The organism is Plantactinospora veratri, assembly GCF_036421995.1.
Classification (GTDB): domain Bacteria; phylum Actinomycetota; class Actinomycetes; order Mycobacteriales; family Micromonosporaceae; genus Plantactinospora; species Plantactinospora veratri.
On the sequence record NZ_JAZGQL010000001.1, the window covers coordinates 57,672 to 114,241 of the forward strand.

Annotated in this window: 52 protein-coding genes and 1 riboswitch (2 of these 53 cut by a window edge); of the genes, 25 read left to right on the forward strand and 27 right to left on the reverse strand. The window is 72.5% G+C overall.

What is annotated here, in order from left to right:
• Positions 1 to 275, forward strand: partial view of a c-type cytochrome biogenesis protein CcsB gene (gene ccsB, locus V1634_RS00245; protein ID WP_331205679.1) — the 3' end only. It extends 742 nt beyond the left edge of the window; only the last 275 of its 1,017 coding nucleotides appear in the window; its start codon lies off the left edge, out of view; its stop codon occupies positions 273 to 275.
• A gap of 133 nt (positions 276 to 408) precedes the next feature.
• On the forward strand, positions 409 to 837 hold the full coding sequence (locus V1634_RS00250; RefSeq protein ID WP_331205680.1) for a VOC family protein: 429 nt from the start codon (positions 409 to 411) through the stop codon (positions 835 to 837).
• Positions 838 to 915: 78 nt separating this feature from the next.
• On the opposite strand, the gene V1634_RS00255 is transcribed toward V1634_RS00250, so the two are convergent.
• From V1634_RS00255 to V1634_RS00270, 4 genes are all read right to left on the reverse strand, one after another.
• A complete protein-coding gene (locus tag V1634_RS00255) occupies positions 916 to 2,274 on the reverse strand; it encodes an MFS transporter (protein ID WP_331205681.1) in 1,359 nt (452 codons plus the stop codon).
• Complete coding sequence (locus tag V1634_RS00260) at positions 2,267 to 3,616, reverse strand: RNA polymerase sigma factor (RefSeq protein ID WP_331205682.1); 1,350 nt, start codon at positions 3,614 to 3,616, stop codon at positions 2,267 to 2,269. The genes V1634_RS00255 and V1634_RS00260 overlap by 8 nt, the downstream gene beginning before the upstream one ends.
• A gap of 128 nt (positions 3,617 to 3,744) precedes the next feature.
• Positions 3,745 to 4,119 (reverse strand): YciI family protein, encoded by a 375-nt coding sequence (locus tag V1634_RS00265; protein ID WP_331205683.1) that lies wholly within the window; start codon positions 4,117 to 4,119, stop codon positions 3,745 to 3,747.
• Positions 4,120 to 4,179: 60 nt separating this feature from the next.
• Positions 4,180 to 4,920 carry a DUF998 domain-containing protein gene (locus V1634_RS00270; protein WP_331205684.1) on the reverse strand — a complete coding sequence of 247 codons (741 nt, stop codon included), beginning with the start codon at positions 4,918 to 4,920 and terminating at the stop codon, positions 4,180 to 4,182.
• 203 nt (positions 4,921 to 5,123) lie between these two features.
• On the opposite strand from V1634_RS00270, the gene V1634_RS00275 reads away from it, so the two are divergent.
• The 5 genes from V1634_RS00275 to V1634_RS00295 all read left to right on the forward strand — a co-directional run bounded on the left by V1634_RS00275 (position 5,124) and on the right by V1634_RS00295 (position 11,931).
• Complete coding sequence (locus V1634_RS00275; RefSeq protein WP_331205685.1) at positions 5,124 to 5,753, forward strand: LysE family translocator; 630 nt, start codon at positions 5,124 to 5,126, stop codon at positions 5,751 to 5,753.
• Positions 5,754 to 5,906: 153 nt separating this feature from the next.
• A complete protein-coding gene (locus tag V1634_RS00280) occupies positions 5,907 to 6,311 on the forward strand; it encodes a hypothetical protein (protein WP_331205686.1) in 405 nt (134 codons plus the stop codon).
• A gap of 129 nt (positions 6,312 to 6,440) precedes the next feature.
• Positions 6,441 to 7,904 (forward strand): menaquinone biosynthesis decarboxylase, encoded by a 1,464-nt coding sequence (locus V1634_RS00285; RefSeq protein ID WP_331205687.1) that lies wholly within the window; start codon positions 6,441 to 6,443, stop codon positions 7,902 to 7,904.
• Complete coding sequence (gene mqnP, locus V1634_RS00290) at positions 7,901 to 8,803, forward strand: menaquinone biosynthesis prenyltransferase MqnP (RefSeq protein WP_331205688.1); 903 nt, start codon at positions 7,901 to 7,903, stop codon at positions 8,801 to 8,803. Before V1634_RS00285 ends, mqnP begins: the two co-directional genes overlap by 4 nt.
• Positions 8,804 to 8,976: 173 nt before the next feature.
• The gene (locus V1634_RS00295; RefSeq protein WP_331205689.1) at positions 8,977 to 11,931 is read left to right on the forward strand and encodes an ATP-binding protein; all 2,955 of its coding nucleotides are present in this window, start codon (positions 8,977 to 8,979) and stop codon (positions 11,929 to 11,931) included.
• Between the two features lie 80 nt (positions 11,932 to 12,011).
• On the opposite strand, the gene V1634_RS00300 is transcribed toward V1634_RS00295, so the two are convergent.
• Both V1634_RS00300 and V1634_RS00305 read right to left on the reverse strand, forming a co-directional pair.
• On the reverse strand, positions 12,012 to 12,749 hold the full coding sequence (locus V1634_RS00300) for a GNAT family N-acetyltransferase (RefSeq protein WP_331205690.1): 738 nt from the start codon (positions 12,747 to 12,749) through the stop codon (positions 12,012 to 12,014).
• A gap of 62 nt (positions 12,750 to 12,811) precedes the next feature.
• Positions 12,812 to 14,089: a terpene synthase family protein gene (locus tag V1634_RS00305; RefSeq protein WP_331205691.1), complete on the reverse strand. Its 1,278-nt coding sequence runs from the start codon at positions 14,087 to 14,089 to the stop codon at positions 12,812 to 12,814.
• Between the two features lie 193 nt (positions 14,090 to 14,282).
• Between V1634_RS00305 and V1634_RS00310 the strand changes: the two genes are divergently transcribed.
• Positions 14,283 to 14,912 carry a UbiX family flavin prenyltransferase gene (locus V1634_RS00310; RefSeq protein ID WP_331205692.1) on the forward strand — a complete coding sequence of 210 codons (630 nt, stop codon included), beginning with the start codon at positions 14,283 to 14,285 and terminating at the stop codon, positions 14,910 to 14,912.
• A gap of 74 nt (positions 14,913 to 14,986) precedes the next feature.
• Here V1634_RS00310 and V1634_RS00315 read toward each other — a convergent pair whose 3' ends face one another.
• On the reverse strand, positions 14,987 to 15,268 hold the full coding sequence (locus V1634_RS00315) for a BldC family transcriptional regulator (protein WP_331205693.1): 282 nt from the start codon (positions 15,266 to 15,268) through the stop codon (positions 14,987 to 14,989).
• A 246-nt stretch (positions 15,269 to 15,514) separates the two neighbouring features.
• On the opposite strand from V1634_RS00315, the gene V1634_RS00320 reads away from it, so the two are divergent.
• Complete coding sequence (locus V1634_RS00320) at positions 15,515 to 15,967, forward strand: Lrp/AsnC family transcriptional regulator (protein WP_331205694.1); 453 nt, start codon at positions 15,515 to 15,517, stop codon at positions 15,965 to 15,967.
• Between the two features lie 39 nt (positions 15,968 to 16,006).
• The gene (gene cds1, locus V1634_RS00325; protein ID WP_331205695.1) at positions 16,007 to 17,098 is read left to right on the forward strand and encodes an L-cysteine desulfhydrase Cds1; all 1,092 of its coding nucleotides are present in this window, start codon (positions 16,007 to 16,009) and stop codon (positions 17,096 to 17,098) included.
• A gap of 21 nt (positions 17,099 to 17,119) precedes the next feature.
• Here cds1 and V1634_RS00330 read toward each other — a convergent pair whose 3' ends face one another.
• From V1634_RS00330 to V1634_RS00345, 4 genes are all read right to left on the reverse strand, one after another.
• Positions 17,120 to 17,740, reverse strand: a complete 621-nt coding sequence (locus tag V1634_RS00330; RefSeq protein WP_331205696.1) for a putative glycolipid-binding domain-containing protein — start codon at positions 17,738 to 17,740, stop codon at positions 17,120 to 17,122.
• Positions 17,741 to 17,876: 136 nt separating this feature from the next.
• The gene (locus V1634_RS00335) at positions 17,877 to 19,796 is read right to left on the reverse strand and encodes a DEAD/DEAH box helicase (protein ID WP_331205697.1); all 1,920 of its coding nucleotides are present in this window, start codon (positions 19,794 to 19,796) and stop codon (positions 17,877 to 17,879) included.
• A 364-nt stretch (positions 19,797 to 20,160) separates the two neighbouring features.
• The gene (locus V1634_RS00340; RefSeq protein WP_331205698.1) at positions 20,161 to 21,936 is read right to left on the reverse strand and encodes a hypothetical protein; all 1,776 of its coding nucleotides are present in this window, start codon (positions 21,934 to 21,936) and stop codon (positions 20,161 to 20,163) included.
• Between the two features lie 751 nt (positions 21,937 to 22,687).
• Positions 22,688 to 24,205: a C40 family peptidase gene (locus tag V1634_RS00345; protein WP_331205699.1), complete on the reverse strand. Its 1,518-nt coding sequence runs from the start codon at positions 24,203 to 24,205 to the stop codon at positions 22,688 to 22,690.
• A gap of 253 nt (positions 24,206 to 24,458) precedes the next feature.
• On the opposite strand from V1634_RS00345, the gene V1634_RS00350 reads away from it, so the two are divergent.
• Entirely contained in the window at positions 24,459 to 25,646 is a 1,188-nt protein-coding gene (locus V1634_RS00350) for a radical SAM protein (RefSeq protein ID WP_331205700.1), read from the forward strand.
• An 18-nt stretch (positions 25,647 to 25,664) separates the two neighbouring features.
• On the opposite strand, the gene V1634_RS00355 is transcribed toward V1634_RS00350, so the two are convergent.
• A complete protein-coding gene (locus V1634_RS00355) occupies positions 25,665 to 26,852 on the reverse strand; it encodes a sensor histidine kinase (RefSeq protein ID WP_331205701.1) in 1,188 nt (395 codons plus the stop codon).
• Complete coding sequence (locus V1634_RS00360; RefSeq protein WP_331205702.1) at positions 26,852 to 27,511, reverse strand: response regulator transcription factor; 660 nt, start codon at positions 27,509 to 27,511, stop codon at positions 26,852 to 26,854. The genes V1634_RS00355 and V1634_RS00360 overlap by 1 nt, the downstream gene beginning before the upstream one ends.
• Positions 27,512 to 27,625: 114 nt before the next feature.
• Between V1634_RS00360 and V1634_RS00365 the strand changes: the two genes are divergently transcribed.
• The 6 genes from V1634_RS00365 (at position 27,626) to V1634_RS00390 (ending at position 32,222) form a co-directional block, all read left to right on the forward strand.
• A complete protein-coding gene (locus tag V1634_RS00365) occupies positions 27,626 to 28,198 on the forward strand; it encodes a hypothetical protein (protein WP_331205703.1) in 573 nt (190 codons plus the stop codon).
• The gene (locus tag V1634_RS00370) at positions 28,195 to 29,403 is read left to right on the forward strand and encodes an efflux RND transporter periplasmic adaptor subunit (RefSeq protein ID WP_331205704.1); all 1,209 of its coding nucleotides are present in this window, start codon (positions 28,195 to 28,197) and stop codon (positions 29,401 to 29,403) included. Before V1634_RS00365 ends, V1634_RS00370 begins: the two co-directional genes overlap by 4 nt.
• Positions 29,400 to 30,122 (forward strand): ABC transporter ATP-binding protein, encoded by a 723-nt coding sequence (locus V1634_RS00375; RefSeq protein WP_331205705.1) that lies wholly within the window; start codon positions 29,400 to 29,402, stop codon positions 30,120 to 30,122. The genes V1634_RS00370 and V1634_RS00375 overlap by 4 nt, the downstream gene beginning before the upstream one ends.
• Complete coding sequence (locus V1634_RS00380) at positions 30,119 to 31,333, forward strand: ABC transporter permease (protein WP_331205706.1); 1,215 nt, start codon at positions 30,119 to 30,121, stop codon at positions 31,331 to 31,333. The genes V1634_RS00375 and V1634_RS00380 overlap by 4 nt, the downstream gene beginning before the upstream one ends.
• Before the next feature lie 164 nt (positions 31,334 to 31,497).
• Complete coding sequence (locus V1634_RS00385) at positions 31,498 to 31,926, forward strand: hypothetical protein (protein WP_331205707.1); 429 nt, start codon at positions 31,498 to 31,500, stop codon at positions 31,924 to 31,926.
• 14 nt (positions 31,927 to 31,940) lie between these two features.
• Positions 31,941 to 32,222: a DUF4229 domain-containing protein gene (locus tag V1634_RS00390; protein WP_331205708.1), complete on the forward strand. Its 282-nt coding sequence runs from the start codon at positions 31,941 to 31,943 to the stop codon at positions 32,220 to 32,222.
• A gap of 121 nt (positions 32,223 to 32,343) precedes the next feature.
• Here V1634_RS00390 and V1634_RS00395 read toward each other — a convergent pair whose 3' ends face one another.
• Positions 32,344 to 33,702, reverse strand: a complete 1,359-nt coding sequence (locus V1634_RS00395) for a C39 family peptidase (RefSeq protein WP_331205709.1) — start codon at positions 33,700 to 33,702, stop codon at positions 32,344 to 32,346.
• 211 nt (positions 33,703 to 33,913) lie between these two features.
• On the opposite strand from V1634_RS00395, the gene V1634_RS00400 reads away from it, so the two are divergent.
• Complete coding sequence (locus V1634_RS00400; protein WP_331205710.1) at positions 33,914 to 35,830, forward strand: M14 family zinc carboxypeptidase; 1,917 nt, start codon at positions 33,914 to 33,916, stop codon at positions 35,828 to 35,830.
• A gap of 43 nt (positions 35,831 to 35,873) precedes the next feature.
• Here the strand turns inward: V1634_RS00400 and recQ are convergent, their stop codons facing one another.
• Positions 35,874 to 37,784 carry a DNA helicase RecQ gene (gene recQ, locus V1634_RS00405; RefSeq protein ID WP_331205711.1) on the reverse strand — a complete coding sequence of 637 codons (1,911 nt, stop codon included), beginning with the start codon at positions 37,782 to 37,784 and terminating at the stop codon, positions 35,874 to 35,876.
• Positions 37,785 to 37,948: 164 nt separating this feature from the next.
• Positions 37,949 to 38,045: riboswitch (cobalamin riboswitch) on the forward strand.
• A gap of 106 nt (positions 38,046 to 38,151) precedes the next feature.
• On the opposite strand from recQ, the gene V1634_RS00410 reads away from it, so the two are divergent.
• The 3 genes from V1634_RS00410 (at position 38,152) to V1634_RS00420 (ending at position 41,014) form a co-directional block, all read left to right on the forward strand.
• Positions 38,152 to 39,084 carry an ABC transporter substrate-binding protein gene (locus tag V1634_RS00410; RefSeq protein ID WP_331205712.1) on the forward strand — a complete coding sequence of 311 codons (933 nt, stop codon included), beginning with the start codon at positions 38,152 to 38,154 and terminating at the stop codon, positions 39,082 to 39,084.
• A gap of 86 nt (positions 39,085 to 39,170) precedes the next feature.
• A complete protein-coding gene (locus V1634_RS00415; RefSeq protein WP_331206082.1) occupies positions 39,171 to 40,205 on the forward strand; it encodes a FecCD family ABC transporter permease in 1,035 nt (344 codons plus the stop codon).
• The gene (locus tag V1634_RS00420) at positions 40,202 to 41,014 is read left to right on the forward strand and encodes an ABC transporter ATP-binding protein (protein ID WP_331205713.1); all 813 of its coding nucleotides are present in this window, start codon (positions 40,202 to 40,204) and stop codon (positions 41,012 to 41,014) included. Before V1634_RS00415 ends, V1634_RS00420 begins: the two co-directional genes overlap by 4 nt.
• 352 nt (positions 41,015 to 41,366) lie before the next feature.
• Here the strand turns inward: V1634_RS00420 and V1634_RS00425 are convergent, their stop codons facing one another.
• The 10 genes from V1634_RS00425 to V1634_RS00470 form a co-directional block, all read right to left on the reverse strand.
• Entirely contained in the window at positions 41,367 to 42,104 is a 738-nt protein-coding gene (locus V1634_RS00425) for a WXG100 family type VII secretion target (RefSeq protein WP_331205714.1), read from the reverse strand.
• Between the two features lie 122 nt (positions 42,105 to 42,226).
• Positions 42,227 to 42,442, reverse strand: a complete 216-nt coding sequence (locus V1634_RS00430; protein WP_331205715.1) for a hypothetical protein — start codon at positions 42,440 to 42,442, stop codon at positions 42,227 to 42,229.
• 35 nt (positions 42,443 to 42,477) lie between these two features.
• Positions 42,478 to 42,771 (reverse strand): hypothetical protein, encoded by a 294-nt coding sequence (locus V1634_RS00435; RefSeq protein ID WP_331205716.1) that lies wholly within the window; start codon positions 42,769 to 42,771, stop codon positions 42,478 to 42,480.
• A 287-nt stretch (positions 42,772 to 43,058) separates the two neighbouring features.
• Positions 43,059 to 43,796 (reverse strand): ABC transporter permease, encoded by a 738-nt coding sequence (locus V1634_RS00440; protein WP_331205717.1) that lies wholly within the window; start codon positions 43,794 to 43,796, stop codon positions 43,059 to 43,061.
• Positions 43,797 to 43,811: 15 nt separating this feature from the next.
• On the reverse strand, positions 43,812 to 44,735 hold the full coding sequence (locus V1634_RS00445) for an ABC transporter ATP-binding protein (protein ID WP_331205718.1): 924 nt from the start codon (positions 44,733 to 44,735) through the stop codon (positions 43,812 to 43,814).
• Complete coding sequence (locus V1634_RS00450) at positions 44,732 to 45,052, reverse strand: winged helix-turn-helix domain-containing protein (RefSeq protein ID WP_107262115.1); 321 nt, start codon at positions 45,050 to 45,052, stop codon at positions 44,732 to 44,734. Before V1634_RS00450 ends, V1634_RS00445 begins: the two co-directional genes overlap by 4 nt.
• The gene (locus tag V1634_RS00455; protein WP_331205719.1) at positions 45,049 to 45,792 is read right to left on the reverse strand and encodes a transporter; all 744 of its coding nucleotides are present in this window, start codon (positions 45,790 to 45,792) and stop codon (positions 45,049 to 45,051) included. The genes V1634_RS00450 and V1634_RS00455 overlap by 4 nt, the downstream gene beginning before the upstream one ends.
• Before the next feature lie 169 nt (positions 45,793 to 45,961).
• Positions 45,962 to 47,110, reverse strand: coding sequence for a serine hydrolase domain-containing protein (locus tag V1634_RS00460; protein ID WP_407951698.1), 1,149 nt, complete (start codon positions 47,108 to 47,110; stop codon positions 45,962 to 45,964).
• Between the two features lie 347 nt (positions 47,111 to 47,457).
• Entirely contained in the window at positions 47,458 to 49,455 is a 1,998-nt protein-coding gene (locus tag V1634_RS00465; RefSeq protein WP_331205721.1) for a HelD family protein, read from the reverse strand.
• A 162-nt stretch (positions 49,456 to 49,617) separates the two neighbouring features.
• Positions 49,618 to 51,033, reverse strand: a complete 1,416-nt coding sequence (locus V1634_RS00470) for an ATP-binding protein (protein ID WP_331205722.1) — start codon at positions 51,031 to 51,033, stop codon at positions 49,618 to 49,620.
• A 128-nt stretch (positions 51,034 to 51,161) separates the two neighbouring features.
• Here V1634_RS00470 and V1634_RS00475 point away from each other — a divergent pair, with 128 nt between their 5' ends.
• The 3 genes from V1634_RS00475 to V1634_RS00485 are packed head-to-tail and all read left to right on the forward strand — an operon-like array spanning position 51,162 to position 53,957.
• A complete protein-coding gene (locus tag V1634_RS00475; RefSeq protein WP_331205723.1) occupies positions 51,162 to 51,743 on the forward strand; it encodes an ArsR/SmtB family transcription factor in 582 nt (193 codons plus the stop codon).
• A 46-nt stretch (positions 51,744 to 51,789) separates the two neighbouring features.
• Complete coding sequence (locus V1634_RS00480) at positions 51,790 to 53,112, forward strand: MFS transporter (protein WP_331205724.1); 1,323 nt, start codon at positions 51,790 to 51,792, stop codon at positions 53,110 to 53,112.
• Entirely contained in the window at positions 53,109 to 53,957 is an 849-nt protein-coding gene (locus V1634_RS00485) for a menaquinone biosynthetic enzyme MqnA/MqnD family protein (protein ID WP_407951684.1), read from the forward strand. Before V1634_RS00480 ends, V1634_RS00485 begins: the two co-directional genes overlap by 4 nt.
• A gap of 31 nt (positions 53,958 to 53,988) precedes the next feature.
• On the opposite strand, the gene V1634_RS00490 is transcribed toward V1634_RS00485, so the two are convergent.
• Complete coding sequence (locus tag V1634_RS00490; protein ID WP_331205725.1) at positions 53,989 to 54,945, reverse strand: serine hydrolase; 957 nt, start codon at positions 54,943 to 54,945, stop codon at positions 53,989 to 53,991.
• Entirely contained in the window at positions 54,945 to 55,904 is a 960-nt protein-coding gene (locus V1634_RS00495; protein ID WP_331205726.1) for a hypothetical protein, read from the reverse strand. Before V1634_RS00495 ends, V1634_RS00490 begins: the two co-directional genes overlap by 1 nt.
• A 393-nt stretch (positions 55,905 to 56,297) precedes the next feature.
• Between V1634_RS00495 and paaA the strand changes: the two genes are divergently transcribed.
• On the forward strand, positions 56,298 to 56,570 hold the 5' portion of the coding sequence (gene paaA, locus V1634_RS00500; protein ID WP_331205727.1) for a 1,2-phenylacetyl-CoA epoxidase subunit PaaA. 798 nt of this gene lie beyond the right edge of the window; only the first 273 of its 1,071 coding nucleotides appear in the window; the start codon lies at positions 56,298 to 56,300; the stop codon falls past the right edge of the window.

Consider the following 56,570-nt stretch of genomic DNA (forward strand, 5'->3'; position numbering starts at 1 on the left):
CGTTCGCCTTCCCGATCTTCACCTTCGCGGTGATGGCGGGTGCGGTCTGGGCCGAGGCGGCCTGGGGCCGGTACTGGGGCTGGGACCCGAAGGAGATCTGGGCCTTCATCTCCTGGGTGGTCTACGCCGGTTACCTGCACGCCAGGGCGACGCCGAGCGTGAAGCGCCCGGTGGCGACCTGGATCGCCGTGCTCGGCTTCCTGACCATGCAGATGAACCTGTACGGCGTGAACATCTTCTTCGAGGGCCTGCACTCGTACGGCGGTCTCGACTGATCCCTCCGACTCCTCCGCGGGGCGACTATCTTCAGCCTTGACTTATATAAGCGAGGCGTGAAAGATCGGGATGTACGCGCGACCGACCGCGCGTGCCACCCTGCCACCCCGTACCGGGAAGGAGCTCCGCGAAGTGTCTGCGATCGCGCCCCAGAAGGTCACCACGTTCCTGATGTTCCAGGATGGCAACGCCGAGGAGGCGATGACCTTCTACACGTCGCTCTTCGACGGCGGCGAGGTGCTCGCCGTCGACCGGTACGGCCCCGGCCAGGACGGTCCCGAGGGTTCCGTCCGGCACGCGACGTTCGCCCTGGCCGGTCAGCAGTTCATGTGCATCGACAGCAGCGTCCGGCACGAGTTCGGCTTCACCCCGGCGGTCTCGCTCTACGTGACCTGCGGGTCGGAGAAGGAGATCGACCACCTCTACGGCGCGCTCGTCGAGGGCGGTCAGGAGCTGATGCCGCTCGGCTCGTACGGCTTCAGCGCCAAGTTCGGCTGGGTCAACGACCGCTTCGGCGTCTCCTGGCAGCTCACCCTGCCCACCGACGCCGCCCCGGCCTAGGACGCCGCCCGGTGGCGGAAGTCCCGACCATGATTCTCGGCGAGTTGCGGTTACCGACGCGCCGCAACTCGCCAGGAATCATCGCGTCACCCGGTCCACCGGGTCGGGGTCGGGGTCAGGGCTGAGGGAGGTGGCCGGGTCGGGCCAGCGGCGGCCGTTCTGCCAGTACGCGTGGATCTCCGCCAGGCTGCGGTCCTTGGTCTCCGGCGCGCGCAGGTAGAGGAAGACCCAGGTCAGCAGCGTGATCCCGAGCAGTGCCCCGAAGGTGGCCACCCCGCCGAGCCCGACCAGCGCGCCGAGGAAGAACTGTGCCAGTAGGAAGTTCGCGGTGAGGTTGGGCAGCAGCAGGGCGGTGGCGCCGGCCCCGCGCAGGTGGTCGCTGTAGCCCTCCGAGGCGTACACCCAGACCAGTGAGCCGAGCCCGGCGTTGAAGCCGACCGCGAAGAGCAGCAGCCCGCCGAAGCCGAGCCTGGTACTCCAGCCGTCGACCGACTCCAGGGCGAACGCGGCGACCAGCAAGCCGTGCCCGAGCGCCATCACCGCCGTACCGGTCAACAGGGTGGCCCGGCGGCCGAGCCGGTCGACCGCGACGGCGGAGCAGAGCGACGCGACCAGGCCGGCGAGTTGGACGACGGCGGGCAGCACGAGCAGCGCGAACGGGCCACGGAAGCCCATCCCCTCGAAGATGCGCGGACTGAAGTTGCTGACCGCGCTGATCCCGGTGAGCTGGACCAGTGTGCCGAGCACGATCACGAACAGCGTCACCGGGCGGTAGGCCGGGCCGAAGAGTTCGCGCAGCGCGTTGGTCCGGTCGCCGGTCGGGCCGGGTGCCCGGGTCGCGCGGTCGCCGCGCAGGGCCAGCCCGTGCGGCGTCTCCGGCGCCGGGACCAGCAGCACCACCACGAGTACCCCGAACACCGCCGAGAGTCCGAGCATGATCCGCCACTGTCCGGTGTCGGCCAGCAGGTATACCACCAGGAACGCCCCGACGATGCCGCCGATGGTGGACACCTGGTGCAGTACGGCGATCCGGCCCCGGCGGGCGGTCGGGGCGGACTCGGCCACGAAGATCGGTACCACCACGCTGGTCACTCCCAGCACCAGCCCGAGCAGGAACCGGGTGACGTTCAGCCAGAGCAGTTCCGCGACCAGCGGCGAGGCGGCGGAGAAGACCGCCGCCCCGACCGCCATCCAGAGCAGGGTGTACTTGCGGCCGAGTGCCGCCACCAGTCGACCGGCGAGCACGGTGCCGAGGATCATGCCGACGATCGGTACCGCGAAGAGGCTGCCCTGCGCGGTGGTGTCCAGTCCGAGCCGTGGGGTGAGGAAGAGCTGCGCGCCGGCCATCGCCGCCCCGAAGTAGCCATAGTTCAATCCGGTGGCGACGGCTACCGCCGTGGTCCGGCCGACGGTCGCGGCGGGGCGCGCTTCAGACATGCGAATGATCATCAGGCAGGAGTGGCCGGCCGGCCACTCCGTAACCACCGGACCGGCCCGCCGCCTCGGCGGCACGGTCGAGGAAGAGCGTCCGTTCCCGGGCGTTGCGGGTCAGCTCGGCGGCCCGGCTGAACTCGCGCCGGGCCTCGTCGTGCCGTCCCAGCCGGGCCAGCAGGTCGCCCCGGACGGCGGGTAGCTGCGGATAACCCGCCAGGACGGGTTCGTCGACCAGCGTCTCGACGATGGCCAGGCCGTCGGCCGGGCCGGTGGCGTTGGCGAGCGCGACCGCCCGGTTCAGCTCGACGATCGGCGACGGCGACACGTGCACCAGCACCCGGTAGAGCGCGGCGACGCGTACCCAGTCGGTGTCGGCGGCGGTCCGGGCCCGCGCGTGGCAGGCCGCGATCGCCGCCTGGAGGGTGTACGGGCCGATGCCCAGCGACTCGGCCCGGTCCAGGGCGGCGAGGCCGCGCCGGACCAGCAGCCGGTCCCAGCGCCGACGGTCCTGGTCGGGCAGCAGGATCGGCTCGCCGTCCGGCCCGGTCCGGGCCGGGATCCGGGACGCCTGCAACTCCAGCAGCGCCACCAGGCCGTGCACCTCGGCCTGTTCCGGCATCAGCCCGGCCAGGATCCGGCCGAGCCGCAGCGCCTCGGCGCAGAGCGCCGGCCGGGTCCAGTCGGCACCGGCGGTCGCCGAGTAGCCCTCGTTGAAGACGAGGTAGACCACCTCCAGCACCGAGCCGAGCCGGTCGGCCAGCTCGGCCCGGGGCGGCAGCTCGAACGGTACGCGCTTCGCGGCGAGGGTACGTTTCGCCCGGGTGATCCGCTGCCCGACCGTCGGCTCCGGCACCAGGAACGCCCGGGCGATCTCGTCGGTACGCAGCCCGCCGAGCAGCCGCAGCGTCAACGCCACCCGTCCCTCGGTGGGCAGCACCGGGTGGCAGGCGATGAAGATCAACCGAAGCAGGTCGTCGTCGATCCGATCGGGGTCCAGCGCGGCGGCCAGTTCCGCCTCGGTCGGGTCCGGCCGGCTGCTCACCTCCCGCCCCAGCTCCTGAAGCTTCCGCTGGTACGTCGTACGCCGCCGGAGCAGGTCGACCGCCCGGTGCTTGGCGGTCGACATCAGCCAGCCGCCAGGGTTCGCCGGTATCCCCTCCCGGGGCCACTGCTCCAACGCGAGGACCAGCGCGTCCTGGGCGAGTTCCTCGGCGAGCCCGACGTCCTGGACCAGCCGGGCGACCCCGGCGACGATCCGGGCGGACTCGATCCGCCAGACCGCCTCGACGGCCTGCCGGCCGGCCTCCCGACGTCCCGCCACCGCCACGACCACCGATCCAATCACGCCGCCGCCGTCCAGGGCGTAGACCTTGACGACCCGTTGCCGTTCCGACGACGACAGGTCAGCAAGGTCCGCCTGAAATCCACTCCCGGTGGAGGGGCGGGCCGGTGGGGTGCAGGCCGCTGGGGAGGTCAGGCCGGTGGGGGTGCGAAGTCCTCCGGCCCGAAGACCCGGAGTACCTCACCCTCGCCCTCCCAGCCCGGCCACATGTCGCGGTGCAGTTGCAGGAACCGGGAGACCCATTCGACAGCCTCCTCCTTGGCACGCACCTCGTACAGCGCGTAGCTGATCGTCTCCTTCGCCTCGGTGAACGGCCCGTCGGTCACGCTGAGCCTGCCGGTGGCGACCTGTAGTCGGGACCCCTCCGCACTCGGGGCCAGTCCGCCCTGGTCGAGCAGGGCACCGGCGGCGGTCGCCTCCTCGCCGAGCTGCATGATCGCCTCCATCAGCCCGGGCGGCGGCGGGGCCGTGGTCCGAGTGGCCCGCAACAGTGCCAGATAACGCATCTCGTTCTCCTTCGGTCGGTTGGGGATTCGCGGTCGGGGCGTACCGGGGTGCCGCTCGGCTCAGGCGGCCGGGGCAGGGGTGGCCCGACGGTAGAGGTGGGCCGCCAGGGCCGAGACCCAGACCCAGGCCAGCACGATCGCTCCGGTGAAGGCGAGGTTGGACCAGACGGCTCCGCCGCCGGCCGCCATCGCCAGGAAGCCGGCGAGGAACAGCACACCGGTCGACCGGGAGAAGGCCGCCCAGCCTCGCCGCCCCTCGGCCGAGAACCGCCGGCCGACGACCAGGCAGGCCGCGACCAGGCAGCCGAAGCCGATGCCACCGGCCAGGAAGTGCAGCGTGCCGTGCCACGTTACCGCCGTACCCGTCTCCGGGGTGCCGATCGGGAAGCCCAGCGCCGGGTCCGCCCGGAACGCCCCGGCCGCGACGAGGCTGATCCCGTACGCCCCGATCAGCCGGGGTGCCCAGCCCGCCCCGGTGCCCGGGGTGAGGCTGCGGCGCAGTCCGAGCGCGAGTGCGCAGGTCATCAACCCGGTCACGACCAGGTTGCCGATCTGGATCCAGCCGAGCGCGCCGTTGGCCAGCAGGCTCCAGGCGTGCCGGGTCAGGTCGAATCCGTCCCGGGTGAGTGCCTGGGCCAGCGACACCAGGACGTAGCCCGGCCCGGCGAGTACGCCGTACGCCAACAGCGTCCTCGTGACGCTGCTCGCCGGGTCGCACGGCTGGCCGGCCGCCCCGGGACCGGTGCTGTGCCGCTGTGCTGTCGTGCTGTGCCGCTTCGCCGTCGTGCTGGGCCGGTTCATCGTCGTCCTCCTCGGGTTCCGCCGGTCCGGGGTTCGGCACCCGGACCGGTCGCTATCCCTGCCTCGAACGGGCGACGGCGGATCCGACAGGTCGGCCCGATTCTCTTCGAGGAAATTTTCCGGTACCCGGCTGGCGCGGCGCTGAGCTGGGCAGATCCGCCGGTCGCGTGCCGTACCCGGGGTGCGGTCGTAGGCTCGGAATCATGTCCTGGACGACCTATGGCAGCTTCCTGGTCTTCGCGGTGGTGCTGATCGTGGTGCCCGGCCCGGACTTCGCGGTCGTCACCCGGAACACCCTCGCCGCTGGTCGCGGGCGGGGCTGGTGGAGCGCGGTCGGCGTCGCCTGCTCCAACGCCGTACAGGGCAGTGCGGCCGCGGCCGGCCTGGGGGCGGTGATCGTACGGTCCCAGCCGCTCTTCCAGACGATCAAGTGGGTCGGAGTCGGCTACCTCGCCTTCCTCGGCCTCCAGGCGCTCCGCTCGGCCTGGCTCGGCCGGTACGCCCCGATCGGCGGGGACCAGACCGATCCGCCGGGAGAGGCGCTCGCCGGCTGGCGACAGGGGTTCCTGTCCAACATCACCAACCCCAAGGTGCTGGCCTTCTATCTCGCGGTACTTCCGCAGTTCGTCGGGCATCGCGCCCCGTTGGCCGTACTGCTGCTGTTCGCGCTGAGTCACGCGGTGCTCTCGCTGCTCTATCTGCTGACCCTGGTCGGGCTGCTGCACCGGGCCCGCCGGGTGCTGTCCCGGCGCCGGGTACGGCGGGCGATGGACGCCGGAACCGGTGTCGCGATGCTCGGCTTCAGCGTCCGGCTCGCCACCGAGCGGGCCTGACGCGCCACCGAGCGGGCCTGACCGGCTGACCACGCCCGGCCGCCTTTGGGACGAACGTCGCGAAAAGGAGTCTTGCTGTTGACAAGATGCCCATCGCCAGGGCATCTTGACGATGCCAAGTTACGCTTCCTGCTACCGCCCGGGAGACCCGTGATGTCGTCCGCCACCCAGACCACCGCCGCCATCCTGCTGATCACCGTCTCGACCATCGCGTTCGGCGGGTTGTCCCTGCTCATGCAGCTTGTCCGGCGGATACCCGGCTATCTGGACAACCCCGTCCGGCGGGCGCTCTGGACCGCCGGACACGCCCACGCGGGGGTCCTCGTGCTCTTCGCGCTCGTCGCGCTCCTCTATCTGGACCGGGCCGACTACGGCGAGGGGATGCGGACGCTGATCCGGGTCCTGCTGGTCGCCGCGCCGATCCTGATGCCGATCGGCTTCTTCCTCTCCGTCGTACGCCCCTCGGACACCCGGCCCAACAAGCTGATCTGGCTGGTGGGAGTCGGTGGGGCGAGCCTGACGGTCGGCACCCTGCTGCTCGGCGTCGGCCTGCTCTGACTGTGCGGCCCCGGGGCCGGGCCGAAGGGCGGCTCCGGGGCGCGCCGACGGGACCCGGCGACGGGAGCCCGGTCACGGCGGGGGACCCGGCCGTGTCACCCCGGCCGGCGGTGCGACAGACTAGCGAGCATGGCGGCTCGTGGCTTCCCGTACACCGATCTCCGGGAGTTCCTCACCGCGCTGGAGAGCGCCGGCGAGTTGCGCCGGGTCCCGGTGCCGGTCGACCCGACGCTGGAGATCAGCGAGGTGGTCACCCGTACCGTCCGGGCGAACGGACCGGCCCTGCTCTTCGAGCGCCCCACCCGGGGCGAGATGCCGGTCGCGATCAACCTGTTCGGCACCGAGCGGCGGATGGCGATGGCGCTCGGCGTCGACCGGCTGGACGAGATCGGCGAGCGGATCGGCGCGCTGGTCAAGCCGGAACTGCCGGTCGGCTGGTCCGGCATCCGCGAGGGGCTGGGCAAGGTGATGCAGCTCAAGTCCGTACCGCCGAAGAAGGTCAAGACCGCCCCCTGCCAACAGGTGGTCTACCGGGGCGCCGATGTCGACCTGAACCGGTTGCCCGGCCTCCAGGTCTGGCCCGGTGACGGCGGGATCTTCCACAACTACGGGCTGACCCACACCAAGCACCCCGAGACCGGCAAGCGGAACCTCGGGCTCTACCGGTTGCAGCAGCACTCGCACAACACCCTCGGCATGCACTGGCAGATCCACAAGGACTCCACCGCACACCACGCCGTCGCCGAGCGTCTCGGCCAGCGGCTGCCGGTGGCGATCGCCATCGGCTGCGACCCGGTGGTCAGCTACGCCGCCTCGGCCCCGCTCCCCGGGGACATCGACGAATACCTCTTCGCCGGCTTCCTGCGCGGCGAGCGGGTCGAGATGGTCGACTGCCTGACCGTGCCGCTCCAGGTGCCGGCGCACGCCCAGATCGTGCTGGAGGGCTACATCGAACCCGGCGAACGGCTGCCGGAGGGACCGTTCGGCGACCACACCGGCTTCTACACCCCGGTCGAGCCCTTCCCGGTGCTGCACGTCGAGGCGATGACCACCCAGCGGGAACCGGTCTACCACTCGATCATCACCTCCAAGCCGCCGCAGGAGGACCACGGGCTCGGCAAGGCCACCGAGCGGATCTTCCAACCGCTGCTCAAGCTGCTGATCCCGGACATCGTCGACTACGACCTGCCGGCCGCCGGGGTCTTCCACAACTGCGCGATCATCTCGATCCGGAAGCGCTATCCGAAGCACGCCCAGAAGGTGATGAACGCGATCTGGGGCGCCCACCTGATGTCGCTGACCAAGCTGATCGTGATCGTGGACGAGGACTGCGACGTGCACGACTACGCCGAGGTGGCCTGGCGGGCCTTCGGCAACGTCGACTACGCCCGGGACCTGCTGCTCACCGAGGGGCCGGTGGACCACCTCGACCACTCGTCGTACCAACAGTTCTGGGGCGGCAAGGCCGGGGTGGACGCCACCCGCAAGCTGCCGACCGAGGGCTACACCCGGGACTGGCCCGAGGAGATGACCATGTCGCCGGAGATCCGGTCCCTGGTGGACAAGCGCTGGAAGGAGTACGGGATCTCATGACGGCGGTGGCGGAGTCGCCGGGACGGGTCAAGTCCTTCCTCCGGCTGGTGGCGATCGAGCACTCGGTCTTCGCGCTGCCGTTCGCCTACCTCTCCGCGCTGACCGCGATGCAGCGGCACGGCGGGCAGGTGCGCTGGCTCGACCTGCTGCTGATCACCATCGCCATGGTCGGGGCGCGGACCTTCGCCATGGCGGCGAACCGGATCATCGACCGGCGGATCGACGCGCGCAATCCGCGTACCGCCGGGCGGGAGTTGGTGACCGGGGCGGTGAGCGTCCGGACGGCCTGGACCGGCGCCGTCGTCGCACTGGCGGTCTTCCTCGGTGCCGCCGCCGCGCTCAACCCGCTCTGCCTGGCCCTCGCCCCGCTCGCCGCGATCCCGCTGGTGGTCTACCCGTACGGCAAGCGGTTCACCGACTGGCCGCACGCGATCCTGGCCCTGGCCCAGGCGGTCGGCCCGGTCGGCGCCTGGCTCGCGGTGACCGGCACCTTCGACGGCTCCGGCCCGGCCTGGCTGCTCGGCGCGGCGGTCGGACTCTGGATCGGCGGCTTCGACCTGATCTACGCCTGCCAGGACATCGACGTCGACCGCCGGATCGGGGTGCGCAGCGTCCCCGCCCGCTACGGCCTCCGGTTCGCTCTGCACGCGTCGACCGTGGCCCACGTCGTGACGTTCGGCCTCTTCTTCTGGTACGGCGAACTGGTCGGACTCGGCTGGCTCTGGTGGGTCGGGCTGGCGCTGACCGCGCTCGCCTTCGGCTATCAGCACGTGGTGGTGAGCCCGACCGACCTGTCCCGGGTCAACCGGGCCTTCTTCACCGCCAACGGCTTCGTCGGGATCGCCCTGTTCGTCTTCGCCCTGCTCGACCTGGTGGTCCGGCTCCACCTCGCCGGCTAGGCGGCGGGTCCGGAGCGGCTCGTGGTGCGCCCGGTACCTACCTCCGGTCGACCCACCACATCGGACCGGAGCAGTCGCGGGCACGATGGTAGGTGTCCGGCGGCGTATCGGACGGCGGCAACTACTCGCTAGGACTATCGACACTCCTCCCTGTACGCATCAATATTGACGCGGTGACGAGGAGTGAGCGTAAGAGCTGGGTCGTCGGCGGATTCGTCGTGGCGGCGATACTGGTAGCGACCGCCGTCGTCTGGTGGTTGCGCGGCCGTGAGGTGGCCAGCGTGGTCGTCGGGGTCGGCAGCCTCCTCGCGGCGATCGTCGGTCTCGTCCCGCTGCTGGCCGGACGATCCGCGCCTGCGGCGGGTGCCGCGCCGGATTCCGTCACCGTGATCCGGGCGGGCCTGCTCGGCCGGGTACGGCGGGTGCTGGTCCGCGCCGCCAGCGGCAGCCGGAACGAGATCTCGGCCCGAGCCGGCGGGATCGTCGAGGACGCCGGGGTCGAGAACCAGTCGCCACCGCCCCGGCAGGCCGGGCCGACCGGGCAGCTTCCGCCGGCTCCGCCGGGACCGGCTGCGCCGGTCGGTGCCCCGGCGCCTGCCCGGCCAGGTGCCGGCGGCACCTCGTCGGGCGTGCGGCTGAAGGCCCGGGTGGTCGACGGAATGGTGAGCCGCGACGCCCAGCTCGACCGGATCACCCAGAAAATCCACAATGGCGAGACCGGGATCTTTGCGGTACTCGGCGGGCACGGCATGGGCAAGTCGGCGTTCCTGCGGCAACTGCACGACCGGCTGGCTCGGGACGCGCCGGACGTCCTGCGGGTGCCTACGGAGGGGGCGATGCTCGTCGACAGGTACGGCCTCTCCGAATCGCTCAGTGGCCAGTACGGCGACGACCTCACCCCGACCGCGGCCGGCCTGCTGCTGGAGCGGTCGTCGAACCTCCTCGGCAACCTGTCCGAGGTCCGGCCGCCCGGATCGGACGGGGAGGACCACCAGTTCGATGGGTTCGTCCAGGCCATCGGCACGGCGAAGACGGCCGGCGAGGCTCTGGTACGGGTCACCAACGAAGTTTCCGCGTCCACCCTCGGACGGACGGACACCCGGATCGACATCACTGTCACGGAAACGGCGGCCGCCGTCGTGGACCGGGCCCGGAGGGCGCAGTGGCTGATCGACGAGGCGTTCATCGCGGACTGGCAGGCCTGGCTGAACGGCCGACGCGCCGTGGTGGTCCTGGACGGGTTCGAGACGCTCATCGACGACGCGGTGGGGCAGTGGCTGGTCGGGCTCGCCTGGCGGCTGCCGAACACCCTCGTCGTCGTGCCGCTCATTCCCCGCGACTACGCCGAGCATGTCCGGAGCCTGGTGGACCCGAACCGCTCGGAGGAACTGCCGCTGCTCTCCACCGGCGAGGTGGGGGAATACCTGCGGCACCACCTGGGCGGCGGAGCGACCACGGAGCTGGCCGAGGCGGTGCACGACTTCACCGGCGGCCATCCGTCCGCCGTCGGGCTGGTCCACCGGCTCATCCAGGAGCGTGGGGAGGAGGCCCGGCAACCCGATCAACTGCGTGCGGTACTGGCGCGCCTCTCCGCCGACGGGGAGCTGAACGTCGCCCGTCTGGTCGAGGCGATCCTCGGCCGTCGGCGGCGGGCACTGCTGCGGGCGGTCGAGGTGGCCGCGCTGCTGAACTCCTTCGACCCCCCACTGCTGCAACGAGTCCTGGAGACCGACGCGGATCTTGACGAGGGGCCGGCCGGGGCGGAGCGGGCGGCACTCGACGCGAGCAGCGTCATCGCGGAGTTCCAGCGGCTCGGCCTCCTCGACCGGGCCTCCGACGGGACACGGTTCCGGGTGCACGAGTTCATCCGTCCGGCCCTCGCCGCGCGGATGGCCCGGCTCTATCCGCAGCGGTGGAGGCCGATCCACCGGGCCGCCGCAGCCCACTACTTCGAGCTGATCACCGAGTTCGAGGACAAGACCGACAAGGCGTACGGCTCCTGGTACAAGTACGAGGACCCGGTCTGGCAGGCGTACGAGACCGAGTGGCTCTACCACTGCGCCCAACTCCCGGACGAGCGCTACCTGACCCGTACCCGGTTCGTGCTCATCTTCATGGAGGCCTTCTGGTGGTGGGGTCTCTACGTCGACTTCCCGTTCTGCCACCACCTGCTGGAGAGCTGGGAGTCGGCGGCCCAGGACGACGACGACCGGAAGCTGCTGCGTCAACTGCACCGGTTCCACCTCAACTACCTGCCCGGCCCCGCCAAGCCAGCCGGTGCACACTGGACCGAGGTGCGGCGGGCGCTGCGGGCGGTCCGCGAGGTCTGCGGGCTGCGCGGCGGCTGGCGGGACCCGCGGTTGCCGGCCGACATCCAGGAGAGCCGCTTCCGCACCTCGCTCTACCTGCGACTCTTCGACGCCCACGCGCTCTGGTACGACGACCGACCGGATCAGGCCGCCGAGGAGTACCGCAAGCTCGAACCGGATTTCCTGGAGCTGGGCGACGACGTGATGACCGCCTGGTTCTACTACGAGTGGGGCGACATCGGGCTTTCCGCCGATGATCCGGCAGCGGCGGCGACCCGGGTCGGTCAGGCGCTGCGGCTGGCCCGGGAGATGGCCGACGGGCCGGAGGGCGAGGTCGACTCGGAGCTGCTGGCGAACCTGCACCGCTGCCTCGGCGACCTCTGCTGGCCGGGTGATCCGGTCACCGCCGCCACCGAGTACGGGCTCGCGGTCCGGCACGCCTTCCTGTTCCAGCGCACCGACAACGCCCTCGACCACAGTGTCAACGCGCCCGACGAGTACACCCAGCGCTTCTACCAGGAGATCTCGGACCGGGCGACCGGCCGGGCCCGCGAGTCGGCGGACCGGACCGATCGGGAGGAGATCATTGCCGCGCTGGTCGCGCCGACCGGAGGCGCGGCCCCGGGCGACATCCGGTCAACGGTGCTGACCGGACTCTTCCCCCGCAACGCACTCGACACGGAGCTGCATCTGCGGGAGTCGGAGTTCGCCGAGTACTGGGGCGATGTGGTGGAGCGGTGGGACCTCGACATCCCCGCCGAGCTGGAGCTGGCGATCGCTCTGGCCGACCGGATTCACGCCCAGCGGTCGCCCGGATAGCGGAGTCGTCGACCGGATAGCGCGGCGGTCGCCGGTCGAGGGGCCGGCGGCCGGCGTACCCGGATGTCCCGTCGCGGCAGCTAGCCGTCGACCCGCAGCGGCGGCACCTCGGCGTACTGCTCGGGGGCCAGCAGGACCAGCGGGTCGGGCTCGCCGTCCAGCCGGGCCAGCAGTCCCGCGTACGCCATGTCCTCGGACTCGTCGACCGCCTCCGAATCCGTGTAGTACTCGGTGACGAAGTCGCGCACGGTCTGCCGGGGGAGTGTCTCGGCTCCGGTGGCGGCGAGCAGCAGCATCCCGCCCACCCGTTCGGCGCCCGGCCGGACCCGGGGCTGCACGAACGGGCTCGGCACCAGCCGGAAACCGGCCCGGCCGTAGAACCGGAGCCGCTTGACCGGGTCGCCGTGCGGCCCCGCCGAGTGGAAACGGGGGTCCTCGACCTCGGCGACCGCGACGACCGCGTCGGCCCGCTCCCGCCAGGTCGGCAGCACACGCAGCAGGGTCGAGCCGATCCCGCCGCCGCGCTGGCCCGGGCGGACCGCGAGGTAGCTCAGCAGCAGCACCCGGGAGTCGGCGAAACAGTCGGCGATCATCACGCCGACCGGTACGCCGTCGGTGAGGGCGACCGCGGCGAACGTCGAGGGGTCGCCGGAGGCCATCCGGCCGCCGAGGCTCTCCGCCGTCTCCAGCTCGTCGGCGGGGAAGTTCGGTTCGAGAACCTCCTCGTACGCCCGCCGGAACAGGTCGGGATCGTAGTCCGCCACGAGGTCGTGGACCTGGACGTGGTCACCGGGGGAGCCGACTGCCGGGGCGCTCACCCGGCCATCCTCCAAGCCGGCTCCGGCGACCCGCAAGCCCCCGAACGGTCCGACAGTCGGGGCTAGGAGCGGTAGCGGCCGCTCTCCAGCGACCAGTCCATGGTGCCGCGCACCGAGTTGGCCAGCCCGTCCAGATACTGCCGCAGCGGCCCGTCCAGCGCCGGGCCGAACGACGGTACGGCGTCGCGCAGCTCGACGAAGCGCCGCATGCTCTGCCGCCACCGCCGGACGACCGCCTCGATCGCCGCCTCGACCGGAATCCCCTCCTCCCGGGCCACCGCCAGCACCAGGTTGTGCCCGCCGGAGGTGGCCGCGTCCCGCTCCAGCGACAGCAGGTCGTTGAACCAGGAGAGCAGGTCGTTGGCGGTGTCGGCGACGGCGCGTACCGCCGGGTGGTGGTAGACGGCGTCCGGCACCCGTTGCCCGGTCGCGAACTCGATCAGGGCGTACGAGACGTACGCGGCGGAGGTCGCCCGGCGCAGCGGCACGTACTCGGCGACGCTGGGCAGCCGCCCGTTCGCCTTGTTGGTCGCCTCGATTACCACGCCGTCCAGGTGGTGCGCCACCGCGTCGACGAAACGGTCCCGCCAGGCCGCCGGCATCCGGTGGCTCGGGACCTGCCAGGCGTCGGTCAGCATCCGCCGGAGCGGTCCGTCGAACGCCTCCGACCGGGGTGCCGCCCGGTTCGCCGCCCGGCTCTGCGCCGGGGCCGTCAGCCGGGTCGCCGGCTGGTTGGCGGCCCGGGAACCCGCCGTCGGGGCGGCTGGCTGCTGCCCCGTGCGCGGCTGCGGAGAGGATGTCGGCTGCTGCCGGGCCTGCCGGGGTTGCCCCGGACCGGCGGCCTGCTGCGGTGCCGGGCGGGGCTGCGGGACGCCCGGGTGCCCCGCCCGGCCCGGCCTGGCCACCCATTCGACCGCCGGGTTCCCGGGGCCGGCGGTGGTCGGCACCGGCCGCCCGGTGCCGACCGGTGGTCCCGGCTGTGCCTGCCGGGCTGGCGGTGCCGGTGCGGCCCGGAGCAGCCGCAGTACCCCGTCGCAGAGCGCGGCCACCTCGGCCGGCCGGGGGCGCCGGGTGGCGTCGCAGGCGTCGTCGAGCAGGAAGAACCAGGTGAAGAGTGCGGCGATGACCCGCAGGTCGGCCTCGCTCGCGCCCGGGTAGAGCCGGCCGGCGTACCGGGCGACTCGGCCGCGGGCCAACCGGTCCCGGCCGGCCGCGTCGAGCGGGCCGATGATCCGGTCGGCCCAGTCGACCAGCCACTCCTGCACCGCGTCGGCGTGTGGGCAGAGGCGCGCCGGTATCGGACACCTCAGCTCGGCCGCCCACGAGCTGATCCCGTACATGCCCGGCCCCTTTCGTCCCGCATCGCTCGGGCACAACGTGAGCAGCATGGCAGTTTCGGGCCTGTCTGTGATCGCCGTCGGGTACGTCCTATTTCGCAATGGGTGATGATCCGGTCGCGCAGCCGGACCCTCCGGCAGGTCACGGCCGGGGGCGGTCGGTGCCGCCTCGGGAGCTTGCGGCAGGCTGGTGGGCATGAGAAGGCCGTGGGTGGTCGGCGTCTCCGGAGCGTCGGGTACGCCATATCCGGCCGCCGTGCTCGGCGGGCTCTTCGACGCGGGTGAGCCGGTGGACCTGGTCGTCTCCCGGGCGGCCCGGTTGACGATCCTGGACGAGACCGGCCGTCCCTTCCGGGACGCGCACTGGAAGGACGACCTCGCCGCCTGGCTCGGGCGGGACCTGGCCGGCGCCGACGTGGCGTACTGGCCGGCCGGGGATCTCGCGGCCGGGCCGAGCAGCGGGTCGTACCCGACCCGGGGCATGGTGGTGGTGCCGGCGAGTACGGCGGCGTGCGCCGGGATCGCGATCGGCCTCTCCAAGGACCTGCTGCAACGGGCCGCCGAGGTGAACCTCAAGGAGCACCGGCCGGTGGTGGTGGTGCCCCGGGAGACCCCGGTCACCCGGAGCCACCTGGAGCACCTGATCACCCTGCACGATGCCGGTGCGGTGGTCCTGCCGGCGAGCCCCGGCTTCTACGGTGCCGGGGCCGCCGCCTCCGCTCGGCAGCTCGTCGACTTCGTGGCCGGAAAGGTGCTCGACGCGCTCGGCGTGCCGCACTCCCTGTTCCGGCGCTGGTCCGGCGAGCTGGGGGCCGATCGGGACTGAACCCCTCCGGGCCGGTCCGCACCCACGGGAACCGGCGCGGGTGTCGCGCCGGGTCCGTGCGGATCAGTGCCCGGTCAGTGCAGGCCGACGTTCCCGGCGCCGGTCGGGCCAGGGCCACCCGGGGTGGCCGGTCCGGCGTTGCGGGGCCGGTTCGCGATGCCCTCGTCCACCTCGTCGAGCATGCCCTCACCCTCGAGCAGCGCGCGTACCTCCGACTCGCGGAAGCGGCGATGTCCGCCCGGTGTTCGGATGCTGCCGATACGCCCGGCCGCGGCCCAGCGTGTGACGGTCTTCGGATCGACGCGGAAGAGCGCTGCCACCTCGCCCGGTGTCAGCAGACGATCTCCAGTGTCCACAGCCCCCTCCTCGCGTCTACGAAGCCCCCGGACTGGTAGGACCGCCCCCAGAACACATGCTTGCCAGAGCCTTCGTTTAAGGGACGTACGGCAATTACAACACCGCCGGAGTGTCGTGTCCGGCAAACGCGAAAACGTACTGTGTGTGAGGTTAGGCCGGACGATTTACGGCATTTAACCGCTATGTCAGCAACAATGCTGCCCACCCCGGGAGCCCCGTTCCCACCCGGACTAGGGTCTCAGATCGTGGACGCGATCGACCTGAGCCTCGTCGAGCTGCTGCGCGGCAATGCCCGCCTTTCCTACGCCGAACTGGCCCGGCAGGTCGGCCTCTCCGCACCGGCCGTGCACGAGCGGGTGGGCAAGCTGGAGGCGGGCGGAGTCATCCGCGGCTACCGGGCGGACGTCGAGCCGGAGGCGATCGGGCTCGGCGTCACCGCGCTGATCGGCATCGTGCAGGACTCCGGCGGCGACACCGACGACGTACTCGAGGCGATCCGGGGCATGCCGGAAATCGAATCCTGTTACTTCATGGCCGGAGTGGAATCGTTCCTGCTCAAGGCGCGAGTTGGCACAATTGCCGAGTTGGAACAGCTCATCCTGCGGTTGAACCGGACAGCCGGAGTCGCCTCGACCCGGACAGCGGTCGCACTCTCGACGAAATGGGAGAACCGTCCCCAGCCACTGTCCCCGTCCTGACCCGGCCGCCCACGAGGACGACTTGCTACGTTCCTGCTCATGGAACAGCTCGACCGGTGCGACGACGCCGAACGCGCCTGGGTCACCGAGGCGATCGCGGCGGTGGAGGCGGACGCGAACCGATCCGCCGACACCCACCTGCTCTGCTTCCCGCTGCCCCGCGACTGGGGGATCGACCTCTATCTCAAGGACGAGTCGGTGCACCCGACCGGGTCACTGAAGCACCGGCTGGCCCGGTCGCTCTTCCTCTACGGACTCTGCAACGGCTGGATCGGGCCGCGCACCACCATTGTGGAGGCGTCGTCGGGCTCGACCGCCGTCTCCGAGGCGTACTTCGCCCGCATGCTGGGGGTGCAGTTCATCGCCGTGATGCCGGCCAGCACCTCAGCCGAGAAGATCGCGCTGATCGAGTTCCAGGGCGGCAAGTGCCACCTGGTGGACGATCCGGCCGCCGTCGTGGTCGAGGCCCGCTGGCTCGCCGAGGACCTGGGCGGGCACTTCATGGACCAGTTCACGTACGCCGAACGCGCCACCGACTGGCGGGGCAACAACAACATCGCCGAGTCGATCTACGCGCAGCTCGCCCTGGAACGGCACCCCGTTCCGGACTGGATCGTGGTCGGCGCCGGCACCGGCGGCACCAGCGCGACGATCGGACGCTACCTGCGCTACCGGCGGCTGCCGAGCCGGCTCTGCGTGGTCGACCCGGAGAACTCCGCCTTCTATCCCGCGTGGACCTCGGCCGACTGGTCCGTCACCACCGGCGCCGGATCCCGGATCGAGGGGATCGGCCGGCAACGGGTGGAGGCGTCCTTCCAGCCGAGCGTCGTCGACCGGATGGTGCGGGTACCGGACGCGGCCTCGCTGGCCGCCATGCGCGTCGCGTCGGCGGTGCTCGGCCGCCGGGTCGGCGGGTCGACCGGCACCAACCTGTGGGGCGCGTTCGGCCTGATCGCCCAGATGCGGGCCGCCGGCCGGACCGGATCGGTGGTGACGCTGCTCTGTGACGGCGGCGAGCGCTACACCGACACGTACTACTCCGACGAGTGGGTGGCCGGCCGCGGGCTCGACCTGGCGCCGTACCGGTCCACAGTCGAACGCTTCCTGGTGACCGGCGAGTGGTCCGGATGACGGCCGTACGGCGGGCACGGGTCAGTGCCGGTGTGCCAGCCCGGGATAGTGCAGCACGTAGCCGTCGGCGTCGAGGGCCAGGTCGGCGGTGAAGCTTCCGCTGCTGAACCGGACGTTGCCGCCCTCCAGCACCGTGTAGGTCTGCTCGGCCGGCACCACCTGGAGGCTGGGCACCAGCACCCAGACCACGACGATCCGGTGCGAGCTGCCCGGCGTGGCGTCGCGCAGCCCGAGGCGGCGTACCGGAAGGGTGTTGAACAGCGGTGAGGCGCTCAGGTCGACGTCGACCGCGTCGGCGAGCCGCTCCGGCTCCTCGGTGCCGGGCAGCCCGGCGGCCGGCTGGCCGGCGGCGGCCAGCGCGGCGTCGAGGTCGCCCTGCTCGGCGGTGGTCGCCCGCCAGCGGCCGGCGGCCCGCTCCAACCGCACCGTACGCAGCCAACCGGCGCCCTCGCAGCTCACCTCCAACCCCTCCGCCGCCCAGCGTTCGTCGGTGCGGAGCTGGTAGCGGCAGGTGAAGGGGATCGGGTCGACGGCGAGCGCGGTGCCCCGGGCGGTCAGCCCACGGCCGTCGGCGGCGAGCGCGTGATCCGCACCGGGAACATCCGTGCGGCTCCAGAACAACGACTTCGGCATGGTCGACATGCCCATGGACGTTACCGCCGCACGCCGACCAGCAGGCCCGACCGCGCGAATCGATCCTCGGCCGGCCCGAGGCCGGCAGCCCGACCAGGTCCGCACCGTGCTACGGCGTCGGACCTGGCCAGGAGCCTGGCAGCGGTCAGCGGGCCGGGGTCGGACGCCGGCCGTCGAATCGGCGGCCCCGCCGGTCGTCGAGGCGGTCCCCGGCGGGCCGGTCGTCGCGCGGACGCTCGTCCCGGGACCGGTCCCAGGCCGGCCGGTCGGTGTGCGGCCGGTCGGTGTGCGGCCGGTCGGTGTGCGGCCGGTCGGTGTGCGGCCGGCCATCGTGCCGGAACCCGCCCTGCCGGCCACCGGAGCGCCACTCGCCACCCCGATCCGCACGACCGCCCTGCGGCGCAGCGCCGCCGTCACCGAACCGACGGTCGCCGTAACGGCGCTCGCCCTGTGGCCGGTCGCCGTAACGGCGCTCTCCTTGCGGCCGGTCGCCGTAGCGGCGTTCACCCTGCGGACCGTCGCCGTGCCGGCGCTCGTCCCGTGGCCGGTCGCCGTAGCGGCGGTCGGTCCGGGGACGATCGCCGTACCGGCGGTCCGGGCGGGCACCCGCCGCGCGGCGCCCTGCCGGAGGCTCGTCGACCACCGGTACGCCACTCGGCTCCCGGGCACCCGTCACCTCGGCCAGCGCGGCGTCGCCGGAGCGTACCCGGGTCTGCTCCGGCTCGACACCGGCCTTCTGCAACATCGCCAGGGTGGAGCGGCGCTGCTTCGGCAGTACCAGCGTGGCGACCGCGCCGGACTCACCGGCCCGAGCCGTACGCCCGGCCCGGTGCAGGTAGTCCTTCGGGTCCTTCGGCGGGTCCACGTGCACCACCAGCGAGACGCCGTCGACGTGGATGCCCCGGGCCGCCACGTCGGTGGCGACCAGCACGTTCGTCCGGCCCTCCTTGAACTCGGCGAGCGTGCGGGTGCGTACCCGCTGGGTCTTGCCGCCGTGCAGCGCACCCGCCCGTACGCCGACCGCCGCGAGCTGCTCGACCAGCCGGTCGACGCCCATCTGGGTCCGGGCGAACATCATGGTGCGACCCTGCCGGGCCGCGATCGAGGCCGCCACCGCGAACTTGTCGTGCGGCGGAATCAGCAGCATGTGGTGGTCCATTGTCGACACGGCGGCGGTCGGCGGTGCCGTCGAATGGGTGACCGGATCGGTCATGAACCGCTTGACGAGCGCGTCGACGTCGTTGTCCAGAGTGGCGGAGAAGAGCAGCCGCTGCGCGTTCCCGGGCGTCTTGGCGAGCAGTTCGGTGACGTCGGGCAGGAAACCCATGTCGGCCATCTGGTCGGCCTCGTCCAGCACGGTCACCTCGATGTCGTCGAGGCGGCATACCCCTCGATCGATCAGGTCGGCCAGCCGGCCCGGGGTGGCCACCACGATCTCCACGCCACGGCGCAGCGAGTCGATCTGACGGTCGTACGGCACACCGCCGACGGCCGTCTTGAGGAACACCCCGAGCGCCCGTCCGAGCGGCATGAGGGCGTCGTTGACCTGCATCGCGAGTTCCCGGGTCGGCACCAGGATCAGTGCCCTCGGGTGGTGTGCCCGGGCGCGCGGGCCGGCCGCCATCCGGGCCAGCAGCGGCAGCCCGAACGCCAGCGTCTTGCCGGAACCGGTCTGGCCACGGCCGAGTACGTCCCGGCCGGCGAGCGCGTCCGGCACGGTGGCCCGCTGGATCTCGAACGGGGTGTCGATGCCCTCCCGGCTCAGCGCCCGGACGAGCTGCCGGGGCAGCCCGAGCGCGGCGAAGTCCACCGGCTCCGAGACGACGGCCTCGGGCTCGACGGCCTCGCGCTCTACCGTCTCCGGCTCGGCGGCCTCACGCTCTACCGTCTCCGGCTCGGTGGCCTCACGCTCTACCGTCTCCGGCTCGGTGGCCTCGGACTCGGTGGCCTGGGGCTCGGTGGCCTGGGCGGGATCCGAATCGATCCGCTCGGAAATGGTGTCGTCCGGTGCGGCGACCACGTCCGGGGAGGCTGCGGCGAGCGCGCCGGAATCGTCGGCGGTCATCGTGTCGGCGCAATCGCCGAGTGCACCGGCAACAGCCGGCACGGTCAGAACTTCTTGCTCATCAGACGCGGCGGTCCCGGTGGAAAGGGAACCGGATTGCGCGTCGAACACGGACGGAAACATGCTGGGATCAGCAAAGGTCGTCAAGGATACCTCTCAAGCGGGGCGCATCTTCGCGATGGCCCGCCGCGACAGAGGTCGCCGCCGATTTGCCCGCAAGATCGCCCGGAGGCGCGTGGCACGCGCCAGGTCAACAATCCATCCGAGTGTACGGGGACCAGCCGCAACCGCCACCTCGCCGCGCACGCCAGTGGGCAGGCTCACCACCCGCGAGCGCCGGCCCGGCACCCGCCGGACGCTGGCGTCAACTGCTCAGCAGACCGTCGAAGAGGCTGCTGAAGGCGTCCCCGACCAGGAGCACCACCAGCAGTCCGACCGCCACCAGGATGCCGAGCCCGATCAGCAGCACCAGTACCACCCTGGTGGTGTTCGTCTTCTGCGCCGGGGTGTCCGTCCAGCCCTGGGCCAGGATGTGGCCGGTCAGCGAACCCGAGTTCTCGACCTGGTTGGTGGGCATCGAGACGGTGACGTGCCCCTCCGGGCCGCCGTACACGGTGCCCTCCGCCCGCTGGTCCCGCGCCCAGTCCCGATAGCCCGGCGAGTGCGGCGTCGGCCCCGACGGGAGCGGCGAGGCCGGGCCGGCACCCGGCGGGCGGCCAACCGTCGGTGGCCGGCCGACCGGTTCGGCGGCGACGGCGGGGCCCGGGTCGGCGGTCGGCAGTGAGTAGCCCGGCGCAGCACCGCTTACCGAGTTCGCCGAGGACATCGGGTTGGTCGGTGGCGGCCAGCTCGGCAGGGCGGGCGCGGGGACCACCAGCGGGGCCGGCGGCGAGGGCTCCGCCGGCCGGCCGCCCGGACCACCGGAGACCGGCATCGCCGGGTACCCCACCGAGGCTGCCGCCGACGTCGGCGGGTACGGCAGCGGACCCGGGGGCACCGGTCCGGGGTTCGGCGCGGGGCCCGGCGGCATCGGCGGGTACGGCGCGGGGCCCGGCGGCATCGGCGGGTACGGGCTCGGGCCCGGCGGTACCGGGTTCGGGAGGGGCGGTGCCGGAGCGGGCCGGGGCGGTGTCGGCGGGTACGGCGACGGGGCCGGCTCGGGCTCCGGGCTGGGCGCCGGGGGTGCCGGTGCGGGAAACGGGGTGGGCGCCGGATCCGGATCCGACGGTTCGGGTGCCGGTGGCGTCGGCGGGTGTGCCGGTTCGGGTGGTCCGGACGGCTCCGCGGGACGGGACGGCGACGGCGGGCTGGTTGGATCCGGTTCGGTACTCCGGTAGACCTTCGCCACCCCCGGCACCGCGGCCACGGCTGCGGCCTCGTTCGGCAGCACCGGAGACAGTCCCGGTACCGAGGCACTGGCCCGGGTGGTGCCGGCCCGGCCCCGGCTGGCGCTGCGCTGCGGCGGCACCGTGTACGACGGGGTGCCGCCAGCGGGTGCCCCGACGTCCCGGGAGGACTGGCCGGGGGTGGCCGGCGGTGTCGACAGGCCGACAGCCGGCGGGGCGGTGAAGTGCACCGCTCCGGGGCGCTCCCGGGGTTGGCTCGCCGGCTCGACCGGGGCGGAGCCGGACATGCCGGTGGCGGCCGGCGAGACGGAGGCAGACCCGACGGGTGGGACGGATGCCGAACCGACCGGCGACACCGCGGCCGGCCCGCTCGACGGGGTCGACGGGCTCGGCGGGGTCGACACGTCCTTGACGGCATTGGCGAACGCCGACCACGGGGAGTCGACCGCCGGAGTCTGCGGACGTCGCCGCTGCAACGGTGGGACCGGCGTTCCCGGGGGCACCGGGGTCGGCGTCGGCGTCGATGCCCGAGCATCTGCGGCCGGTGCGGAGGCGGGGGTCGCGGACGCGGATGCCGGGGTGGCGGTCGCCGGGGTGGCGGGGCTGTCGAGTTCACCGGCCCGGTAGGTGCGGCTGCCCGAGGAGGCGGCGGGCATCGAGGCGATCTCCGCCGCGGTGGGGGTCGTGACCGCGGTACTCACGGCCCGACCGCGTACCGGCTCGGCCGTGCCGCTCTCCCCGGCCGGCTCCGGTACGGCGACCGGCTCCGACGCGTCCACCTCGGCGATCTCCACGCCGCCGTCGTCGCCGGGCGCGGGACTGTCCGGCGACTCAGCGGCGCCTGCCGGCTCAGAGGTGGCTGTGGACCCAGGGCTGACTGGCGACTCAGGGTTGTCCGGGGGCTCGGCACTGGGCGGCGACGTCGGTCCGGCTTCCGCCTCCGGTCCGGCTTGCGCCTCCGGTCCGGCTTGCGCCTCCGGTCCGGCCTCGGGCAGATCTACGTCCCGGTCCCCTCCGGCGCTCGCCTCCGGGGCCGCGTCGGAAGCCTCCACCTCTGGAGCGTCCGAGTCCGAGTGAGAGATGTCCGGGGCGTCCGAGTCCGCGCCGGAGGCGTCCGGGACCGGGCGGGACACATCCGGGACCGAGGGCGAATCGGCGGAACCCGGCGGCTCGGCTGCGGGCGGGTCTGCCGGCGAATCCTGCGGCGGGTCCGCCCAGAGTGCTCCGGCGGTGGGCGGTGGAGGCGGCTGGTAGGGCTCGGAAAGCTCCTCCTCAGCCGGCGGTTCCGGCAACGCGGTACCGACCGGCGGTGGCGGCGGCAGCGGGGAGAGTCCGCTCTCGTCCACGCCCTCCGCTCCGGACCCGGTGGCCGCGGTCCGACCGTCCGAGTCCGGGCGCGCCTCCCCGGTAGCCGGTCTGACCTGCGATTCGTCCATTGTTGCCTCCCGCGCCCACACCCGGGCCGGTAGGCCGGGTCGGAAGTACGTCAACCCTCACCGTGCCATATCTCAGCACGGGCGCACAGCCGGCCGGCTACCGGCACACTCAGTCGCTGTCGGGGCTACCGTCCGCAGCCGGAGCCGACCCGCTGGCACTCGGGGTACCGTCGCTCGGCTCGGCTGCCGAGCTGGTGACCGGCGGCGTCGGCGGCCGGGTGCTCGTCGGCGGGTTCGGAGGTGCCGGCGTCACCGGCGGCGTCACCGGCGGCGTCGCCGGAGGCGTGGTCGGCGCACTGGTGGGCGGAGTGGCCGGCGGCGTCGTCGGCGCTGTGGTCGGCGGCGTCGTCGGCTGGGTGGTCGGGGGTGGCGTGGTCGGCGGCGGCGTGGTGGGCGGTGGGGTGGTCGGCGGTGGGGTGGTCGCGTTCGGCGCCGGCACCGCCGGGAAGATCCGGGTCGCGGCGTAGAACCGCGACCACCAGACGGTCGAGACCTTGACCACGTCGCCGGTGGTCGGCGCGTGCACCATCTTGCCGCCGCCGATGTACATGCCGACGTGGTGGATGCTGGTCCAGCTACTGCCGGAGGCGAAGAAGACCAGGTCGCCGGGGAGCAGGGCCTCCCGGGCCACGCTCTGGTTGCGGGTGCCGTTGTACTGGTCGCGGGAGACCCGGGGGATCCGCTTGCCCACCGAGAGATAGGAGGCGAGCATCAGGCCGGAGCAGTCGAACCGGTCCGGACCCTCGGCGCCCCACAGGTAGGGGTCGCCCCGCTGGGCGAGCGCGTAACGCATCGCGGCTCGCGCCTTGGGGTGCGCCATCATCCCGGCGACGCTGTCGCTGCCGATCGTCGCGCCGATGCGCTGCTCGGCGGCCTCCCGGGCCCGCTCGATCGCCTTGAGCTGGTCCGCGTTGTCCCGCTTGAGTTTCACCAGGGCGGCGGAGCGTTCCTTGTACCGCTTGTCCGCTGTGTTGAAGGCGGTGACCTTCTGCTGGTACGTGCCGGACGCTGCCTGGTAGGCCGCCTCCGCCTGCCGCTCGGCCTGCTGTGCCCGGGCCACCTCACCGGCGGCCAGTTCGGTGTCGCCGGAACGTTGCTCACCGCGCTGGATCCGGCCGAGCAGGTCCAGCCCGTGCAGATCGGAGCCGAAGGCACCCGGCGGCAGCCCGGCGGCGTCCTTGAGCGCACCCGCCGCCGCGTTGTCGGCCGCCGTACGGGCGTTGGCCAGCTCCAGCCGGGCCTTCTGCCGCGCCCCGTCGGCGGTGGTCATCTCGGTGGTGGCCGTGTCCCGCTCCTGCCGCAGTTGCAGCAGTTGGTCGCCGAGTTGGGCGACCTCGACCTCCAGCGCCATGATCTGGCTCGCCAGCGGGCCGTTCACGCTCGGCGGCAGCGGATAGGACGGCGTCGTCGGCACCCCGGTGCCGGTGGGCACGTTGGGCGCCCCGACCGGCTGCGGGCGTACCCCGGCGTCCGGGACCGTGCTCGGCAGCGGCGGGTCGGCGTAGACCGGGGTCGCCATCGCGCCGGCCACGATCGCGCCGACCAGGGCCGACCAGACCAGCGGGCGTAACACCGGCGAAACCGCGTGGACTGCCCGGTCCGGTCGTCCGCGCCTGCTGCTGGCCATGCCGCTCCCGTCCCGTGCACAGCAGCGCGCCCGGCGCGGCTGTGGTATCGCCATACGTGGTGTGTCGCGTCCCACTTTGTCTTACCTCAATGTGCGGAGGATGTCGATCCGACGGCGGGTAACGAGACGCTGAGAAGCTGGTTAAGGGTACCTGGATCGGTGAACTACGTCGCTGCCGCCGACCGCCTCGGCCGGTGGCCCCGGCACTCCACGTAGGCTCGTGCGGGGATCGTGCCTGGAGGGACGTGCTGCGATGGACGCCGGACACAAGCGTGAGCTGGAAGAGAAGGTCTACGCGGGAGTTCGGCTCGACCGCGCCGACGGTGCGGCGCTGTACGCCAGCGACGACCTGGTCTGGCTCGGTCGGCTGGCGCACCACCGGCGTACCGGGGCGGACGGCGACGACCGGGTGCTGTTCGTCGTCAACCGGCAACTGCGGCTGACCGGCTTCTGCGCGGTCGGCTGCGCGTACTGCGCATTCGGCTCCGGGCGGGCGGAAGAGGGTGCCGCCCCGATGCCGGTCGACGAGGCCGTACGGCACGCCACCGAGCTGGCCGCCGACGGGCTCACCCAACTCGATCTCGTCAACCCGCTGCATCCGGCGCTGCCGTGGCGGCACTACCCGGAGCTGCTGCGCGCGCTGACGGCGGCGCTGCCGGACGTCCGGCTCACCGGGTTCGCGGCGACCGAGCTGCACTGGCTGGAGAAGTCCACCGGCCGGCCCGCCGACGAGATCCTCGACGAACTCGTCGCCGCCGGCCTGGCGTCGCTGAGCGGCGGCGGAGCCGAGATCTTCGACCCGGAGGTACGGCGGAGGCTCGGCCTCGACGACTGTTCCTGGGAGGACTGGTCCCGGATCCACCGGCTCGCCCACGCCAAGGGGCTCGGCACCCCGGCGACGATGCGGTTCGGTCACGTCGAGGAACCCCGGCACCGGGTCGACCACGTGCTGCGGTTGCGTGAGCTACAGGACGAGACGGGCGGCTTCACCAGCTTCCTGCCGCTGCGCTACGAGCACGACCTCGCGGTCGCGGCCGGCGACGGCGGGCGCGGGTCGCGGCAACCGACCGAGACCCGGCAACCGACCGAGACGGCGTCGCCGGCCGAGTCGCTGAAGACCTTCGCGGTCTCCCGGCTGCTCCTCGACAACGTGCCGCACCTGGGATGCTGCTGGGCCACCCAGGGGCGGTCGGTGGCGCAGCTCGCGCTGAACTTCGGCGTGGACGACCTGGCCGCCGCGGCGGTCGGAGACCGGACCGGCCACGGCACCGACCGGGCCGGTACGCCCGCAGTGCTGTCCCGGGAGGAGCTGCTCCAGCTCGTCTGGGACGCCGACTTCCGCCCGGTCGAACGGGACAGCCGGTACGCGGTGCTGCGCGAGTACGACGCCCCGCCGAGCCTGGCCGAACGTCGGGCCGAGCCGCAGCAGGTCTGGGCCTGATCCGGGTCGGCGACCGGTTCAGCCGAGGGTCAGTTCGGCCCGTACGCCGCCGCCGGGGCGGGGCGTCAGGGTGAACGCGCCGCCGTGCGCCCGGGTCACCGCGTCCACTATGGCCAGTCCGAGGCCGGCGCCACCGCTGCCGTACACCCGGTCCTGCCGGCCCCGCCGGAACGGCTCGACCAGCTCACGCAGCCGCTCGGCGTCGACCTGTTCACCGGTGTTCTCGACCACGATCGTCGGCCCGTCGGTGCGGATCCAGACCGTACCCCCGGGGTGGTTGTGCCGGACCGCGTTGCGGACCAGGTTGTCGACGAGCAGCTCCAACAGGGTCGGGTCGGCCTGGACGCTGCTCGGGGAGAGTTCGGCCCGTACCCCGACCGACCGCTCCGCCAGCTCGGCCGCGCGCCGGTCGAGCGCCTCCCGGGCCAGCCGGTCCAGCCGGACCGGGCAGAGCGTGCCGGTGCCGTGCTCGCTGCGGGCCAGCGCGAGCAGCCCGGTGACGATCCGGTCCTGCCGGTCCAGCACCGTGCTCAGCTGACCGGCCAACGCCGCCAGGTCCGGGCTGGCGCCCGGTGTCGCGGCGGCGACCTCGACCAGGGTGCGTGAGGTGGTCATCGGGGCGCGCAGCTCGTGCGAGGCGTTCGCGGCGAACCGGCGCTGCGCCTCGAACGCCGTCTCCAGGCGGTCCAGCATGCCGTTGAAGGTCTCGGCGAGTTCCCGCAGCTCGTCGTCTGGGCCGGAGACCGGGATCCGCTGGTCGAGATTGCGTTGGGAGAGCCGGCGGGCCGCACCGGAAACCAGGTGTACGGGCCGGAGCACCCGACCGGCCATCAGCCAGCCGAGCCCGGCGGAGGCGAGCGTCATCACCCCGATGGTGAGCGCCGAGTTGCGGACCAGCCGCTCCCGCAGCTCCCGGCGGGCCGCCTCCTTGGCCTGGAGCAGCCCGTCCGACCGGTCCAGCTCGGCAATCGTCGCGGTGAGCTTCGCCGGTGGCGGCGTCACGGTCTTCCGCAGCTCCACGGCTTTCGACGGGGGTTGACTCTGCGACGACGGGGCGAAGGTGAGGGTGATGATCAGCGTGGCGACCGCCGCACCGGAGAGCGCGAAGAGGGTGGCGTAGAGCAGCGTGAGCCGGGTCCGCACGGTGAGCCGGGGCCGCCAACGCCGGCCGGGTGCCCTGCCCCCGGGCATGGTCGGGCCGGCCATCACGGGATCCGGTAGCCGGCGCCGACCACGGTGTCGATCACCCCGGGCTGGCCCAGCTTCTTGCGCAGCGTGCCGACAGTGGTCCGCATGGTGTTGGTGAACGGGTCCGCGTTCTCGTCCCAGGCCCGCTCCAGCAGCTCCTCGGCGCTGACCACCGCCCCCTCGGCGGAGAGCAGGACGTGGAGCACCGCGAACTCCTTCGGGGCCAGCCGGACGTAACGGGAGTCCCGGGTCACCACCCGCTGCGCGGGGTCGAGCCGGATACCGGCCCGCTCGATCACCGGCGGTCGGGCCGGTGCGACCCGGCGGAGCAACGCGTGCACCCGGGCGACCAGCTCGGCGAAGGCGAACGGCTTCGGCAGGTAGTCGTCGGCGCCGAGGTTCAGCCCCTCGACCCGGTCGCGCAGCGCCGACGCGGCGGTGAGCATCAGGATCCGGGCGTGCTGCCCGCCGTCCTGCACCAGCCGCCGGCACACCTCGTCGCCGAGCACCTCGGGCAGGTCCCGGTCCAGGACCACCACGTCGTACCGGGTACTGCCGGTCCGTTCCAGCGCCTGCGCCCCGTCCAGGGCCACGTCGACACTCATCGCGTGCTGTCGCAATCCCCGGGCGATCGCGTCGGCCAGCATCTCGTCGTCCTCGGCAACCAGAACCCGCATGCCACGAGTAAACGCCGTCCGGGTTAAAGACGACCTCAAGAATTTCGCGCATTCTCTGTTCACGCCCTACTCCCGATGCTGGTCCGGCACATCTCGAACGGGAGGAACCAGCGGATGCGGACCAGAATCGGCGGCGTACCGGTCGCCGCGCTCTCCCTGCTGATCGGGCTGGCACTGGCCGGCTGCGGCGGTGACGGCACCGACCCGGGCGCCGGTACGCCCACCTCGGCGGCGTCCGGCGGGGCCGACCCGGCCGGCGAGCTGCGGGCCGCCGGGCTGCACTTCAGTTCCTGCATGCGCGAGCGCGGCTACGACGTACCCGATCCGGTCTTCGACGAACGCGGTTTTCCGGGCTTCGCGGAGCCGGAGCTGCGCGGCGACCCGCGCTACGAGGCGGACCGCGCCGAGTGCCGGGTGGCGCTGGACGCGGCGGCGGTGGCGGCCGGCGCACCGACCAGGGACGAGCTGGCCGAGCAGCTGCTCGCGTTCGCCCGGTGCATGCGGGAGCGGGGCGTCGAGATGCCCGACCCGCCGGCCGGCGGCGGACTCCGGCTGGACGGCGAACTGCTCTCCGCCCCGAACTGGCGGCCGGCCGCGCAGGCCTGCCGGGAACACCTGCCGGCCAAGTACGCCGACCTGGTCGACGGGCTGCCGCCCGGACCGAAGTCGACCGGGCGGACCAAGTGAGCGCACCCGCACAGGCCGATCCGGACCGGTTCGTGGCCGGGCCACCCGCCGGGCCGGGTCCGGCGCCGGCTCCCGGGTGGCGCTGGCCGCGCCGGCTGGCCGGCGTCGCCGTTCTGCTGGTGCTGGTCGTCGCCGGGCTGGCCGTGCACCGGTACGTCGACCGCCAGCCCGCCGAACCCGGCCCGGTCGCGGCGACCCTGCCGACCCGGCCGGTGACCCGCTCCGACCTGGTCTCCTCGGTGCAGGCGACCGGCCGGCTCGGCTTCGCCGGCGCGTACCAGCTCGTCGGGCAGGCGGCCGGAACGGTGACCTGGGTGCCCCGGCCCGGCGACGTGGTCGAGCGCGGGGAGCGGATCCTCGGCGTCGACCTGCGCCCGATCCCGCTGCTCTACGGCGCGCTGCCGCTCCACCGTCCGCTCGCCCCGGGCAGCAGCGGCGCCGACGTGCGGCAACTGGAGCGGAACCTGGTCGAACTCGGGCACGCCGAGCCGGCCCGGTTGACCGTCGACGACTCCTTCACCGGGGCGACCGCCCGGGCGGTCCGACGCTGGCAGCGCGACCTGGGCGTGGACGAGACCGGCCGGGTGGCCCCGGGCGACGTACTGGTGGCACCCGGCGCGGTCCGGGTCGGTGCGGTGCAGCCGCTGATCGGCCAGCGGATCCAGCCGGGTGCTGCGGTGATGGCAGGGACCGGCACCGGGCACAGTGTCCAGCTCGACCTGCGGCTGTCGTACCGGGCGCTGGTCCGGGTCGGTCAGGCGGTCCGGATCCAACTGCCGACCGGCCGTACCGTCGACGGCACGGTGGCGACGCTGGGCAGCACCGTGCAGGCCCCGTCCAGCCAGGGCCAGCCCGGCGGTACGGCGGCACAGGCCGGTGGGCAGCCGACCGGTTGCCAGGGCAACTCCTGCCCGCAGACGGTGCCGGTCGAGGTGCGGATCAGCGGCCCGGAGAGCCGGCTCGGCGGGGTCTTCGAGGGGGCGGTCACCGTCACCTTCCCGGCCGAGACCCGGCGGGGCGTGCTCAGCGTGCCGGTGGAGGCACTGACGGTCGGCCCCGACGGGGCGTACGCGGTGGTCGTGGTGGGCCCGGAGGGCGGCCGGCGGAGCGTACCGGTGCGTACCGGGATGTTCACCTCCGGCCGGGTCGAGGTCTCCGGGGCGGGACTCGCCGAGGGCGATCAGGTGGAGGTGCCGACGCTGTGAGCGGATCGAACGGTGAACCCGTACTCGAACTGTGCGCCGTCTCCCGGCGGTACGGCGACCTGCCGGTGCTGCGCGACGTCGACCTGCGGGTCGACCGGGGTGAACTGCTGGCCGTGGTCGGACCGTCCGGCTCGGGCAAGACCACGCTGCTCCAACTGATGGGCACCCTGGACCGGCCCAGCGAAGGCAGCGTGCGGGTCGACGGTCGGGACACCGGCCGGATGCGGGACGCGGAGCTGGCCGCGCTGCGGGCGTACCGGATCGGTTTCGTCTTCCAGCAGTTCTTCCTGACCCCGACCCTCTCGGCCGTCGACAACGTCGCCACCGGTCTGCTCTACACCGGCCTGCCGGCGGCCCGGCGCAGGGAGCGGGCGGTGGCGGCACTGCACCGGGTCGGGTTGGCGCACCGGCTCCGGCACCGGCCGGGGCAGCTCTCCGGCGGCGAGTGCCAGCGGGTGGCGATCGCCCGCGCGGTCGTCGGCGGGCCGGCCGTGGTACTCGCCGACGAGCCGACCGGCAACCTCGACTCGCGCTCCGGCTCGGCCGTGCTGGAGCTGCTGCGCGAGCTTAACGACGACGGCACCACCGTCGTGGTGGTCACCCACGACACGGCGCTGGCGGCCGTGCTGCCCCGCCGGATCCGCCTGCGGGACGGCCGGATCGTGGCCGACGAGCCGGCGCCACCGCGCCGGGTCGAATCGGCGGCGGTGGCCGGATGACCGGCCCGGGGTCTCCGGCCCGGCTGCCCCGGTCCCGGCTGCGGGCGGCCGACGTGCTGCCGCTCGGCCTGCTCGGCATCCGGGGTCGGCCGGCCCGGGCGGCGCTCTCCGGCCTCGGCATCGCCATCGGCATCGCCTGTGTCGTCGCCGTGCTCGGGATCTCCGCGTCCAGCCAGGCCGGGCTGCTGGCCCAGATCGACGCGCTCGGCACCGACCTGCTCACCGTGCAGCCCGGCAAGTCGCTCACCGGCGAGGAGGCGCGGCTGCCGGCCGAGGCGCCGGCCATGATCGCCCGGCTGCCGGGGGTCCGGGCCACCGCGCACGTCGGCCGGGTCGACGGTGGCGTGTACCGGCACGACCGGATGCCGGCCGGCAACAGCGGCGGGATCTCGATCCTGGCGGCCAGCCCCGGCCTGCCGGCGACCCTGGGGGTGCCGGTGGTCTCCGGAAGCTGGCTCAACCCCGCCACCGAGCGCTATCCGGCGGCGGTGCTCGGCTCGGCCGCCGCGCGCCGGCTCGGCGTCACCGAGGTACGCGGCAGCCCGCAGCTCTTCCTCGCCGGCCAGTGGTTCACCGTGGTCGGGGTACTCGGGCCGGCGGTCCTCGACCCGGCCGTCGACTCGGCGGTGCTGGTCGGGGTACCGGTGGCGGTGCAGCGGCTCGGCTTCGACGGGCTGCCGACCAGGATCTACCAGCGGTCCGCCGAGGAGGCGGTGCCCAGGATCCGGGACCAGTTGCCGATGGTGGCGAACCCGGCCAGCCCGAGCGAGGTCGAGGTGAGCCGCCCGTCGGACGCGCTGGTCGCCCGGGCGGCGGCCGAGGCGGCGTACACCGGGCTGTTCCTGGGGCTCGGCGCGGTGGCGCTGCTGGTCGGCTGCGTCGGGATCGCCAACGTGATGGTGATCGGGGTGCTGGAGCGGCGGGGCGAGATCGGGTTGCGCCGGGCGCTGGGCGCGACCCGGGCACACGTACGCCGGCAGTTCCTGACCGAGTCGGTCCTGCTCTCCGTTTCCGGCGGTGCGGCCGGCGCCGTGCTCGGGGCGGGAATCACGATCGGCTACGCCGCCGCCCGGGACTGGGCGGTGGTGGTACCGGTCGACGCGGTCGCCGGAGGGCTGTTCGGCAGCCTGCTGGCCGGTGCGCTCGCCGGGCTCTACCCGGCGGCCCGGGCCGCCCGGATGCCGCCGACCGGGGCGCTCCGGGCGGGATAGCCGCCGACCGTCGATCGGGTACCCCCGGGTCGCCGTGCCGTACGGCCCGGACCGGCAGGGGTGGTTCGGCGCCCGCTCACGTACCCTCGAATGGTCATGAGCGGGCGGAGCGGGCGCGGATCGGCGTCGACGCCAGCCGGCGTGGAGCGCAGCGGAGAGGCGGCATGACCGAGCGGAGCGAGCGGGCGCCCTTCCCCCGGCGGGACGACCAGGGGCGGGTCGTGGTCCTGGCCGACCTGCTCGGCGTCGCCCTGGTCGGGGTGGTCGTCGGGCTGGTGGCGCTGCTCGTCATCGACCTCGGCGCCTCCCTGGTCGGGCTGGGCGAGTTCGGCCGGGCGAGCGGGTGGCTCGCGGTGGTGCTGCCGGCCTGGATCTTCGTCGAGGAGTTCCGGGCCTGGCGGTTCGGGCCGGCCCGGGTCGCGGCGGCGCTGGTGGCCGCGGCCGTCGGGATCGCCGTCGGACTGCTCGCCGCCGGGCTGGCCGCCTCGGCCCCGCCGCTGGTCTCGGGCGGGCTGGCCGCAGCGGTTTTCGCCATGGCGTACGCGTTGGTGTGGTTTGTCGGCGTCCGCTGGCTCGCCGGCCGGACGAGCTGATCGGAGATGCGCAGATGAGTCCCGCCGTGAAGTACACGCTGGGCCGGATCGGGCTGTTCCTGGCGGTTGCCCTGGCGCTCTGGCCGGTCGAGATGAACCTCTTCCTCAAGCTGATGCTGGCGGTGGCGTTCTCCGCCGCGCTGGCGTTCTTCCTGCTCCGTGGCTGGCGGGACGAGATGGCCCAGCAGCTGGCCGGGGCGGCGGAGAAGCGCCGGGCCGAGAAGGAGCGGCTGCGCGCCGCGCTGGCCGGGGACGACAGGCCGACCGACGCGGAGAAGCCGACCGACCGGTCCTGAGCGACCGACCGGTCCGGACGTCGCGGCGCGCGGACCCGGCACGGCACCGACCCCGCACCCGGACGTCGTTGGCCGGGTACGGGGTCGATGATCCTCCCCAGGCGGGCTGGTGCCGGTGCGACTACCAGTTGGTCGAGCCGGCCAGCTTCGGCCAGGGCTTCCAGCACGGCTTGATCAGGTACGCGATCCCGCCCGACCCGCCGGAGACCCCGCCACTGGCGTTGATCCGCTTGGTCCGCAGCCAGATCTGCTCGAACTGGTCCCGCCGGTAGACGTTGCGGACCACGTCGTTGCTCGACGACGCCGGATCGTTGATCACCACGTCGCCGTCGGCGGTGAAGCCGACCACCACGAAGAGGTGTCCCGAGGTGCCGTAGTTGGCTCCCTCCAGCTCCTCGGCCAGGAAGGACTGGCTGGTGACCACCGGGATCCCGGCGGCGATGAAGTGCTCCACCTCGTCCAGCGAGTGCAGCCGGGTCACCTTGGCGTCCAGCCCGTACGAGGCGGCGTACGCGGTGTTGAACGGCCAGTTGCCGCAGCCGGAGTACGTGTAGTCGTAGGTCATCCGGGCGGCGTGGTTGACCGACGGGTCCGGGTAGTCCGGGTTCACCCAGGCGGTCTCCTCGGCGGACGGCTTCTTCCCCCAGTACTCCAGCACCATCGTGGTGGAGGTCGGCGAGCACCAGGCCTGGCCGCCGCCGTCGTATTCGGGGTAGTGCCCGGCGTGGATGTTCTGCGAGTAGCGGGGCACCGCCAGCTCCCGGCCCCAGGCGATCCGGCCGGTGCTCGCCGGCACGGTGAACCGGTCCGGCACCAGCGAACTCATCGCGCCGAGCAGCCAGACCCGGGGTGAGCGGCGGCTCTCCGGAGCGCGGTAGAGGGTCAGCCGCAGCTGGTAGGCCCGCAGCAGCACCCCGGTCGCCACGTCGTCGATCGAGAAGGTGTCGGTCCAGATCGTCGAGTACGGGTCGCCCTGCCGGTTGACCGAGGTACGCCGGATGTCCTGGTCGCCGGCGGCCCACCGGCCCATGACGTACCACGGGGTCAGCGCGCCGGTGTTGTAGGTGCCCTGGAGTTCGATCTGGATCCAGGTGCCGGCCGGGGTCTCGGCGTTCCACGAGGCGACCAGTTCGCTGGCGTCGAAGCCGACCGGGGTGACCGGCGAGGTCCAGGTGGCGTACGACCAGGTGCGGGTGGTGCCGGTGTGCGGGTCGGCGTATTCGGTGGTGCCGGCCGGGCGCAGCATGGCGATCCCGGTGCGTACGCCGGGGAGGGCGACGGTGCCCTGGTGGGTGCCGCGCCGCCAGTCGGAGTAGCTGGAGAAGTCCTGCCAGGTGATCTGCTCGTCGTGCGGCACCGGGCGGGGGCGACCGGGCGCCGTGCCGGCCCGGGCCGGCATGCCGGTGCCGAGCAGGGCCAGGCCGGAGAGGCCGGCGAGGGTGAAGGTGCGTCGGCTGATCGGGTTCGGCGAACTGGCCATCGATGCTCCGCAGGGGGACGAAGGTCGGGGTCCTGTCGCCACTATTCCGCTTGGCAGGAACTTTCGCCAGATGTCCAAGCCAAGAAAATCTTTGCCGAGAGAAGGGTGCAACTGGCATTGGACGTCAAGTGATCCATATTGATATGACCATGGTACGGATGGTGCAGTGTGCACTACCCAGCGGAGTCCTCCCTACCCCCAGGAGGTTTACATGCCCTTCCGCACCTGGATCTCCGGGCCGTCGATCCGGCACCGGACCCGGGCCGGCACGCTCGCCGGCACCGTCGTGCTCGGACTCGTCGTGGCCGGGATCGGTCCGGCCGCCGGCACCGCCAGCGCCCAGCCGGACCGGTCCGGCACCGAACCCGCCACCAGCGCCGAATACCGGGTGACCGGGCCGCGCACCCTGGCCGACCGCAACGCCGTGGCCGCCACCGGTACCAGCATCGACTACGCCGAACACGGTGCGCTCTACGTCACCGCCACCCCGGCCGAGGTGAAGGCGATCACCGCGCTCGGTTTCGAGGTGGCAGCCGTACCGGCACCGCCGGACCGGGGCCAGCACCAGCACGACGGCGACGTCGGCGTGCTCGACTTCCCGCCGGCCGACTCGGCGTACCACAACTACGCCGAACTGAACGCGGTGCTCAACCAGGTCGTCGCCGACCATCCGAGCATCGCCCGCCGGTCCAGCATGGGCACCTCCTACGAGGGACGCGACCTGCCGGTCATCAAGATCTCCGACAACGTCGGCACCGACGAGAACGAACCGGAGATCCTGTTCAACTCGCAGCAGCACGCCCGCGAGCACCTGACCGTCGAGATGGCGATCTACCTGCTCAACCTCTTCACCGACAACTACGGCTCGGACTCCCGGATCACCAACATCGTCAACACCCGGGAGATCTGGATCGTCCCGACGGTCAACCCCGACGGCAGCGAGTACGACATCGCCACCGGTTCGTACCGGTCCTGGCGGAAGAACCGGCAGCCGAACAGCGGCTCGTCGAACGTCGGCACCGACCTGAACCGCAACTGGGGCTACAACTGGGGCTGCTGCGGCGGCTCGTCCGGCTCGACCTCCTCGGAGACCTACCGGGGCCCGTCGGCCTTCTCCGCCCCGGAGACCGCCCGGCTGCGCGACTTCGTCAACAGCCGGGTCGTCGGCGGTGTCCAGCAGATCAAGGTCAACATCGACTTCCACACGTACTCGCAGCTTGTGCTCTGGCCGTACGGCTACACCACCGCGAACACCGGGCCGGGGCTCAACGCCGACCAGGAGCGGACCTTCCGGACCCTCGGCCAGCAGATGGCGGCCACCAACGGCTACACCCCGGAACAGTCCAGCGACCTCTACATCACCGACGGGGACAGCCTGGACTGGATGTGGGCCACCCACAACATCTTCGCGTACACCTTCGAGATGTACCCGGGCTCGGCCGGCGGCGGCGGCTTCTACCCGCCGGACGAGGTGATCCCGGCGCAGACCTCCCGCAACCGGGAGGCGGTGCTGATCCTGAGCGAGTACGCCGACTGCCCGTACCGGGTGGCCGGGCTCCAGGCGACGTACTGCGGCAGCGGCGGTGGCGGCACCACCGTCTGGTCGGACACCTTCGAGACCGCGACCGGCTGGACCGTCAACCCGGCCGGTACCGACACCGCCACCTCGGGGGCGTGGGAACGGGGTACCGCCCAGGCGACCGCGTCCAGCGGCGCCAAGCAGCTCGCCGCGTACGCCGGCAGCAACGACCTGGTCACCGGCCGGCTGGCCGGCGCGGCGGCCGGTGACCACGACGTGGACGGCGGCGTCACCAGTGTCCAGTCACCGGCGATCACCCTGCCCGGGAGCGGCACGTTGACGCTCTCCCTGGCCTGGTATCTCGCGCACGGCTCGAACGCCTCGACCGCGGATTACCTGCGGGTCAGCGTGGTACACAGTGGTGGGACGACCCAACTGCTCAACCAGGCCGGTGCGGCCAGCAACCGCAACGGCGGCTGGACCACGGCCACCGCCAACCTCTCGGCGTACGCCGGGCAGTCGGTGCGGCTGCTGGTGCAGGCCGCCGACGACTCCGGGGCCAGCCTGGTCGAGGCGGCGGTCGACAACGTGACGATCACCAGTTCCTAGTGGCTCGACCCCGGGCCCGCTCGGGCGGCGGGCTCGGGGCGCCTCACTCCGCGAGAGCGTCCAGGATCTGCTGCCCGTACTTCGCGAGCTTGTTCTCCCCGACGCCGTTGACCCGGGCCAGCTCGGCCAGGGTCCTCGGCGGCTCGGCCGCGATCTGCCGCAGGGTCGCGTCGTGGAAGATGACGTACGCCGGTACGCCCTGCTCCTTGGCGGTTGCCGCCCGCCAGGCCCGGAGCCGTTCGAAGACCGGCTCGGCGGCCGGCGACAGCGCGGCGGCGGCGGTTCCGGCCGCACGCGGCTTCGCGGCCCGGCCGCTCGACCCCGCCCGGGGCGCCTCCCGGCGCATCCGCACCTCGCGCCGCTTGCCGAGGACGTCCGCGCTGCTGTCGGTGAGCGCCAGCGTGCCGTAGTCGCCCTCGACCGCCAGCAGCCCCTGGGCGAGCAGCTGCCGGACCACCCCGCGCCATTCGGACTCGGTCAGCTCGGTGCCGATGCCGAAGACGCTGAGGGTGTCGTGCCGGTGCTGGGTGACCTTCTCGGTCTCTCGGCCGAGCAGGATGTCGATGGACTGGCCGGCGCCGAACCGCTGGTCCCGCTCGCGGTGCAGCCGCAGCACGGTGGAGAGCAGCTTCTGCGCCGCGATGGTGCCGTCCCAGGACTCGGGTGGGGTCAGGCAGGTGTCGCAGTTGCCGCACGGGCCGCTCTGCTGGCCGAAGTATTCGAGCAGTCGGATCCGCCGGCACTCGACCGTCTCGCAGAGCGCCAGCATGGCGTCGAGGTGGGTGCCGAGCACCCGGCGCCGGGCCAGGTCGCCGTCGGAACCCTCGATCAGCTTTCGCTGCTGCACCACGTCCTGCAACCCGTACGCCAGCCAGGCGGTCGAGGGCAGTCCGTCCCGGCCGGCCCGGCCGGTCTCCTGGTAGTAGCCCTCGATCGACTTCGGCAGGTCGAGATGGGCGACGAAGCGTACGTCCGGCTTGTCGATCCCCATTCCGAAGGCGATCGTCGCGACCATCACCAGCCCGTCCTCGCGGAGGAACCGCTGCTGGTTGGCGGCCCGGGTCGGCGCGTCGAGCCCGGCGTGGTAGGGCAGGGCCGGGATGCCGTTCTGCACCAGGAACTCGGCGGTCTTCTCCACCGAGGCCCGGGAGAGGCAGTAGACGATGCCGGCGTCACCGGGATGCTCGGTGCGGAGCAGGTCGAGCAGCTGCTTCTTCGGCTCCCGCTTCGGCACGATCCGATACTGGATGTTGGGCCGGTCGAAGCTGGCGACGAAGTGCCGGGCGTCCTTGAGGTTGAGTCGGGCCGCGATCTCGGCGTGGGTGTCCGGGGTGGCGGTGGCGGTCAGGGCGATCCTGGGCACCGCAGGCCACCGCTCGTGCAGCATCGACAGGGCCAGGTAGTCGGGGCGGAAGTCGTGGCCCCACTGGGCGACGCAGTGCGCCTCGTCGATCGCGAAGAGCGCGATGTTGCCGCGGTCGAGCAGCCGGAGCACGTGTTCGGAGCGGAGCGCCTCGGGAGCGAGGTAGAGCAGGTCGACCTCGCCGGCCAGGAAGGCCGCCTCGACCAGCCGCCGGGTCTCGAGATCCTGGGTGGAGTTGAGGAAGCCGGCGCGTACCCCGAGGGTGGTCAGCGCGTCCACCTGGTCCTGCATCAGCGCGATGAGTGGCGAGATCACCACCCCGACCCCGTCCCGGACGAGCGCGGGGATCTGGTAGCAGAGCGACTTGCCGCCGCCGGTCGGCATCAGCACCAGCGCGTCGCCGCCGAGCACGACCTGGTCGATGATCTCGCGCTGCTCGCCCCGGAAGCTGTCGTAGCCGAAGACCCGGCGCAGCACGTCGAGGGCGTCGCCGGTCCGCTGCTCGTTCTCGCCGGTCCGCTGCTCGGCTTCGCCGGTCTCGCTGTTCTGCTGGTCCGTCTCGTCGGTGCGCTGCTCGGTGGGGAGGGCCATCCGGCGGATTCTACGAGGCCCACCCGACGGAAATCGACCAGTCGACCCGGCCCTCGGTCGAGTCTTACGCTCCTGATCAGCGGGAACAGGCTGCGGATGGCGCTATGCCGCTGCCGGGTCACTTAGCGGATGCGCTACCGTTGCCCCGACCACCCCGCAGCGAAGCCGGTGTGAAACCGGCGCTGTCCCGCAACTGTGATGCCTTCCGCACCGCTGCCCGCCCCTGGCGGCCCAGCCCGGGCGTGCGGAGGATGAGCCAGGTCGCCTGCGGTGCGGTCGCGGAAAGCGCCTTCGAGGAAGGGCGCCCCGTGGGCGGGGCACAGGCACCTGTCGGCGGAGCACCGGACCTCACCCGACAGGAGGACCGATGACCCGACGTACGCCCCGACTGCTGGCCGCGCTGCTGGCCGGCGCGGCACTGGCCCTGACCGGCTGCGCCGCCGACGACCCCGGCCAGGAGGCGGCCCCGAGCGCCGACGGTGGCAGTTATCCGGTGACCGTCGGCACGCTCACCCTCGACGAGCGCCCCGAGAAGATCGTCGTACTCGGGCCGACCGCCACCGAGATGCTCTTCGCGATCGGTGCGGGCGGCCAGGTCACCGCCGTCGACGACAACTCGAACTATCCGGCCGAGGCGCCGAAGACCGAGTTGTCGGCCTTCACCCCGAACGCCGAGGCGATCGTGGCGAAGAACCCCGACCTGGTGGTACTCACCAACGACCTGAACAAGATCGTGGACCAGCTCACCCAGTTGAAGATCCCGCACTACCTGGCCTCGGCGGCGAAGACGCTCGACGACACGTACCGGCAGATCACCGACCTCGGCACCCTGACCGGGCACCCGACCGAGGCGGCCGACCTGGTCGGCCGGATGAAGGGCGACATCGGGAAGCTGGTCGCGGAGGTGCCGCAGCGGCCGGCGAAGCTCCGCTACTTCTACGAGCTAGGCCCGGAGTACTACTCGCTGACCAGCAAGACGTTCGTCGGTTCGCTCTTCGGGATGGTCGGGCTGGAGAACATCGCCGACCCGGCCGACGCCGACGGCTCCAAGGGCGGCTATCCGCAGCTCGCCGAGGAGGCGATCATCAAGGCCGACCCGGACCTGGTCTTCCTGGCCGACACCAAGTGCTGCCAGCAGTCCGCGCAGACGGTCTCGGCCCGCAAGGGCTGGTCCGGGATGACCGCGGTGAAGAACAACCGGATCGTCGGGCTCGACGACGACATCGCGTCCCGGTGGGGTCCCCGGGTGGTCGAGCTGCTCCGGACGATCGTGGACGCGGTCGCCAAGGTTCCCGCTTGAGCAGAGCCGGCGCCCCGGCCCGCCCCGGCGCACCGGTCGTCCCCGGCCGTGGCGTCCGGGGCGGCCGGTCCCTACGCCCCGCCGGGCTGCGCCGCCGGTGGCTGGCCGCCGGCTTCGCGGCGGTCCTGGTCGCCGCGCTGGCCGGCATCGCGTTCGGGCCGGTCAGCCTGCCGCCGGGCAGCGTCGCGGTCGAGCTGCTCAATCTGGTACCCGGGGTGCACCTGCACAGCGGGCTCAACGAGCGCGAGATCGCGATCGTCACCGAGCTGCGGCTGCCCCGGGTGGTGCTGGGCCTGCTCGTCGGCGCGATGCTGGCCCTGGCCGGCGGCTGCTACCAGGGAGTCTTCCGCAACCCGCTGGCCGACCCGCACCTGCTCGGTGTCGCCGCCGGAGCGGGCCTCGCGGTGACCGCCGTGATCGTGGTGCGCGGGGTCACCGGCGCCGACGTCACGGTCGGGCTGCCGGTCACCGTGCCACTGGCCGCCTTCGTCGGCGCGCTCGGCGCGGTGCTGCTCACCTACCTGCTCGGCGCGGCCGGCGGCCGGGACCGCTCCCCGGCCACGCTGATCCTGGCCGGGGTGGCCGTTTCCGCCTTCCTCGCCGCCGGCCAGACCTACCTGCTGCAACGCAACGCCGAGAGCATCCAGGAGGTCTACTCGTGGATGCTCGGCCGGCTGGCCACCGCCGGCTGGCACGACGTACTGGTGGTGCTGCCGTACGCGGTGCTCACCACCGCCGTGGTGCTGGTGCACCGGCGCGAACTCGACGTACTCGCGCTCGGCGACGACGAGGCGGCCAGTCTCGGACTGCACCCGCAACGGTCCCGGCTGCTGCTGGTTGGCGCCGCCTCGCTGGGTACCGCCGCCGCGGTGTCGGTCTCCGGGCTGATCGGCTTCGTCGGCATCATCGTCCCGCACGTCGTACGGATGCTGGCCGGGGCAAGCTACCGGACGATCCTGCCGCTGTCGGTGCTCTTCGGCGGGGCCTTCCTGACCCTGACCGACCTGGCCGCGCGGACCGTCGCCGCGCCCGCCGAGATCCCGATCGGCGTGGTGACCGCGCTGCTCGGCGGCCCGTTCTTCGCGATCGTGCTGCGCACGACCCGCCGGGTGGCGGAATGACCGCCCCGATCGTGCCGACCGGTGTCGCCGTCGAGGTGATCGACCTCGGGGTCACCCTCGGCGGGGCGCGGATCCTGACCGGGGTCAGCCTCTCGGTCCGGACCGGGGAGTGGGTCACCGTGATCGGACCGAACGGCGCCGGCAAGTCCACGTTGCTCCGCGCGGTCGGCGGGCTGCTGCCGGGCAGCACCGGGTCCGTCTCCCTCTTCGGTACGCCGATCGCCCGGCTCCGCCGCCGGGACCGGGCCCGGACGGTGGCGACGGTGCCGCAGTCCCCGGTCGTGCCGGCCGGAATGGCGGTCCTCGACTACGTACTGCTCGGCCGTACCCCGTACGTGCCGCCGCTGGGCCGGGAGTCCGCCGCCGACCTGGCGGCCGCGTACGACGTACTCGACCGGTTGGACCTGACCGGCTTCGCGGCCCGGCCGCTGGCCACGCTCTCCGGCGGTGAACGGCAGCGGGTCTTCCTGGCCCGGGCGCTGGCCCAGGGCGCCCCGCTGCTGCTGCTGGACGAGCCGACCAGTGCACTGGACATCGGCCACCAGCAGGAGGTGCTGGAACTGGTCGACCAGCTCCGCGCCGATCACGGGCTGACGGTGCTGGCCACCATGCACGACCTCTCGGTCGCCGGCGAGTACGCCGACCGGATGGTGCTGGTCGCCGCCGGTGCGGTGGTCGCCGACGGTCCGCCCCGGGAGGTGCTCACCGACGAGCTGCTGGGCACGCACTACCGGGCCCGGGTCCGGGTGATCGAGGGGGAGCACGGCCCCCTCGTCGTCCCGGTCCGGGCCCGGCGCGCCGCCGACTGACTATGGCGTCGGATCGCGGCGGTCTTGGACGACGGTCCGGTCGATCTCGTCCCTGACCTGGCGATCTCGGCTGACCCGGCCTCGGCCCGCTCGCGGCGTTCAGCTTCGCTGAGCGATTCGTACCAGGCGGCGAACCCGGCCGTCTGTTGGGCGATCGCCTCGCCGTAGTAGGCGGAGCCTGCCGCCTCGGCCAGGCTGATCCTTCCGTTGACCACCTCGGAGGCCATCTCTCGCAGCCGTTCGTCCGGGCTGTTTCGAGAGATGTGTTGGAGCAACTGGTTCAGAATTCGCGCCCGGGCGCGGTCGCCACCTGCGGCGTCCAGCAGTTCAGCGTCTTGGGTCCCCATCGCGTTCACACGCCTGGGTGGTTGAACGCGCCGCCCGGTAGTGGGTACTTCGCGAACCCGCCTGAGTCTGCCGACGCAGCCTGGATCATGCCGACAACCTCGTTCATGATTGACATTGCGGTAGTCTCGATCTTCTTAGCCTTGTCCAGTATCTGAAGAAGCTTGTGTACTTCGTACGCCGCGATTGCGTAACCCGCGACGGCACCGACGCCGGTCTCGATGGCGGCAGTGCCGGCCGATGCCGCTATGGCCGCGACGAGTGCGGCGTCGTAGGCGTCCTTCATCAGGCCGGAGTAGACCTCGGCCCGCCGGTAGGTGCCTTCGGCCGCCTTCATGTAGGCCTCGGACATTTTGTTCAGGGCGAACTGCTGGGAGCTGATCGCGCTGGCCAGCGGAGTGAAGTACGCGTAAGCGGCGTCGGCGGCCATGCCGTCCCAGGCGCGGTCGAGCTCGAGGTTGCCGGACGACAGGTTGATCCCGATGTCCTGCATGGCAACGGCCAGGTTGCTGAACGCGCCTGCCGCCTTCCACACCTCCTCCCAGTCCCCGCCGAAGAACTTCGCCGCCTCTCCGAAGGCGTCGTAACCGCAGGTCTGCTTGATGAACTCGTTGACTATGTGTGTCGGACTCAGCCAGTCCAGCACCGATCCCGGGTTGGCGAAGGGCTGGCCGAGAATCGACTCGGAGCGGGTCGCGGGGTCCGTCAGCCGGGCGGTCGGCTCAGCGACGTCGGCGAAGGCCATGATCAGTCCTTCCGGGCAGCCGGGCGAGTCACCGTCGGGTACGACGCGTCTACCCGTGCCGCTGCCCCTTCGTCGGTGGCTCGGTAGTGCTGCGCGGCCGCCGCGAGCTCCGTCCCGGTCTTCTACAGGATGTCGACCAGGTGGGTGAGCATTGCGTTCATCTTTTCCTTGACGACGCCGTGCTGGTAGTAGAGCGGGTTGATGACGCCGCCCTCGCTGAACGTGATCTCACCGGCGTTCTTGACGAAGTACTTCTGGCACTCGACGGCGTCTTCCTTCGCCCGCTCCACCCGGGCCGAATAGCCCAGCAGCGCCGCCGGATCCACCTTGAACGTCATCTCTCCCCCGGGTAGCTGTCGGATGTTCTCCGTCGCTAACTGAGCAACGCGTTGCCGCCGAGCATCAGGACACCGCCCACGGCGACGAGGGTCAGCCCGATTCCGACCCGTCGCCCGGCGACCTCCGGAACGGGTCCGGCCATCCCGCGAACCGCGAAGTAGACCGCGACGAGGTCGATCGGGATACCGACTGCGAGCAGGACGATGACGGAACGCGGCACGCTGTCCTGGCTGAGCAGTAGGCCCAGCATCAGCGGCGGCCCGATCGCGAGGACGATCACGGCAAGCCCGCCGTAATAACGTAGGGACTGGGTCGGATCGGTCATCATCCATGGCTCCTTCTGGTGGAGCAGTCTAGCCAGCATCCCCACTCGATTCAGACCCCCGATTCCGTGCGTCGGACATCGGTCACCAGCGTGCCGCTGGCGGTTGGAGGGCTGCGGGTACATGCCTCATCGGCGTGGTACCACCGGGTACACACCCAGGCTCCCGGGTTTGACCCCCCAGAGGGAACCCCCCTCACTGGCCACTGGGGGTTTAAACCCGGGACAACCCAGGCTGCCGCGTTGTAACCACGCCGATGAGGTAAGCCCGTTCACCGGGCGCGCCGCCACGACTAGCTGAACCGCCGCCCCTCGTCCCGCCGGTACGCCCAGCCGGCCACTGCGGCGAGTACCACGATCCAGACACCGAGCATCACCAGCGACAGCGTCTCGGCCCGGAAGTCCCCGACGGCGGCCCACATCAGCTCGGCCGCGCCCCTGGTCGGCAGGTACGGGGCGATCGTCTCGATGAAACCGGGCGAGTTTCCGGGCGGGAAGAGCAGGCCGCCGCCGAAGGCCAGCGGGAAGAAGACCACCTGGGCGACCACGATCGCCGCCTTGCTCGGCAGTGCGTAGCCGATCGCGAGCCCCATCAGCGTGAACGGCACCGCGATCACGACGACCGTGCCGAGCGCGGCGAGGAACGCCGGGCCGGTCACCCGGGCCTCGGTGGCCACCGCCGCGATCACCACCACCGGAAGCAGCGAGATCAGGGTCATGAGCAGGCCGGCGAGGATCCGGCCGGCGAACCGGGGCGCGGCTCCGGTGGGCAGCGTCCGCATGTACGGGTCCCAGGGCTGCGCCCGGTCCTCGGCCACCCCGATGCCGTACTGGAAGATGTTGGTGCTCATCACCGAGAAGGTGACCATCGAGGCGGTGGCGTAGGTGGCGACCACCGGGTCGTCGCCGCTGAACGGGACGACGAAGAAGAGCATCGAGGCGGCCGGGAAGAAGGCGCTGCCGACCAGCGCGATCGGGATCCGGACGGTCTCCAGCAGTTGGTATCTGGCGTGCACGAGCGAGAGTCGCACGTTCGGGTCCTCCGGTCAGACGTCGGCGGGCTGGGGGTGGGACTGTGCCGGGATCGGCTGCGCCTGGTTGCCGGGCTGCCCCTCGGTGATGGCCAGGAAGGCGTCCTCCAGGCTGCTCGGCCGGATCTCCAGCTCGGTGAAGGAGACGCCGCTGTGCACCAGGTCCCGGACGAGTCGGTCCGCGTCGGTGGTGAGCAGGTGGGTGACGCCGTCGACCCGCTCCACGGCCCGTACCCCGGGCAGGGACGGCAGCTCCGGGGCGACCAGGCTGACCCGGCGTACCCCGACCAGGTCGCGGATGGCGCTGACGCTGTCGTCGGCGAGTACCCGGCCGTGGCCGAGCACCACCACCCGGTGTGCCAGCGCCTCGATCTCCTCCAGGTAGTGGCTGCTCAGCAGCACCGTGCCGCCTTCGGCGTGGAACTGGCGGATGCCGTCCCAGAGTTCGCGGCGGGCGGTCACGTCCAGCCCGGTGGTCGGCTCGTCCAGGAAGACCAGCCGGGGACGCCCGACGAAGGCGAGCGCGACCGCCAGCCGGCGCTTCTGCCCGCCGGAGAGGCCACCGGTCTGCCGCCGGACCAGGTCGTCGAGGCCGAACCGGCCGAGCAGTTCGGTCCGGGGGACCGGGTCGGCGTAGTGCGCGGAGACGAAGTCGACCACCTCGCCGACCCGTAACGTGGCCGGCAGCCCGGTCTCCTGCGGGGTCATCCCGATCTGCCGGCGGTGGGCCGGGTCGTGGGGGTCGCCGCCGAAGAGTTCGACCCGGCCGGAGCTGACCCGGCGCAGCCCGACCAGCAGGCTCAGCAGGGTGCTCTTGCCGGCACCGTTCGGGCCGAGCAGGCCGACCAGTTCACCGGCCGGGAGTTCGAGGTCGACCCGGTCGAGGGCGGTGACGTCGCCGTACCGGCGGGTGGCCTGGACGGCACGGGCGAGAATCATGACTTCTCCTCGGTCTGGGGCGGGTCGAGCAGGGCGCGGACCGCCAGGGTGTATTCCTCGAAGGCGAACCGGCCGCGCCGGGTGAGCCCGACAAGGGTGGTCGGGGTGCGCCCCTGGTGGGTTTTGACGATCTCGACGTAGCCGGCCTCCTCGAGCTTTCGCAGGTGCACCGAGAGGTTGCCGGCGGTCATCTGGAGGATGTCCTGGAGCCGGGGGAAGGTGATCCGGTCGTTGCCGCGCAGGGTGGCCAGGGTCGCGGTCACCCGCAGTCGGGCCTGCGCGTGGATCACGGGGTCGAGTTCGGGCAGGCCGGTCACGAGCTGCTCCGGGCGCTCCCGCTCGGGCTGCCCGACACACCGTCCGGCACACCGGCGGCGAGGCTCCGGCTGCGATGGCGGTCGCGGAGCAGGAAGTGGAGGCCGGCCACGAGCATCCCGCCGCCGCCGGCCACCGAGATCAGCAGGGCGTGCCAGCCGGAGCCGGCGATCATCCCGGCGATGTTGATGACGCTGATCCAGACGCCGAGCCGGAACATGTTGCGGTCCAGCCAGATCGCGCCGCCGGCCATGTGCAGGGCGCCGGTGAGCCCGACGCTGACGCCGGCCCAGAGCAGTCCGGCGAGGTCCTCGGGCAGGTGCTCGGAGACCTGGCCGAGCGCCGTGCTGACGCCGCTGAACCCGAGCCCCCAGGCCAGGCCGTACCAGAGGCCTCGCCGGTTGGAATCGCCGGTGACCTGCCCGTACGTCCGGCCGCCGACGATCCCCGAGGTGATCCCGGCGGCGACCAGCAGGGTGAGCAGGGTCAGCAGCGGCAGCCAGCTGGGCAGGTCGACGAAGACCCGGCCGCCCGGGCCGAAGCGCAGGAAGAACAGGCCGAAGCCGATCAGCCAGGCCAGACCCCAGGGCCAGTAGTACCAGAGCAGGTTGGGGCTGAGCCTGCGGGCCGCCTCGGCCTGCTGCTCGGCGATCAGGCGGAGCGCGGCGGCCGGGTCGGCGGGCGGCAGGTCGTCGCGGTCGGTCGGCCCGCCGGTGTGGTCGTCGTCAAAGTTCCCAGTCACGCAAACGAGTTTACAACACAAAGTTCACCACCGCACCAACTACTTTTCGCGGTCGTCCAGGCCCGGCACGGCCGCGCGGGCGGCGGGCCGGCAGAGGCGCCGCCGGGCCGGGGCGCACGCCGCTGGGCGGACGTGCGCCTCCGGCCCGGGAGCGGGTACGGGGGGAGCCTCAGCCGGCGACGCGAGCGGTGGGCAACGGCCGGTGCAGCAGCGTGGCGCCCGGAGCGGCGGTCAGCGGCCCAGCCGTCAGCGGGCTCCCCGAGACACTGCCCCGGGTGGCCGCCTGCGGTGTCGCCGTACCGCCGAAGACGGTGAGCAGGAAGCCCCAGAGCGCCTCGCCGATCGGGTCCGGCTGCCCGGGTACCCAGTAGTGGGTGGCGTTCAGCGCGACGGTGACCTGGCGGCGGCCGTCCGGAGAGTGCAGCGAGATCGTCTGGTGGCCGAGTACCACACCGTCGTGTCCCCACACGGGACCGCTCGGCAGCGGCACACTGAGCAGTCCCAGCCCGTACTGCGCGCCGTCCGGCACGGTCGGATCGGCCGGCACCGTACGACGCATCTGCGCCAGTTCGGCCGGGCGCAGCAGCCGGCCGCCGAGCAGGCCCCGGAAGAACCGGTTCACGTCGGCGGTGGTGGAGACGAGATCGCCGACCATCCAGGCCCAGGACATGTTGAAGACGCTGAAGTCCCGCAGCGTCCCGTCGACCCAGGGCACGTACCCGGCCGAGTGCGGCCCGTCGATCGTGGGATCCGTACCCGGGAAGTAGGTCCGGTGCAGCCCGAGCGGCCGCAGCACGCGGCGGTAGACCTCGACGGTGGCCGGCCGCCCGGTGATCCGTTCCAGCAGCAGCCCGGCCAGCACATAGTTGGTGTTGGAGTAGGAGTGCCGCTCGCCCGGCGCGTTGGTCGGCTCCTGACCCAGCCCCATCGCGACCAGCTCCCTCGGCCGGATGGTGGTCCGCTGGTATTTCTCGATGTTCTCCACCGAGCCGAAGACCACGTTGTCGTAGTCGTTGATCCCGCTGGTCTGGTCGAGCAGCATCCGCACGGTCACCCCGGGCGGGGCGAGCCGGGGCAGATAGCGGTGCAGTGGCGCGTCGAGCACGAGCCGCCGCTCGGCGACGAGTTGCAGCAGCACCGTGGAGGTGAACGTCTTGGTGATGCTGCCGATCCGGTGCTGGAAGTCGGGTCGTACCGGCCGGCCGGTGGTCACGTCGGCGACGCCGCTGGCGCCCCGCCAGGTCGCGTGCCCGTCGCGTACCTCGGCGAAGACGCCGGGCATCCCGGCGTCGGTGATCGCGCGCAGGGCGTCGCGCAGCGCCTCGTCCGGCAGCGGACCGCCGGAGCCGGGTCGGGCGGCGGTGGCCGGGGCGGCCAGCGCCGGGGAGGCGCCGGCGGCGAGCGCGGTGGCGGTCAGGGCCGACCCCGCGACGGTACGCAGGAAGTCGCGGCGGGACTGGTGTGGACGGAACGCGGACAACTGGTCCTCCCCCGGGTGGATGGTGGTCTGTTCCCTTCGCATTCTGGCCCGGTCCGCCGGCCGGATCGTCCACTTCGGTGTCGAGGTACGGCTCGACACCGTGGACGAGCCGACCGCCTCCCGGTCCGCCGGCCGGTTCCCCCGCGAGGCGGACCGGGGCCCCCGGAGTTCACGGGCCGACCCGGTCACAGCGGTGCGGGCAGCGGCTCGCTGTGCAGCACGGCGAGCCGGGAGACCGCCCGGGTCAGCACCACGTAGAGCCGGTGCAGGCCGCGCGGTTCCGCCGCCACGATCCGGGCCGGCTCGACCACGATCACGTGGTCGTACTCCAGACCCTTGGCCAGGGTGGCCGGCACGACGCTGACCCGGGCAGCCGTTTCGACCTCGTCGGCGGTGGCGGTCGGGATGCCGGCGGCGGCGAGCGCCGCGCGCAGCCCGTCCGTCTCGGCCTCGGCGGCGATCACCGCGATCGAACCGTCGTGGGCCAGCGCCGCCCGCACCTCGGCCACCGTCGCCGCCGCCAGGTCGGGCACGGTACGGATGTCCAGCGCGCCGTCGGAACGGAGCGACTCGGCCGGCGGTACGTCCACGGCCAGCGCCGGCAGCAGCCGGTTGGCCAGCGCCACCACCGCGGCCGGCACCCGGAACCCGATGGTCAGCGGCACCACCGAGGCGTCCGGCTTGCCGAGGTGTCGCAGCGACTCCCGCCAGTCGGTGGCGGCCCACGGGGCGGTGCCCTGGGCGAGGTCGCCGAGGAGGGTGATCGAGCCGTGCTCGCTGCGCCGGGCGATCGCCCGGCACTGCATCGGGGAGAGGTCCTGTGCCTCGTCGACCACCACGTGCCCGAAGCTGGGCACCCGCTCGACCAGCCCGGCCGCCTCGTCGACCAGTACGGCGTCGGCGGCGGTCCACCTCGTCGCCCTCGGGGTACGGGACGGCTTCGACCAGGTCAGCAGGGTCTGCTCGGCCTCGGTGAGCAGCCCGTCGGCGGCGGCCGCCAGCGCCTCGGGGTCGGCCAGCAACCGGTGCACCAGCCCGTCCGGGGTGACCGCCGGCCAGCAGTGGTCGAGGAACTCGGTGACCGGTTTGCATCGGCCCATCCGGCGCAGCCAGCTCTCGCCGGGCGAGTCGCCCCGGCGGGCCTCCGACTGTCGTTGCAGCAGGCCGACGACCCGGGCGCGGACCCGTTCCCGGCCGGTGGCGTACGGCAGCCCCTCCCGGCGGGCCTCCTCGACGACCCGGCGCAGCGCCTCGGCCGTCACCCGCCAGCGGTACGAGCCGTCGGAGACCACCATCGGCTCCTCCGGTGCCCGCACCTGCCCGGCCAGCGCCCGGCGCAGCACCTCGGCCATCCGGGGATCGTGCTTCAGCGCGGCGGTGGCCGGCGGGTCCACCCCGCGTACCGGCGTGCCGAGCAGGTCCTCCACGGTCGCCTGGGTCACCTCGACCTCGCCGAGCGCCGGCAGTACCGCCGAGATGTACGACAGGAACGCCCGGTTCGGCCCGACCACGAGTACCCCGGACCGGCGCAGCCGCTCCCGGTGCAGGTAGAGCAGGTACGCGGCCCGGTGCAGCCCGACCGCCGTCTTCCCGGTCCCCGGCGCACCCTGTACGCAGATCGAGTCGGCCAGGTCGGCCCGGACCAGTTCGTCCTGCTCCGGCTGGATGGTGGCGACGATGTCCCGCATCGGCCCGACCCGGGGGCGTTCGATCTCGGCGGTCAGGATCCGGCTGGCGGTGCCGTACTCCTCGCCCCGGTCGAGGTGTTCGTCCTCGAAGCTGGTGAGCTGCCCGGCGCCGAAGCCGAACCGCCGCCGGACCCGCACCCCCTGCGGGTCCCGGACGGTGGCCCGGTAGAACGAGCGGGAGATCGGGGCACGCCAGTCCAGCACCATCGGCTCGCCGGTCGGGTCGGTGACGTGCCGGCGCCCGATGTGGTGGTTGGCGTCGGCGAAGTCGAGGCGACCGAAGAAGAGCGGGGTGTTCGGGTCGTCGGCGAGTTCGGCGACCCGCCGGGAGAGGGTCCGACCGAGCGTCTCGGCCGCGTACGCGTCACCGGCGACGTCCTGACCGGTCGCGAAGAGGGACTCGGCGTGCTCCCGCATCCGCCGCAGGGCGGCCCGGGAGGCGGCCAGGTGTGCGCGTTCGTACTCCAGGTCGGTGTCGAGATCCTGTGCGGGCATGCTGGTTTCCCATCGGCGCGTCAGCGCGTCGGCTGCTCGCTCGCGTGTCCGGGGGCGGATGGCCGGCACCCGGCGCGGGGACGTCCGCTGCGGTGCATTCTCACCTCGGCCGTCAAGCGGCCAATGAGCCTACCTGCGGCGCAGCGGCGGTTCCAGCGAATTTCACCCGCCGCGCCTGCCGGACCGCCGGCCGGGTGTGCCCGCGAGCATGTCGGCCGGGGTGAAGGTGCGGACCTCCGGGTGCTCGGCCAGCGTCTTGTCGCCACCGCCGCGCGACCAGAACCCGAAGGTGAGGTCGGCCGGCCCGGGCGGCGGCAGGTGGCCGGCCCGACGCCGCAGGTCGGTCAGGTCGCGCAGGGTGAGCGGCCTGCTCTGCCAGCGGGCCTCGCCGACGAGTACGGGATCGTCGCCGGCCAGGCCGAGCACGTCGATCTCGACGGTCTCGTCCTTCCACCAGCGGCCGACCACCGTCTCGGCGGGCAGCGCACCGGTGGCCACCAGACGCTGGGCGTGCTCCCGGGCAGCCGCCTCGAAGACCCGGCCGAGGTGCGTCTGCCACCGGCCCCAGGTGCGTCGCCGGACGGCGGGCCCCTGGCCGCCGTCGATGAGGTCGGCGTCGTCGCGGAGCACGGCGAACCAGTACGCGAGGTAGTCGTCGGCGATCTCGTACATCGGGTCGGTCGAGCCGCCCGCGCCGACCGGGCGTACCGCCCGGACGTAGCCGGCCCGGCGCAGCCGGTCGAGGGTGTAGTCGATCCGTTGCTGGGCCCGACCGGCGATCCGGGACCGTCGCCGGGCACCGCCGGCCATCGCGGTCAGCACCCGCTCGTAGCCGCCCCGCCAGTCGAGGTCCTCGGAGAGGATGTCCGGCGCGTCGCGCAGCAGCAGACCGCCGGGGGTGAAGGCCAACTCGTGCAGGTTCTCCTCGGTGGAGCGCCCTGTCGACCACCGGCTCAGGTGCAGCGGGTAGCCGCCGCAGGCCGCGTACGCCTCAAGGAACTGCTCGGGAGCCAGGTCGGGCAGGAACGCCCGGGCGTCCAGCAGGGGGAACGGATCCATCCGGCGCTCGACGCCGGCCCGGCGGTGCAGTCCGCCCTGCGGGCCGAGCATCTGCTCCATCACCGCGACCGCCGACCCCGAGAGCACCAGCAGCAGCCGTTGGTCGCGGACGTGGTTCTCCCAGACGGCGGAGACGGTGTCGGCGAAGTCGGCGTGCCCGCCGGTCAGCCGGGGCGCCTCGTCGAGCACCACGAGCAGCGGGGTGGTACGGGCCAGCCGGGCGACGAACCGCAGTGCGGTCTCCCAGTCGGGAAAGGTCGCCGGGGCAAGGTCGGCCACCTCGTCGCCGAGCTGCTCGCGCAGCGCCTCGGCGAACCGGCGGAGCTGCCGGTCGTCGGCGTCCTGCCGGGTGGCGGTGAAGTAGACCGCCCGCTTTTCCCTGGCGAAGTGGCTGAGCAGGTAGGTCTTGCCGACCCGGCGGCGGCCCCAGAGCACCGCCAGCTCGGGATGTCCCTCGGTGGCCCGCTGCCAGGCCGAGGTCAGCTCGGCCAGCTCAGCCTTCCGGCCCACGATCGGCATACGGCGAGTCTACTACAAGCTGTTTGTAGCACTGGCTGGTTGTAGTACAAACAGTTTGCGTAACGTGGTGACGGGTGCCGGCTCGGGTCGGTGCCGGCGGACCGGCCGGAGGCGGAATCATGGGGCCCATGACCGAGCAGCCCGTCGAGCAGCGACCGATGATGATCAGCGATCCGCAGGTGATGCGGGCGCTGGCGCACCCGGCCCGGCTGGGGATCATGGAGCACCTGACCACGACCGGGGCGGCGGTCACCGCTACCGAGTGTGCCGAGATCGTCGGGCTCTCGCCGAGCGCGGTCAGCTACCACCTGCGGGAACTGGCCAAGTTCGGCCTGGTCGAGCAGGCGCCGAGCCGGGGTGACGCCCGCGAGCGGCTCTGGCGCAGCAGCGTCGGCGCCTGGGGCGTGGAGGTCGGCCAGGACGCGCCGGCGGAGGCGAGGGCCGCGCAGGAGACCCTGATCGAGGTGTACGCCGCCCGCGACATGGAGCGGATCCGGAGCTGGGCGCGGCGGGTCGGCGAGGAGCCGAAGGAGTGGTACGACGCGGCCCAGTACGGCGGCGCGGTCCTGATGCTGACCGCCGAGGAGTTGGTGGAGCTGAACGGTCGGATCCGCGAGCTGATGCGGCCGTACCGGCGGCGGGAGCGGGCCGATCCGCCAGAGGGCTCCCGTCCGGTGATGGTCCACTTCGCGGCGCTGCCGATGGAGTGACCGGCCAGGGTTGCGTACGGCAGTTGTGAAGGATTACTTTCGAAGTATGTCCTTCACAACTGCCGGTGTCGCCATACCCGACGACGGCACGCCGACGGTCTCGCACTGGCGGGACGTCCACCTGGCCGCCGGTGCCCGAGCCGTCTCGACCTGCGGCGACTTCCTCGCCGCGACCGCACTGGCGCTCGCCCTGCAATCTGCCGGGGCGGGTGGGCTGGCGGTTGCCGGGGTGATGCTGGCCGCCACGCTGCCGCTGGTGCTGCTCGCCCCGCTGACCGGTCGACTGGCCGACCGGGTGGATAGCCGCACCCTGCTGGTCTGGGCCGGTGCCGGTCAGGCGCTGGTCTGCGCCGCGCTCGCCTTCGCCGAGAGCACCGCCGTGATCCTGCCGCTCGCCGCGCTGCTCGCCTGCGGGCTGGCGGTGACCCAGCCGACCCTGGCCGCCCTGCTGCCCGAGATGGTGCGCCGGGCCGACCTGCCCCGGGCCAGCGCGATCAACCAGACCGCCGGCTCGGTCGGCATGCTCGTCGCACCGGCCCTGGCCGGGCTGCTGGTCGGGCAGTTCGGCGCCCGGGTGCCGCTGCTGCTCGACGCCGGCAGCTATCTCGCGCTGATCGCCGCCGGACTGCTGCTGCGTACCCGACGGGGTGGCCGACGGGCGACGGGACCGGCCGGCGGGGTGACCCCGGCCTCGGCGGCCCCTGCCTGGCGGCTGCGCCGCGACCCGCTGCTCTGGACGATGGTGGCCGCGATCGCCGCGACGGTGGCCGGGGTGGGCGCGGTCAACGTGATCGAGGTCTTCTACGTACGCGAGACCCTGCGCTCCTCGACCACGATGTTCGGCCTGATCAGCGCGGCCTGGACCGCCGGCATGCTGGTCGGCGCCTGGCTGCTCGCCGGCACCGCCCGGCGGGCCCGGGACGACGGCGCCCTGGTCAAGGGTGTGCTCGGGATGCTCGGCGCGGCCTGCCTGCTCGTCGGCCTCGGCGCCACCGTGCCGGCCGCCGGCTGGCTGGTCCCGCTCTGGCTGGTCGGCGGCGCCGCCAACGGCGGGCTCAACGTCTTCAGCAACCTCGTCCTGGCCAACCGGGTGCCGCCGGCGGCGCGCGGCCGGGCCTTCGCCGCCCAGGGCGCCGCGATCCAGGGCGCCGGGATGTTCGGCTACCTGGCCGGCGGGCTCCTGCTCGCCGGCTTCCCGCCCCGGCCGCTGGTCGCGGTGACCGGGGCGGCCGGGCTGGCCGTGGTCGTCGCGGTGACCCCGGTGGTGTTGCGGGCCGCCCGGCGCGAGCGGGCGGCGATGCGTCCTGGGCCACTTCCGTCCCGGTCGGTCGAGCAGCCGGTCGAACCGGCGGTTACCGTCGGATCATGACCGAGCTGCGGCGACCCCGGGTAGGCCATATCCAGTTTCTCAACTGCCTGCCGATCTACTGGGGGCTGATGCGCTCCGGTGCCCTGATCGACGTCGAGCTGCACAAGGACTCCCCGGAGCGGCTCAGCGCCGCCCTGGTCGCCGGTGACCTCGACATCGGGCCGATCACCCTGGTCGAATATCTCAAGCACGCCGACGAGCTGCTGCTGCTGCCGGATCTCGCGGTCGGCAGCGACGGTCCGGTGCTCTCGGTCAACATCGTCTCCACCCGCCCGCTGGCCGAGCTGGACGACGCCAAGGTCGCTCTCGGCTCCACCTCCCGGACCGGTGTGCTGCTCGCCCGGATGCTGCTCGCCCAGAAGTACGGCGTGCACCCCGAGTACTTCAGCTGCCCGCCCGACCTGACCACCATGCTGCTGGAGGCCGAGGCAGGGGTGCTGATCGGCGACGTCGCGCTGCGCGCCCTCTACGAGGCGCCCGCGCGTGGGCTCGCCGTCACCGACCTCGGCCAGGCCTGGCGGGACTGGACCGGGCTGCCGATGGTCTTCGCCGTCTGGGCGGTACGCCGGGACTTCGCGACCAGCCACCCCGGGCAGGTCAAGGACGTGCACCAGGCGTTCCTGCGGTCCCGGGACCTCTGCCTGGCCGAGCTGGACGAGGTCGCCGAGGCGGCGGCCCGGTGGGAGTCGTTCGACGCGGCGACCCTGGCCACCTACTTCCGGACCCTGGACTTCTCGCTCGGCGAGCGCCAGGTGACCGGACTGCGGGAGTTCGCCCGCCGCGCCGTCGAGCTGACCGGGGTACCGGCGCTGCCGGCGGGCGGACCGGTCTTCTTCTCCGCCTGACCGGGCGGACCCGGCCGGGCTGGGCGGAGACTCAGGTGGCGTCGGAGGCGGCGCGGAGCTGCCGGGCCACGTCCTCGCAGATCTTCGCCCCGTACGTGTAGCCGAGGTTGATCGCGTACCGGGTCTCCACCGCCATCGTCCAGCCGTCGCCGATGGCCAGGCAGTTCACCGTGTACTTCTGTTCGCGCTGCCGGTCGACCCAGCCGTTCTTGACCGCGATGGTCTTCTGCTCGGCGGCCGGGAACGCCTTGCGGATGCCGAAGTTGCCGACCCCGCGCACCTCGCGCATCTCGTCGAGCAGCCACTTCGTCCACTTCGGCCCGGCGGCCCGACCGTCGGCGATGCAGGCGCCCATCCGGGCGGTGTCCCGGGCCGAGAGTGCGGTACGGCTCCAGCCGCCGTCGGCGGCCGGGCTGCTGTCGGTCAGGTCGCAGATGTTGATCAATCGCTTGATCGACGCCGTGCCGCCGTTGAGTTCGTAGAGGGTCTGCGCGGCGTTGTTGTCGCTGTCCCGGATCATGATCGAGACCTGGTTCATCCGGGTGTCGCTCGGGGTGTCGCCCTTCTCGGTGGCACGGCGCAGGAAGTCCGCACCGATCCACGCCTTGATCATCGAGGCGGTCGGGTTGGTCTCGTCCATGTTGGCCGAACCGGAGATCTTGCCGGTCCGGGTGTCCATCAGCGCCCAGTTCCACCAGCCGTCTTTGTCGATCTTCACCTTGGCCGGCGCCACCGGCAGCGGCGGCAGCTCGGGGCTGGGTGTCGGGGTGGGCGTGGCGGATCGGCCCGGGGTGGTGGCGGTCGGACCGGCCGGGCCGGACGGTTCGCCCCACTTGGCGGCGGCGGTACTCGCGAACGGCGAGCCCGGCATCAGCCGGAGCCCGACCAGCACCAGCACCAGGAGTACGCCCGCGATCAGGGTGAGCCGGAGCAGGGTGGACCGGTTGGACCGGGCCCGCCGCTCGGCGGCACGTTCCTCGGCGCCCATCAGGACTGCTTCGCCGTCAGCGGCACGGGGACCTTCAGCACGGCGCCGGGCTGCGGGGTGGTCAGTTGGCTGGCCACGCTGGCGCAGACGTCGGCGCCGTAGTCGAGGCCCTTGCGGCCGGAGTATCGGGTCATCACCGAGAGCACCCAGTCGTCGCTGACGGCCAGGCAGTTCAGGTGCCACTTGCCGTCAGCGTTGATCAGCGTCCAGCCGTTCTTGATGCCGACCGGTCCCTGCGCCAGAACCCCCTTGGAGAGACCGTCGATGATGCCCCAGCGCCCGCCGCCCTGCTTGAGCTTCTGATCCTTCGCGGCGGTCGTGCCGCGTACCTTGGTCATCTCGTCCAGCACCCACTTGGTCCACTTCGGTCCGGCGGCTGTGCCGTCCTTGACGCACTCTCCCATCCGCACCGCGTCCCGAGGGGACATTTCGGTATAACTCCACCAAACAGAACTTTCCCCCGGTGGTATCACCTTGCGGGTGTCGGTGAGCTTGCAGATCTTGATCAGGCGGTCGACCACCGCGCCCCGGCCACCCTTGCTGTAGAGCACCTCGGCCGAGTCGTCGTTGCTGTCCCGGATCGCCGTGCTGGCCATCTTCAGCGTCGACGCGGACGGCGTCTCGTCGCCGAGCCGACGGAGGTAGTCCGAGACGATCCAGACCTTGATCATCGACTCGGTCGAGTTGGTCGAGGTCATGTTCTTGGAGCCGGAGATCTTGCCGCTCTCCCGGTCGAGCAGCGCCCAGCCGAGGAAGCCGTCCACCCCCTTCACCGTCACCGGCGCGGCGGCCAGGGTCGGCGGCGGTGGCGCGGACGGCTCGATCCCGACGGGTGCCTCCTCGGCCGAGGACGCGCCCGGGCCGGAGTCGACCAGCCGGGCGTACGCGGCGGGCACGAGCAGCAGGCCGCCAAGCACGACTGTCGTGATGGCGAGCACCAGGGTCACGCGGGGACGCATGAGGATGGGGCTCCAAGGGTGAAGGCCGGGGGGCCGCTGTGTCCGGGGCGCTGTGCGGTGTGACTGTGGGTCGGCGGCGCCTCCGCCAGCCCCACACCGGCGGTCTGCTCCGCGTCCGTACTGCCGGGGGAGGCGGCAGTACGGGAACGGGGAAAGTTTACGTGGCCGGGTCCAATCCGCCAGATGGTGAAGCCCGGGAGTCTTGCGATCTCGCCCTGAAATGACCGCTTATGTGCTAATAGATGGCGAGTTTTTGGGCGAGTGTGATCAGGCTCATTCACCCATCAGTGCGGACATTTGGTGCGGCCCGCCGGCCCAGCTCACGGCCGGGTCTGGGCGGCATTTCTATTACACGTCTTGGTTACCGGCTAGTTGAGCTGTAACACTTGCTGTGTGTACGGACATGACTTCCCGGTCCCGGATGACGGAACCGCCGGCGGCCTGCTCGATCAGGTCGAGGCGGCGGAGGTGGCGCTGCGGGCGGCCGCCGACCGCGGCCGTCCCGGCACCGACCCGGCCGCCGACACCGACCCGCAGGACTACTTCACCGCCCTGATCGGCGCGGACCAGAAGATCGAGCCCCGGGACTGGATGCCGGAGGCGTACCGGAAGACCCTGATCCGGCAGATCGCCCAGCACGCCCACTCCGAGATCATCGGCATGCAG

Coding starts and splice junctions, on each gene's coding strand:
- V1634_RS00255 (WP_331205681.1), bottom strand. CDS start 2,274: ATGTCTGAAGCGCGCCCCGCCGCGACCGTCGGCCGGACCACGGCGGTA.
- V1634_RS00265 (WP_331205683.1), bottom strand. CDS start 4,119: ATGCGTTATCTGGCACTGTTGCGGGCCACTCGGACCACGGCCCCGCCG.
- V1634_RS00270 (WP_331205684.1), bottom strand. CDS start 4,920: ATGAACCGGCCCAGCACGACGGCGAAGCGGCACAGCACGACAGCACAG.
- V1634_RS00275 (WP_331205685.1), top strand. CDS start 5,124: ATGTCCTGGACGACCTATGGCAGCTTCCTGGTCTTCGCGGTGGTGCTG.
- V1634_RS00280 (WP_331205686.1), top strand. CDS start 5,907: ATGTCGTCCGCCACCCAGACCACCGCCGCCATCCTGCTGATCACCGTC.
- V1634_RS00285 (WP_331205687.1), top strand. CDS start 6,441: ATGGCGGCTCGTGGCTTCCCGTACACCGATCTCCGGGAGTTCCTCACC.
- mqnP (WP_331205688.1), top strand. CDS start 7,901: ATGACGGCGGTGGCGGAGTCGCCGGGACGGGTCAAGTCCTTCCTCCGG.
- V1634_RS00305 (WP_331205691.1), bottom strand. CDS start 14,089: ATGTACGGGATCAGCTCGTGGGCGGCCGAGCTGAGGTGTCCGATACCG.
- V1634_RS00310 (WP_331205692.1), top strand. CDS start 14,283: ATGAGAAGGCCGTGGGTGGTCGGCGTCTCCGGAGCGTCGGGTACGCCA.
- cds1 (WP_331205695.1), top strand. CDS start 16,007: ATGGAACAGCTCGACCGGTGCGACGACGCCGAACGCGCCTGGGTCACC.
- V1634_RS00330 (WP_331205696.1), bottom strand. CDS start 17,740: ATGTCGACCATGCCGAAGTCGTTGTTCTGGAGCCGCACGGATGTTCCC.
- V1634_RS00335 (WP_331205697.1), bottom strand. CDS start 19,796: ATGACCGCCGACGATTCCGGCGCGCTCGCCGCAGCCTCCCCGGACGTG.
- V1634_RS00345 (WP_331205699.1), bottom strand. CDS start 24,205: ATGGCCAGCAGCAGGCGCGGACGACCGGACCGGGCAGTCCACGCGGTT.
- V1634_RS00350 (WP_331205700.1), top strand. CDS start 24,459: ATGGACGCCGGACACAAGCGTGAGCTGGAAGAGAAGGTCTACGCGGGA.
- V1634_RS00355 (WP_331205701.1), bottom strand. CDS start 26,852: ATGGCCGGCCCGACCATGCCCGGGGGCAGGGCACCCGGCCGGCGTTGG.
- V1634_RS00360 (WP_331205702.1), bottom strand. CDS start 27,511: ATGCGGGTTCTGGTTGCCGAGGACGACGAGATGCTGGCCGACGCGATC.
- V1634_RS00365 (WP_331205703.1), top strand. CDS start 27,626: ATGCGGACCAGAATCGGCGGCGTACCGGTCGCCGCGCTCTCCCTGCTG.
- V1634_RS00380 (WP_331205706.1), top strand. CDS start 30,119: ATGACCGGCCCGGGGTCTCCGGCCCGGCTGCCCCGGTCCCGGCTGCGG.
- V1634_RS00385 (WP_331205707.1), top strand. CDS start 31,498: ATGACCGAGCGGAGCGAGCGGGCGCCCTTCCCCCGGCGGGACGACCAG.
- V1634_RS00390 (WP_331205708.1), top strand. CDS start 31,941: ATGAGTCCCGCCGTGAAGTACACGCTGGGCCGGATCGGGCTGTTCCTG.
- V1634_RS00395 (WP_331205709.1), bottom strand. CDS start 33,702: ATGGCCAGTTCGCCGAACCCGATCAGCCGACGCACCTTCACCCTCGCC.
- V1634_RS00400 (WP_331205710.1), top strand. CDS start 33,914: ATGCCCTTCCGCACCTGGATCTCCGGGCCGTCGATCCGGCACCGGACC.
- recQ (WP_331205711.1), bottom strand. CDS start 37,784: ATGGCCCTCCCCACCGAGCAGCGCACCGACGAGACGGACCAGCAGAAC.
- V1634_RS00410 (WP_331205712.1), top strand. CDS start 38,152: ATGACCCGACGTACGCCCCGACTGCTGGCCGCGCTGCTGGCCGGCGCG.
- V1634_RS00420 (WP_331205713.1), top strand. CDS start 40,202: ATGACCGCCCCGATCGTGCCGACCGGTGTCGCCGTCGAGGTGATCGAC.
- V1634_RS00425 (WP_331205714.1), bottom strand. CDS start 42,104: ATGGCCTTCGCCGACGTCGCTGAGCCGACCGCCCGGCTGACGGACCCC.
- V1634_RS00430 (WP_331205715.1), bottom strand. CDS start 42,442: ATGACGTTCAAGGTGGATCCGGCGGCGCTGCTGGGCTATTCGGCCCGG.
- V1634_RS00435 (WP_331205716.1), bottom strand. CDS start 42,771: ATGATGACCGATCCGACCCAGTCCCTACGTTATTACGGCGGGCTTGCC.
- V1634_RS00445 (WP_331205718.1), bottom strand. CDS start 44,735: ATGATTCTCGCCCGTGCCGTCCAGGCCACCCGCCGGTACGGCGACGTC.
- V1634_RS00465 (WP_331205721.1), bottom strand. CDS start 49,455: ATGCCCGCACAGGATCTCGACACCGACCTGGAGTACGAACGCGCACAC.
- V1634_RS00470 (WP_331205722.1), bottom strand. CDS start 51,033: ATGCCGATCGTGGGCCGGAAGGCTGAGCTGGCCGAGCTGACCTCGGCC.
- V1634_RS00475 (WP_331205723.1), top strand. CDS start 51,162: ATGACCGAGCAGCCCGTCGAGCAGCGACCGATGATGATCAGCGATCCG.
- V1634_RS00480 (WP_331205724.1), top strand. CDS start 51,790: ATGTCCTTCACAACTGCCGGTGTCGCCATACCCGACGACGGCACGCCG.
- V1634_RS00485 (WP_407951684.1), top strand. CDS start 53,109: ATGACCGAGCTGCGGCGACCCCGGGTAGGCCATATCCAGTTTCTCAAC.
- V1634_RS00490 (WP_331205725.1), bottom strand. CDS start 54,945: ATGGGCGCCGAGGAACGTGCCGCCGAGCGGCGGGCCCGGTCCAACCGG.
- V1634_RS00495 (WP_331205726.1), bottom strand. CDS start 55,904: ATGCGTCCCCGCGTGACCCTGGTGCTCGCCATCACGACAGTCGTGCTT.